Annotated in this window: 52 protein-coding genes, 5 tRNA genes and 1 pseudogene; 41 read left to right on the top strand and 17 right to left on the bottom strand. The window is 58.6% G+C overall.

The window, feature by feature from the left end; genetic code table 11:
* From purF to DBR18_RS20470, 10 genes are all read left to right on the top strand, one after another.
* A partial coding sequence (gene purF, locus DBR18_RS20515) for an amidophosphoribosyltransferase (RefSeq protein ID WP_256588820.1) occupies positions 1 to 1,398 on the top strand: 1,398 nt, incomplete at its 5' end.
* A gap of 73 nt (positions 1,399 to 1,471) precedes the next feature.
* Positions 1,472 to 2,683, top strand: coding sequence for an O-succinylhomoserine sulfhydrylase (locus DBR18_RS20510; protein WP_108591679.1), 1,212 nt, complete (start codon positions 1,472 to 1,474; stop codon positions 2,681 to 2,683).
* Positions 2,680 to 3,456 carry an SDR family oxidoreductase gene (locus DBR18_RS20505; RefSeq protein ID WP_108591678.1) on the top strand — a complete coding sequence of 259 codons (777 nt, stop codon included), beginning with the start codon at positions 2,680 to 2,682 and terminating at the stop codon, positions 3,454 to 3,456. The genes DBR18_RS20510 and DBR18_RS20505 overlap by 4 nt, the downstream gene beginning before the upstream one ends.
* Positions 3,457 to 3,672: 216 nt before the next feature.
* Positions 3,673 to 3,748, top strand: a tRNA-Val gene (locus DBR18_RS20500).
* A gap of 56 nt (positions 3,749 to 3,804) precedes the next feature.
* Positions 3,805 to 3,881 (top strand) — tRNA-Asp (locus DBR18_RS20495).
* Positions 3,882 to 3,975: 94 nt separating this feature from the next.
* Positions 3,976 to 4,052 (top strand) — tRNA-Asp (locus DBR18_RS20490).
* 505 nt (positions 4,053 to 4,557) lie between these two features.
* On the top strand, positions 4,558 to 7,389 hold the full coding sequence (locus DBR18_RS20485; RefSeq protein ID WP_108591677.1) for a xanthine dehydrogenase family protein molybdopterin-binding subunit: 2,832 nt from the start codon (positions 4,558 to 4,560) through the stop codon (positions 7,387 to 7,389).
* Positions 7,382 to 7,921 carry a (2Fe-2S)-binding protein gene (locus DBR18_RS20480; protein WP_108591676.1) on the top strand — a complete coding sequence of 180 codons (540 nt, stop codon included), beginning with the start codon at positions 7,382 to 7,384 and terminating at the stop codon, positions 7,919 to 7,921. Before DBR18_RS20485 ends, DBR18_RS20480 begins: the two co-directional genes overlap by 8 nt.
* Before the next feature lie 2 nt (positions 7,922 to 7,923).
* The gene (locus tag DBR18_RS20475; protein WP_108591675.1) at positions 7,924 to 9,159 is read left to right on the top strand and encodes a cytochrome c; all 1,236 of its coding nucleotides are present in this window, start codon (positions 7,924 to 7,926) and stop codon (positions 9,157 to 9,159) included.
* Position 9,160: 1 nt separating this feature from the next.
* Entirely contained in the window at positions 9,161 to 10,132 is a 972-nt protein-coding gene (locus DBR18_RS20470; RefSeq protein ID WP_108591674.1) for an XdhC family protein, read from the top strand.
* 148 nt (positions 10,133 to 10,280) lie between these two features.
* On the opposite strand, the gene DBR18_RS20465 is transcribed toward DBR18_RS20470, so the two are convergent.
* Positions 10,281 to 11,564 (bottom strand): FAD-binding oxidoreductase, encoded by a 1,284-nt coding sequence (locus tag DBR18_RS20465; RefSeq protein WP_108591673.1) that lies wholly within the window; start codon positions 11,562 to 11,564, stop codon positions 10,281 to 10,283.
* Between the two features lie 184 nt (positions 11,565 to 11,748).
* Here DBR18_RS20465 and DBR18_RS20460 point away from each other — a divergent pair.
* A tRNA-Val gene (locus DBR18_RS20460) sits at positions 11,749 to 11,825 on the top strand.
* Between the two features lie 298 nt (positions 11,826 to 12,123).
* Here DBR18_RS20460 and DBR18_RS20455 read toward each other — a convergent pair.
* Positions 12,124 to 12,321 (bottom strand): hypothetical protein, encoded by a 198-nt coding sequence (locus DBR18_RS20455; RefSeq protein ID WP_108591672.1) that lies wholly within the window; start codon positions 12,319 to 12,321, stop codon positions 12,124 to 12,126.
* On the opposite strand from DBR18_RS20455, the gene DBR18_RS20450 reads away from it, so the two are divergent.
* Positions 12,320 to 12,775, top strand: coding sequence for a DUF2214 family protein (locus DBR18_RS20450; protein ID WP_108591671.1), 456 nt, complete (start codon positions 12,320 to 12,322; stop codon positions 12,773 to 12,775). The two genes, DBR18_RS20455 and DBR18_RS20450, sit on opposite strands and share 2 nt — an antisense overlap.
* 214 nt (positions 12,776 to 12,989) lie before the next feature.
* Here DBR18_RS20450 and csrA read toward each other — a convergent pair whose 3' ends face one another.
* Positions 12,990 to 13,184 (bottom strand): carbon storage regulator CsrA, encoded by a 195-nt coding sequence (gene csrA, locus DBR18_RS20445; RefSeq protein ID WP_003179932.1) that lies wholly within the window; start codon positions 13,182 to 13,184, stop codon positions 12,990 to 12,992.
* Positions 13,185 to 13,434: 250 nt separating this feature from the next.
* Here csrA and DBR18_RS20440 point away from each other — a divergent pair, with 250 nt between their 5' ends.
* Together DBR18_RS20440 and DBR18_RS20435 are read left to right on the top strand one after the other, a co-directional pair.
* Positions 13,435 to 13,800, top strand: coding sequence for a penicillin-binding protein activator LpoB (locus tag DBR18_RS20440; protein ID WP_108591670.1), 366 nt, complete (start codon positions 13,435 to 13,437; stop codon positions 13,798 to 13,800).
* Between the two features lie 85 nt (positions 13,801 to 13,885).
* Positions 13,886 to 14,797, top strand: a pseudogene (locus DBR18_RS20435) (siderophore-interacting protein).
* 55 nt (positions 14,798 to 14,852) lie between these two features.
* On the opposite strand, the gene DBR18_RS20430 reads toward DBR18_RS20435, so the two are convergent.
* The 3 genes from DBR18_RS20430 to DBR18_RS20420 all read right to left on the bottom strand — a co-directional run bounded on the left by DBR18_RS20430 (position 14,853) and on the right by DBR18_RS20420 (position 17,103).
* Complete coding sequence (locus tag DBR18_RS20430; protein WP_108591669.1) at positions 14,853 to 15,542, bottom strand: endonuclease; 690 nt, start codon at positions 15,540 to 15,542, stop codon at positions 14,853 to 14,855.
* 4 nt (positions 15,543 to 15,546) lie between these two features.
* Positions 15,547 to 15,816: a DUF1654 domain-containing protein gene (locus tag DBR18_RS20425; RefSeq protein ID WP_371921129.1), complete on the bottom strand. Its 270-nt coding sequence runs from the start codon at positions 15,814 to 15,816 to the stop codon at positions 15,547 to 15,549.
* Positions 15,817 to 16,014: 198 nt separating this feature from the next.
* Positions 16,015 to 17,103, bottom strand: a complete 1,089-nt coding sequence (locus tag DBR18_RS20420; RefSeq protein WP_108591667.1) for an asparaginase — start codon at positions 17,101 to 17,103, stop codon at positions 16,015 to 16,017.
* Between the two features lie 346 nt (positions 17,104 to 17,449).
* Here DBR18_RS20420 and DBR18_RS20415 point away from each other — a divergent pair, with 346 nt between their 5' ends.
* The 8 genes from DBR18_RS20415 to DBR18_RS20380 all read left to right on the top strand — a co-directional run bounded on the left by DBR18_RS20415 (position 17,450) and on the right by DBR18_RS20380 (position 25,086).
* The gene (locus tag DBR18_RS20415; RefSeq protein WP_108591666.1) at positions 17,450 to 17,905 is read left to right on the top strand and encodes a hypothetical protein; all 456 of its coding nucleotides are present in this window, start codon (positions 17,450 to 17,452) and stop codon (positions 17,903 to 17,905) included.
* A gap of 199 nt (positions 17,906 to 18,104) precedes the next feature.
* Positions 18,105 to 19,061 (top strand): sugar ABC transporter substrate-binding protein, encoded by a 957-nt coding sequence (locus DBR18_RS20410; RefSeq protein WP_108591665.1) that lies wholly within the window; start codon positions 18,105 to 18,107, stop codon positions 19,059 to 19,061.
* A 57-nt stretch (positions 19,062 to 19,118) separates the two neighbouring features.
* Complete coding sequence (locus DBR18_RS20405; protein ID WP_108591664.1) at positions 19,119 to 20,672, top strand: sugar ABC transporter ATP-binding protein; 1,554 nt, start codon at positions 19,119 to 19,121, stop codon at positions 20,670 to 20,672.
* Positions 20,669 to 21,646: an ABC transporter permease gene (locus tag DBR18_RS20400; protein ID WP_025111208.1), complete on the top strand. Its 978-nt coding sequence runs from the start codon at positions 20,669 to 20,671 to the stop codon at positions 21,644 to 21,646. Before DBR18_RS20405 ends, DBR18_RS20400 begins: the two co-directional genes overlap by 4 nt.
* A gap of 3 nt (positions 21,647 to 21,649) precedes the next feature.
* Positions 21,650 to 22,669, top strand: a complete 1,020-nt coding sequence (locus DBR18_RS20395) for a LacI family DNA-binding transcriptional regulator (RefSeq protein WP_108591663.1) — start codon at positions 21,650 to 21,652, stop codon at positions 22,667 to 22,669.
* A gap of 24 nt (positions 22,670 to 22,693) precedes the next feature.
* On the top strand, positions 22,694 to 23,611 hold the full coding sequence (rbsK, locus tag DBR18_RS20390; RefSeq protein ID WP_108591662.1) for a ribokinase: 918 nt from the start codon (positions 22,694 to 22,696) through the stop codon (positions 23,609 to 23,611).
* Positions 23,608 to 24,012, top strand: a complete 405-nt coding sequence (gene rbsD / locus DBR18_RS20385) for a D-ribose pyranase (RefSeq protein ID WP_108591661.1) — start codon at positions 23,608 to 23,610, stop codon at positions 24,010 to 24,012. The genes rbsK and rbsD overlap by 4 nt, the downstream gene beginning before the upstream one ends.
* Positions 24,013 to 24,057: 45 nt before the next feature.
* The gene (locus DBR18_RS20380) at positions 24,058 to 25,086 is read left to right on the top strand and encodes a nucleoside hydrolase (RefSeq protein WP_108591660.1); all 1,029 of its coding nucleotides are present in this window, start codon (positions 24,058 to 24,060) and stop codon (positions 25,084 to 25,086) included.
* Between the two features lie 33 nt (positions 25,087 to 25,119).
* Here DBR18_RS20380 and DBR18_RS20375 read toward each other — a convergent pair whose 3' ends face one another.
* The gene (locus DBR18_RS20375) at positions 25,120 to 25,332 is read right to left on the bottom strand and encodes a hypothetical protein (RefSeq protein ID WP_108591659.1); all 213 of its coding nucleotides are present in this window, start codon (positions 25,330 to 25,332) and stop codon (positions 25,120 to 25,122) included.
* Positions 25,333 to 25,464: 132 nt separating this feature from the next.
* Here DBR18_RS20375 and DBR18_RS20370 point away from each other — a divergent pair, with 132 nt between their 5' ends.
* Positions 25,465 to 25,770: a hypothetical protein gene (locus tag DBR18_RS20370; protein ID WP_108591658.1), complete on the top strand. Its 306-nt coding sequence runs from the start codon at positions 25,465 to 25,467 to the stop codon at positions 25,768 to 25,770.
* Between the two features lie 166 nt (positions 25,771 to 25,936).
* Positions 25,937 to 26,254, top strand: a complete 318-nt coding sequence (locus DBR18_RS20365; protein WP_108591657.1) for an I78 family peptidase inhibitor — start codon at positions 25,937 to 25,939, stop codon at positions 26,252 to 26,254.
* 72 nt (positions 26,255 to 26,326) lie between these two features.
* On the opposite strand, the gene DBR18_RS20360 is transcribed toward DBR18_RS20365, so the two are convergent.
* Together DBR18_RS20360 and DBR18_RS20355 are read right to left on the bottom strand one after the other, a co-directional pair.
* Positions 26,327 to 26,539, bottom strand: coding sequence for a cold-shock protein (locus DBR18_RS20360; protein ID WP_003179963.1), 213 nt, complete (start codon positions 26,537 to 26,539; stop codon positions 26,327 to 26,329).
* 292 nt (positions 26,540 to 26,831) lie between these two features.
* Positions 26,832 to 27,131 carry a hypothetical protein gene (locus tag DBR18_RS20355; RefSeq protein WP_003226370.1) on the bottom strand — a complete coding sequence of 100 codons (300 nt, stop codon included), beginning with the start codon at positions 27,129 to 27,131 and terminating at the stop codon, positions 26,832 to 26,834.
* 381 nt (positions 27,132 to 27,512) lie between these two features.
* On the opposite strand from DBR18_RS20355, the gene thrS reads away from it, so the two are divergent.
* From thrS to DBR18_RS30385, 10 genes are all read left to right on the top strand, one after another.
* Positions 27,513 to 29,435, top strand: a complete 1,923-nt coding sequence (gene thrS, locus DBR18_RS20350) for a threonine--tRNA ligase (RefSeq protein ID WP_108591656.1) — start codon at positions 27,513 to 27,515, stop codon at positions 29,433 to 29,435.
* A complete protein-coding gene (infC, locus tag DBR18_RS20345) occupies positions 29,435 to 29,986 on the top strand; it encodes a translation initiation factor IF-3 (protein ID WP_170929410.1) in 552 nt (183 codons plus the stop codon). Before thrS ends, infC begins: the two co-directional genes overlap by 1 nt.
* Positions 29,987 to 30,046: 60 nt before the next feature.
* Positions 30,047 to 30,241, top strand: a complete 195-nt coding sequence (rpmI, locus tag DBR18_RS20340; RefSeq protein WP_002553160.1) for a 50S ribosomal protein L35 — start codon at positions 30,047 to 30,049, stop codon at positions 30,239 to 30,241.
* Positions 30,242 to 30,269: 28 nt separating this feature from the next.
* Positions 30,270 to 30,626 (top strand): 50S ribosomal protein L20, encoded by a 357-nt coding sequence (gene rplT / locus DBR18_RS20335; RefSeq protein ID WP_002553161.1) that lies wholly within the window; start codon positions 30,270 to 30,272, stop codon positions 30,624 to 30,626.
* Between the two features lie 109 nt (positions 30,627 to 30,735).
* Complete coding sequence (gene pheS, locus DBR18_RS20330) at positions 30,736 to 31,752, top strand: phenylalanine--tRNA ligase subunit alpha (protein WP_108591655.1); 1,017 nt, start codon at positions 30,736 to 30,738, stop codon at positions 31,750 to 31,752.
* 26 nt (positions 31,753 to 31,778) lie between these two features.
* A complete protein-coding gene (gene pheT, locus DBR18_RS20325) occupies positions 31,779 to 34,157 on the top strand; it encodes a phenylalanine--tRNA ligase subunit beta (protein WP_108591654.1) in 2,379 nt (792 codons plus the stop codon).
* Positions 34,158 to 34,160: 3 nt separating this feature from the next.
* Positions 34,161 to 34,463 carry an integration host factor subunit alpha gene (gene ihfA / locus DBR18_RS20320; protein WP_002553164.1) on the top strand — a complete coding sequence of 101 codons (303 nt, stop codon included), beginning with the start codon at positions 34,161 to 34,163 and terminating at the stop codon, positions 34,461 to 34,463.
* Positions 34,444 to 34,800: a MerR family transcriptional regulator gene (locus DBR18_RS20315; protein ID WP_003179985.1), complete on the top strand. Its 357-nt coding sequence runs from the start codon at positions 34,444 to 34,446 to the stop codon at positions 34,798 to 34,800. The genes ihfA and DBR18_RS20315 overlap by 20 nt, the downstream gene beginning before the upstream one ends.
* An 88-nt stretch (positions 34,801 to 34,888) precedes the next feature.
* Positions 34,889 to 34,965, top strand: a tRNA-Pro gene (locus tag DBR18_RS20310).
* A 137-nt stretch (positions 34,966 to 35,102) separates the two neighbouring features.
* Positions 35,103 to 35,387 carry a hypothetical protein gene (locus tag DBR18_RS30385; RefSeq protein WP_158275058.1) on the top strand — a complete coding sequence of 95 codons (285 nt, stop codon included), beginning with the start codon at positions 35,103 to 35,105 and terminating at the stop codon, positions 35,385 to 35,387.
* A gap of 212 nt (positions 35,388 to 35,599) precedes the next feature.
* On the opposite strand, the gene DBR18_RS20300 is transcribed toward DBR18_RS30385, so the two are convergent.
* Both DBR18_RS20300 and DBR18_RS20295 read right to left on the bottom strand, forming a co-directional pair.
* Positions 35,600 to 36,028, bottom strand: coding sequence for a hypothetical protein (locus DBR18_RS20300; RefSeq protein WP_256588818.1), 429 nt, complete (start codon positions 36,026 to 36,028; stop codon positions 35,600 to 35,602).
* Between the two features lie 736 nt (positions 36,029 to 36,764).
* The gene (locus DBR18_RS20295; RefSeq protein WP_108591652.1) at positions 36,765 to 37,031 is read right to left on the bottom strand and encodes a hypothetical protein; all 267 of its coding nucleotides are present in this window, start codon (positions 37,029 to 37,031) and stop codon (positions 36,765 to 36,767) included.
* Between the two features lie 264 nt (positions 37,032 to 37,295).
* On the opposite strand from DBR18_RS20295, the gene DBR18_RS20290 reads away from it, so the two are divergent.
* Positions 37,296 to 37,625, top strand: coding sequence for a hypothetical protein (locus DBR18_RS20290; protein WP_108591651.1), 330 nt, complete (start codon positions 37,296 to 37,298; stop codon positions 37,623 to 37,625).
* A gap of 56 nt (positions 37,626 to 37,681) precedes the next feature.
* Here the strand turns inward: DBR18_RS20290 and DBR18_RS20285 are convergent, their stop codons facing one another.
* Positions 37,682 to 38,095 carry a VOC family protein gene (locus tag DBR18_RS20285; RefSeq protein ID WP_108591650.1) on the bottom strand — a complete coding sequence of 138 codons (414 nt, stop codon included), beginning with the start codon at positions 38,093 to 38,095 and terminating at the stop codon, positions 37,682 to 37,684.
* 281 nt (positions 38,096 to 38,376) lie between these two features.
* Here DBR18_RS20285 and DBR18_RS20280 point away from each other — a divergent pair, with 281 nt between their 5' ends.
* Both DBR18_RS20280 and DBR18_RS20275 read left to right on the top strand, forming a co-directional pair.
* On the top strand, positions 38,377 to 39,489 hold the full coding sequence (locus DBR18_RS20280; RefSeq protein WP_108591649.1) for a hypothetical protein: 1,113 nt from the start codon (positions 38,377 to 38,379) through the stop codon (positions 39,487 to 39,489).
* A 55-nt stretch (positions 39,490 to 39,544) separates the two neighbouring features.
* Entirely contained in the window at positions 39,545 to 41,356 is a 1,812-nt protein-coding gene (locus tag DBR18_RS20275) for an ABC transporter ATP-binding protein (RefSeq protein ID WP_108591648.1), read from the top strand.
* Here DBR18_RS20275 and DBR18_RS20270 read toward each other — a convergent pair.
* Both DBR18_RS20270 and DBR18_RS20265 read right to left on the bottom strand, forming a co-directional pair.
* The gene (locus DBR18_RS20270) at positions 41,353 to 42,297 is read right to left on the bottom strand and encodes an alpha/beta hydrolase (protein WP_108591647.1); all 945 of its coding nucleotides are present in this window, start codon (positions 42,295 to 42,297) and stop codon (positions 41,353 to 41,355) included. The two genes, DBR18_RS20275 and DBR18_RS20270, sit on opposite strands and share 4 nt — an antisense overlap.
* Before the next feature lie 109 nt (positions 42,298 to 42,406).
* The gene (locus DBR18_RS20265; RefSeq protein WP_108591646.1) at positions 42,407 to 43,405 is read right to left on the bottom strand and encodes an NAD(P)H-quinone oxidoreductase; all 999 of its coding nucleotides are present in this window, start codon (positions 43,403 to 43,405) and stop codon (positions 42,407 to 42,409) included.
* Positions 43,406 to 43,677: 272 nt separating this feature from the next.
* Between DBR18_RS20265 and DBR18_RS20260 the strand changes: the two genes are divergently transcribed.
* A complete protein-coding gene (locus DBR18_RS20260) occupies positions 43,678 to 44,553 on the top strand; it encodes a LysR family transcriptional regulator (RefSeq protein WP_108591645.1) in 876 nt (291 codons plus the stop codon).
* Positions 44,554 to 44,804: 251 nt separating this feature from the next.
* Entirely contained in the window at positions 44,805 to 45,284 is a 480-nt protein-coding gene (locus DBR18_RS20255; protein WP_108591720.1) for a hypothetical protein, read from the top strand.
* Positions 45,285 to 45,331: 47 nt separating this feature from the next.
* Here DBR18_RS20255 and DBR18_RS20250 read toward each other — a convergent pair whose 3' ends face one another.
* On the bottom strand, positions 45,332 to 46,054 hold the full coding sequence (locus tag DBR18_RS20250; protein WP_108591644.1) for a pirin family protein: 723 nt from the start codon (positions 46,052 to 46,054) through the stop codon (positions 45,332 to 45,334).
* 217 nt (positions 46,055 to 46,271) lie between these two features.
* Here DBR18_RS20250 and DBR18_RS20245 point away from each other — a divergent pair, with 217 nt between their 5' ends.
* Together DBR18_RS20245 and DBR18_RS20240 are read left to right on the top strand one after the other, a co-directional pair.
* Positions 46,272 to 47,222, top strand: coding sequence for a GlxA family transcriptional regulator (locus DBR18_RS20245; protein ID WP_108591643.1), 951 nt, complete (start codon positions 46,272 to 46,274; stop codon positions 47,220 to 47,222).
* 158 nt (positions 47,223 to 47,380) lie between these two features.
* On the top strand, positions 47,381 to 48,853 hold the full coding sequence (locus DBR18_RS20240; RefSeq protein WP_108591719.1) for a winged helix-turn-helix domain-containing protein: 1,473 nt from the start codon (positions 47,381 to 47,383) through the stop codon (positions 48,851 to 48,853).
* Here the strand turns inward: DBR18_RS20240 and DBR18_RS20235 are convergent.
* Both DBR18_RS20235 and DBR18_RS29575 read right to left on the bottom strand, forming a co-directional pair.
* Entirely contained in the window at positions 48,815 to 51,649 is a 2,835-nt protein-coding gene (locus tag DBR18_RS20235; protein WP_108591642.1) for a winged helix-turn-helix domain-containing protein, read from the bottom strand. The genes DBR18_RS20240 and DBR18_RS20235 overlap by 39 nt on opposite strands.
* A gap of 134 nt (positions 51,650 to 51,783) precedes the next feature.
* A partial coding sequence (locus DBR18_RS29575; RefSeq protein ID WP_256588817.1) for a helix-turn-helix domain-containing protein occupies positions 51,784 to 51,982 on the bottom strand: 199 nt, incomplete at its 5' end.

Below are 51,982 nucleotides of genomic sequence, written 5' to 3'. Positions count from 1 at the left end.
AGCCATGATGGCCGGTTGTTCCTGCGCAAGGACAATGGTCTGGTGCGTGACGTGTTTCAGCAGCGTCACATGCAACGCCTGGTCGGCCACATGGGTATCGGCCACGTCCGTTATCCGACCGCCGGCAGCTCGACCTCGGCCGAAGCGCAGCCGTTTTACGTCAACTCGCCTTACGGCATCACCCTGGCGCACAACGGCAACCTGACCAACGTTGAACAGTTGGCCAAGGAGATCTACGAATCCGATCTGCGCCACGTCAACACCAGTTCCGACTCGGAAGTGCTGCTCAACGTGTTCGCCCATGAGCTGGCCCAGCGCGGCAAGCTGCAGCCGACCGAAGAAGACGTGTTTGCCGCCGTGACCGACGTGCACAACCGTTGTGTCGGCGGTTACGCGGTGGTGGCGATGGTCACCGGTTACGGCATCGTTGGTTTCCGTGACCCGCACGGCATTCGTCCGATCGTGTTCGGCCAGCGTCACACCGACGAAGGCGTCGAGTACATGATCGCTTCCGAAAGCGTCTCGCTGGACGTGCTCGGGTTCACCCTGATTCGCGACCTGGCCCCGGGTGAAGCGGTCTACATCACCGAAGACGGCAAGCTGCACACCCGTCAGTGCGCAACCAACCCGTCGCTGACCCCGTGCATTTTCGAACACGTCTACCTGGCGCGTCCGGATTCGATCATCGACGGCGTGTCGGTTTACAAGGCGCGTCTGCGCATGGGCGAGAAGCTCGCCGAGAAGATCCTGCGCGAGCGTCCGGAGCACGACATCGACGTGGTCATCCCGATTCCGGACACCAGCCGCACCGCTGCGCTGGAACTGGCGAACCACCTGGGCGTGAAATTCCGCGAAGGCTTCGTCAAGAACCGTTACATCGGCCGGACCTTCATCATGCCGGGCCAGGCGGCGCGCAAGAAGTCGGTTCGCCAGAAGCTCAACGCCATCGAACTGGAATTCCGCGGCAAAAACGTGATGCTGGTCGACGACTCGATCGTGCGCGGCACCACCTGCAAGCAGATCATCCAGATGGCTCGCGAAGCCGGCGCGAAAAACGTCTACTTCTGCTCAGCGGCTCCGGCCGTGCGCTTCCCGAACGTTTACGGTATCGACATGCCGAGCGCTCACGAACTGATTGCACACAATCGTTCGACTCAGGATGTGGCGGATCTGATCGGCGCGGACTGGCTGATCTATCAGGACCTGCCTGACTTGATCGAAGCGGTCGGTGGCGGCAAGATCAAGATCGAACACTTCGATTGCGCGGTGTTCGACGGCAAGTACGTCACTGGCGACGTCGACGAGGCTTACCTGAACAAGATCGAGCAGGCACGCAACGATGCCTCCAAGGTCAAGACCCAGGCGGTCAGTGCGATCATCGATCTGTACAACAACTGAGTTTCTACCGGCCCTGAGGGGCCGGTTTTGTATCTGACTTTTAATTTTCGTGAACAGGGCAAGGAGTGACAGCATGAGTCAGGAATGGGATGCCGGTCGGCTGGACAGCGACCTCGAAGGCGTAGCGTTCGATACCCTGGCCGTACGTGCCGGTCAGCACCGTACGCCGGAAGGTGAGCACGGTGATCCGATGTTCTTCACTTCCAGCTACGTGTTCCGCACCGCCGCCGACGCGGCTGCGCGGTTTGCCGGGGAAGTGCCGGGCAACGTTTACTCGCGCTACACCAATCCGACCGTGCGCGCGTTCGAAGAGCGTATTGCCGCGCTGGAAAGCGCCGAGCAGGCCGTTGCCACCGCAACAGGTATGGCCGCGATCATGGCGGTGGTGATGAGCCTGTGCAGCGCCGGCGATCACGTGCTGGTGTCGCGCAGCGTGTTCGGTTCGACCATCAGCCTGTTCGAGAAGTACTTCAAGCGTTTCGGCGTGCAAGTCGATTACGTGCCATTGGCTGATCTTTCGGCGTGGGACGCGGCGATCAAGCCGAACACCAGGCTGCTGTTCGTCGAGTCGCCGTCCAACCCACTGGCCGAGCTGGTCGACATCACCGCGCTGGCAGAAATTGCTCACGCCAAAGGCGCGATGCTGGTGGTCGACAACTGCTTCTGCACGCCTGCGCTGCAGCAGCCGCTGAAAATGGGTGCGGACATCGTCGTGCACTCGGCAACCAAGTTCATCGACGGCCAGGGCCGTTGCATGGGCGGTGTAGTGGCCGGTCGCAGTGAGCAGATGAAAGAAGTCGTCGGCTTCCTGCGCACCGCCGGGCCAACCCTGAGCCCGTTCAACGCGTGGATCTTCCTCAAAGGTCTGGAAACCCTCAACCTGCGGATGAAGGCGCACTGCGCCAACGCTCAGCAACTGGCTGAGTGGCTGGAGCAGCAGGACGGCATCGAGAAAGTCCATTACGCCGGTCTCAAGAGTCATCCACAGCACGAACTGGCCCAGCGTCAGCAGAAAGGCTTCGGTGCGGTGGTGAGTTTTGAGGTCAAGGGCGGCAAAGAGGGCGCGTGGCGCTTTATCGACGCCACCCGCTTGATTTCGATCACTGCCAACCTCGGTGACAGCAAAACCACCATCACACACCCGAGCACCACCTCCCATGGCCGTCTGGCGCCGCAGGAGCGGGAAGCAGCAGGGATTCGTGACAGCCTGATCCGCATCGCGGTCGGCCTGGAAGACGTGGCGGACCTGCAGGCCGATCTGCTGCGCGGTCTGGCGGCGTTGTGATCGAGTTGTCTACTCCGACCGCTGGCACCCATGGCCGCGTGGCGCTGGTCACCGGTGCTGCGCGCGGCATCGGTCTGGGCATCGCGGCCTGGTTGATCAGCGAAGGCTGGCAAGTGGTGCTGACCGATCTTGATCGTGTGCGCGGTTCGAAAGTGGCGAAGGTGCTGGGCGAAAATGCCTGGTTCATTGCCATGGACGTTGCGGATGAGGGGCAGGTCGCGCTGGGTGTCGCCGAGGTGTTGGGGCAGTTCGGTCGCCTCGATGCGCTGGTGTGCAACGCGGCGGTGGCCGATCCGCACAACATCACGCTGGAAAGTCTCGATCTGGCGTACTGGAATCGGGTCCTGGCGGTGAACCTCAGCGGGCCGATGCTGCTGGCCAAGCACTGTGCGCCGTATCTGCGCGCGCACAACGGTTCGATCGTCAATCTGGCCTCGACCCGTGCTCGGCAATCGGAGGCCGATTCCGAGGCGTATGCGGCGAGCAAGGGTGGTTTGTTGGCGCTCACGCATGCGCTGGCGATCAGCCTTGGGCCGGAGATTCGGGTCAATGCGGTCAGCCCGGGCTGGATCGATGCACGGGATCCTTCTGCGCGACGTGCCGAGCCATTGGCCGATGCCGATCATGCGCAGCATCCGGCGGGCAGGGTAGGGACGGTCGAGGACGTCGCGGCGATGGTGGCGTGGCTGCTGTCGCGCAATGCCGGGTTTGTGACCGGGCAGGAATTCGTCGTGGATGGTGGCATGACGAAAAAGATGATCTATAGCGAGTAGATCACCTTTTTCTTCTGAATTTGCGTTGAATGAACTGACGTCTTCGCGGGCAAGCCCGCTCCCACATTTGGAATGCATTTCCCTGTGGGAGCGGGCTTGCTCGCGAAAGCGGTGTCGCGGGGATGACTCAATTTTGTCTTTTTCAGAAAAACTTCAATCCTGCTATTGACTTAGGTTCGCTACCTGCGTAAATTTCGCGGCCTCGGAGATGCAAACGGGTGATTAGCTCAGCTGGGAGAGCGTCTGCCTTACAAGCAGAATGTCGGCGGTTCGATCCCGTCATCACCCACCACTCCCCGAGAGACTTGCGAAAGCAAGAGCGTAGGCTGAAAGTGCCTGCACCGACGCGCAGCGGTAGTTCAGTCGGTTAGAATACCGGCCTGTCACGCCGGGGGTCGCGGGTTCGAGTCCCGTCCGCTGCGCCATATTTTACGAGTCAGGCAATGTCTGGTTCGCGATTGCAAAGCACCGAAGCTTTCAATCAAAACGAGTTACTTGAGCGCAAGCTCAAAGCGATACGCAGCGGTAGTTCAGTCGGTTAGAATACCGGCCTGTCACGCCGGGGGTCGCGGGTTCGAGTCCCGTCCGCTGCGCCATATCTGTTTCAAGGACCACTGAACGCCTTGAAACACCGAAAGCAACCGCTGGTTGGTTCGGAATCGATAGCAAAGACCCTGGTCGAAAGACCGGGGTTTTTTGTGTCTGAAATTTGACCCTCTCTCCCTTCATTACCCAGCCCTGCACAAATCCCCGTAGGAGCTGCAGCACGCTGCGATCTTTTGATTTTGATCGTAGAAGCAGGATCAAAAGATCGCAGCCTCGTTTCACTCGACAGCTCCTACATGGAAGGGGGAGTTGCATGTAGATGGCGGGTGGTCGATTGACGCCATGCGGTGCCACGTCGCATTGATTTTTTGATTCTTTAGTCAAATTTTTGTAACTGGTTGTTTGCTGCGAGCCCAGAAACCTTTAAAGTTAACCTTTCGGTCAGCTTTGCACTGTCAACACGCCCTTTGTTTAGCCAAAAAGGGCTTCTGCAAGACTCGAGATTCCCAGTAGATAACCAGAAGGGCGGACACATAACCGCCCAGAGGATGATCCATGTCCAACCGTGATATATCCCGGCGCTCGTTCCTTCAGGGCGGGCTGGTGGCGGGTGTGAGCGTCACGCTCACGCCGCTCAGCAGTCAGGCGCTGGCTGCCTTGATGGAAAACAGCGTAACCGTGCCGTCCGAGAAGTGGCTCGGCAACAACGGCAAGGCACGCCAACGTAACGATGCCCTGTCCAAGGTCTGCGGCAGCAAAGTCTTTGCCCGCGACATTCGCTCCAAGGACATGCCGGGCTGGCCTGAACAGCAAGGCCACGCCATGCTGCTGAAAACCATCAAGGCCGACCGTATCTACGCCGGCTACGATCTGTCGTGGCTCGGTGCCGACTTGCAGCCTGACCGCATCGTCACCGCAGCTGACCTGGACAAGGACGGTATCGTCTTCCCCGAAGAGCACGCGCCGAACCCCTTGCTGCCGGAAGGCAAAGTGCCGATGTTCATCGGCCACCCGGTAGCGATCCTGATCTGGAACGACTTCGAGCGTTTCCGCCAGGCCAAGAACAAACTCAAATTCAACGACAAGGCGATTCGTTACGGTGCACAAGTGCCGTACTACGAAGGCGACCCCTATGGCAGCTTCCGCTACGTGCGCGTGGGTGGCGCGACCTCGGCCGACGAAGACGAATTCGCCAGCCTGAAGGACTCGATCCTGTTCCCGATGCTGAAAAACCGGCGTCCGGTGTGGAATTCCCAGCCGAACCTGCACGGCAACCTGACCGAGCGCGGTCTGTTCTATGCCGATCGCATGAAGCAGCAGATCGACACGCCGCCGGAGAACTGGCTGGTGTTCGATGAGCGCTACAAGACCCCGTCGATCGAACCGGCCGCCATGGAGCCGGACAACGGCAACGGCTGGTACGACCCGAAAACCAAGACCCTGCACTTCGTGGTCGCCACCCAGTGCCCGCTGGAAGCGGCGACCGAGACCGCGAAAATGATCGCGCCGTCGCGCTTCGGCCTGGACAACCTGAACATGCACCCGGGTTACACCGTGGGCTACGGTTCCAAAGACCACAACATCTTCGTCTACTACGCGGCCCTCGCTGCACTGTATGGCGCCGGTGTGCCGATCCGTCTGGCTAACGACCGCTACGAGCAGTTCCAGAGCGGCATCAAGCGCCACCCGTTCGATATCCGCTACCAACTGGCGGTGGACAAGAACGACTACAGCTTCAAGATTTTCCGCGCAGAAATGAGCGTCGATGGCGGCGGTCGCATCAACTACAGCCCGTCGGTGGCTGCGGTGGGTGCCACGGCGGCGCAGTCGATCTACTACATGCCGCAGAACGATCTGCAGGTCACCGCTTACCACTCCCGTGGCGTTGAAGCGGGTTCGATGCGCGGTTACGGCACTCTGCAAAGCATGGCCTCGACCGAAATGATGGTCGACGAAATCGCCAATCGCCTTGGTGTTGACGCGATTGATCTGCGCCGCAAGAACGCCTTGCGTTCCGGCATGAAAAACACTCAGGGTGCGATCCCGGCGGGTGCTTTGCGTCTGCACGAAATTCTCGACAAGGCCTCGGTGCACGAAGTCTGGAAAAACCGCGACGCGATCAAGAAACAGCGCGAAGCCGCCGATCCGGACAACTGGTATGGCGTCGGTTTTGCCATTTGCCAGAAAGACTTCGGCACCGGTTCCGAAGCGCCGATGGCCAGCATCGAATTCACCGCTGAAGGGCGCATCACCCTGCGCCACATCGGTATCGAAATAGGCACCGGCATGTCCACTTCGCAAGCACTGGTCGTCGCCGATTTCCTCGGTAGCCCGGCGCATGACGTGAAGACCGGCGAAACCGAATGGAAGGAAATGCAACTGATCACCAGCGGCAACCCTTACATCATGAGCCAGGCCGAGCAGGACAATCTGCTGCGCAACCCGCGTTGGGTCGGCAAGCTGGCCTCCGCTTCGTCCGCCACCAACTCGGCCTACTACTTCAGTCACGCCACCCGTGAAGCGGCGCGCGTGCTGTTCAACAACGGCTTGTGGCCGGCGGCCATGGAAATCTGGCGTCAGGGCCCTTACGGCGGTCAAGCCAACCCTTACGTGGTGCGTCGTGAAGATGCGCATTGGGTCGACGGCAAGCTCACTGCCAACGGTATGCAGCCACTGACTTTTGAAGAGCTGGCCAAGCGCGCTCACGAACGTGGTCTGGTCACCGGCGCCACCGTTCACGCGTTCAACCGCTGGAGCTGGGCTGAAGCCGAATACAGCATCGACGGCGTGCGCGAGCGTCTGCCGCTCGACGGTCTGGCGGTGAAGTACGGCGATGGTGCGCCGAAGGCGAAGAAAGCGCTGATGAGCACTGCAGGTTTCCACCTGCTGGATCGCCAGAACATCAACTACCCGGTTGTCCAGTTGAACAACGCCGCGGTGACTTACTACAGCCCGGTCGCGACGCTGGTGGAACTGAAGGTCAACAAAGGCTCGGCGGAAGTCGAAGTGCTCAACCACCATTCGTGGGTCGAGTGCGGTCGGGTGCTGGTCGAAGAACTGGTCAAGGGTCAGCTCGAAGGCGGGATCGCCATGGGCATCGGTCACGCGCTGATGGAAGAGATGCCGCTGTACGAAGGAGGGCCGGGGGAGGGTGACTGGAACTTCAACCGTTATCGCCTGCCGATGGCCCGGCACGTGGCGGTGTGGAAGCAGACCGCGGAAATTCTGCCACCGCTGTCACCAAGCGATCCGTCCAAAGGCATCGCCGAAGTGGTGATGATCCCGGTGGTCGGTGCCATCGGTAACGCCGTGGCGCACGCCATCGGTAAACGTGTTCGCGATCTGCCAATCACTGCTGCGCGCATCAAGGAGGCCCTCAATGGCTAACCGTCCGCTTCAACTGACCCTCAATGGTCAATCCGTCGGCCCGGTGGACATCCCTGATGACCTGCCGATGATCGACTATCTGCACGAATACAAGAACCTCACCGGCTCGCGCCTGGGCTGCGGCCAGGGCATCTGCCGCGCCTGCGTGGTGATCGTCGACAACCCGGACGGCACCAGCGAAGAAGTGCGCACCTGCATCACCGGCGCGCATTACTTCGAGGGCAAGAAAGTGCGCACCATCGAAGCCCACGCCAAGCGCGATGAGAGCGGTCAGGTTACTGAGCTGAACCCGATCCAGCAGCGCTTCGTCGACGAATTCGCCTTCCAGTGCAGCTACTGCGCACCGGGCTTCGTCAACGCCGCGACGGTGCTGGTGGAGAAGCTGCAGCGCCAGCCGATCGCCAAAAGCAAACTGGAACAGGTCATCGAGGACAGCCTTGGCCATCACGTCTGCCGTTGCACCGGGTACGTGCGTTACTACAACGCCACCCGCAACGTGCTGACCGATCTCGGCCTGGTCAAGGAGGGTTGAGCATGAAGCATCTACTGACCCGCCTGACCCTGGCGGTCGGGCTGGCTGCGCCGCTGTTGTCGGCCCACGCCGACGATCAGGTCAAGCGCGGCGAATACCTCGCCCGCGCGGCCGACTGCATGGCGTGCCACACCGCACCGGGCGGCGCGCCGTTTGCCGGCGGGCTGCCGATCGTGTCGCCGTTCGGCACGATCTACGGCACCAACATCACCCCGAGCAAAGAGCACGGCATCGGCCAGTACAGCGATGACGAGTTCTTCGCTGCGCTGACCGAGGGCAAGCGTCGTGACGGCGCCAATCTGTACCCGGCGATGCCGTACACCTCGTATCACCTGATGCCTCGGGAAGATTCGGATGCGATTCATGCGTACCTGAAAACCATCGAGCCGATCGAGCGCGCCGCGCCGGTCACCAGTTTGAGCTTTCCGTTCAACGTGCGTCCGGGCCTGATCGCCTGGAACATGATGTACGGCAAAGCTCTGAAGCTGGAGCCGGCCGAAGGCAAAAGCGAGGCCTGGAAGCGCGGCCAGTACATGGTCGAAGTGCTCGGTCACTGCGGCGAATGCCACACACCTCGCGGTCTGCCGGGCGCGATGCAACTGGACAAGCGCCTGACCGGCGGCATCCTCAACGGGTATCTGGCACCGAGTCTGCTCGCCACCGATCTGGCGGCGCGCGGCTGGAATCAGCAGGACCTCGGCACGTTCCTCAAGCACGGCATGAGCGCGCAGGGCACGATGTTCAACGAGATGTTTCCGGTGTTCCACAACAGCACTCAGGGCCTGAACGATCAGGATCTGGCGGCGATGGCGACCTTCCTGCTTGGCGACAAGCCACCAGCGGCAAAAGAGCTGAGCGAAGTGCCAGTGGAAAAGCTCAGTGCCAGTGCGCAACGCGGCCGTCAGGAATATCTGAACGTCTGCGCCGGTTGCCACGCTGCCGGTGGCGAAGGCAAACCGCACATCGCCGTAGCCATGCGCGGCAACACCACGCTGCGTCTGGAGGATCCGCGCAACCTGGTGCGGGTGATCGAGGACGGTATCGGTGAACAGAAATTCGCCGGGTTCGAACACATGCAGCCGATGCCGGGTTTCGCCGACAAACTCAGTGCTGAGCAACTGACCGATCTGCTGAACTACCTGCGTCAAGGCTGGGGCGGTCAATCGGCGGAGCTGGCGGTGAGCGACGTGCAGAAACTGCAGGCTGACGCTCCGGCCGTCGAGCACAAGGCGCACTGACATGCAGCATCTCGATCTACAGGTTATACGGCGGGCGCTGGAGTGGTCGGTGTCGGGGCAGCGCATCTGGCTGTGCACCGTGTTGACTACCTACGGCTCGGCGCCCCGCGCGCCGGGTTCGTTGCTGGCAGTGAACGATGCAGGCCTGTGGATCGGGTCGCTGTCCGGTGGTTGTGTCGAGGAAGATTTTCTCGAGCGCGTGGCTGAAGGTGCGTTTCTCGATGCGGTCAACGTGGTGCGCTACGGCGAAGGTGATGATCCGCGTTCGCGCGTCAGCCTGCCCTGTGGCGGCATTCTCGATGTACTGGTTGAGAAATTTGACGCCGGTTGCGAGGTGCAGGCGCATCTGCGTGAACTCGAATCGGCGTTGCTCGGCCAACGTCGCTTGATTCGCGAAGTCGATCTGGCCAGTGGTGCGCGCAGTCTGTTCGCTGATCGCGAGCAGGGCGCGCGCATCGAGCGCGAGATTGATCGGGTGCGGATTCGCGTGGGTGCCGCCCAGCGCTTGCTGTTGGCGGGTTACTCCAGTGTGGCGCAGGCCTGTGCCGAGTTCGCGGTAGGTCTGGGTTTCGAGGTGATTCTCTGTGATCCGCGTGATGAAGTGCTCGAAGGCGCGGTGCTGGATGGTGTGGAGATTCGTCGGCAATTGCCATCGGTGTTCATCGCCGATGGCGGTTGTCATCGCGATACCGCCGTGGTGGCGTTGACTCACGATCCGCGCATCGACGATCTGGCAATGATGGAAGCGGTGCGCACCGAGGCGTTTTACATCGGCGTCATGGGCTCGCAGCAGACCTCACAGAAACGCTTCGAGCGCCTGCGCAGGATTGGTGGGCTGGGGGAGGTTGAACTGGCGCGGATTCATGCGCCGATCGGCTTGAACCTGGGCAGCAAGACGCCGGCCGAAATCGCCTTGGCGGTACTGGCGGATATCTTGCGGATTCGTAGCGGGATCGCCCGAGACCAGCTCTGATCTGAATTTTGCAAATATTTGTGGCGAGGGAACTTGCTCCCGCTGGACTGCGCAGCAGGCCTTCTTTCCTGGATGAAAGAGGGGTCGCTGCGTGACCCGGCGGGAGCAAGCTCCCTCGCCACAGTTGTTTGTCAGTCAAGAAAACTGATCAGAAACCCAGTTTGTCACGCAGTCCGTAATACCACGCACCCAGCGCCGCAAACGGCGTGCGCAACATCTGCCCGCCCGGGAACGGGTAGTGCGGCAAATCGGCAAACGCATCAAAACGCTCAGCCTGACCACGCAATGCCTCGGCCAGCACCTTGCCGGCCAGGTGCGTGTAGGTCACGCCGTGGCCGCTGCAACCTTGCGAGTAATAGATGTTGTCGCCCAATCGCCCAACCTGCGGCAGACGCGACAGGGTCAACAGGAAATTGCCCGTCCAGGCGTAGTCGATCTTCACGTCCTTCAGTTGCGGGAAGGCCTTGAGCATTTTCGGGCGGATGATCGCTTCGATGTTCGCCGGATCCCGCGCGCCGTAAACCACACCACCACCGAAGATCAGGCGCTTGTCGCCGGTCAGTCGGTAGTAGTCGAGCAGGTAATTGCAGTCTTCGACGCAGTAGTCTTGCGGCAACAGAGTTTTCGCCAGCTCATCGCCCAGCGGTTCGGTGGTGATCACCTGGGTGCCGCACGGCATCGATTTCGCCGCCAGCTCCGGCACCAGGTTGCCGAGGTAAGCGTTGCCAGCGACGATGATGAATTTGGCCCTGACCTTGCCTTGGGGCGTGTGCACCACCGGGTTGGCGCCACGCTCGATGCGCACGGCTGGCGATTGCTCATAGATCGTGCCGCCGAGGGACTCGACCGCCGCGGCTTCGCCGAGCGCCAGGTTCAGCGGATGAATGTGGCCGCCGCTCATGTCGAGCATGCCGCCAACATATTGATCACACGCCACCACTTCGCGAATACGGCGCTGGTCGAGCAGTTCCAGTTGGGTATGGCCGAAGCGCTCCCACAGGCGCCTCTGCGACTCAAGGTGACCCATCTGCTTGGCGGAGAGGGCGGCGAATACGCCGCCGTCCTTCAGGTCGCACTGGATATCGTATTTGGCGACGCGCTCGCGAATGATCCGGCCGCCCTCGAAGGCCATCTGCCCGAGCAGTTGCGCCTGCTTGGGGCCGACGGTGCGTTCGATGACGTCGATGTCACGGCTATAGCTGTTGACGATCTGCCCGCCATTACGTCCCGAGGCGCCAAATCCAACCTTGGCCGCCTCCAGAACCGTAACCCGAAAACCGTTCTCCAGCAGGAACAGCGCCGACGACAGCCCGGTGTACCCGGCGCCGATCACACAGACATCCGTCTCCACATCATCTTGCAAGGCCGGACGTGGCGGTACGGCGTTGGCCGACGCAGCGTAATAAGACTCTGGGTAAGGGGTGTTCGCCATCCTGCAGCCTCTGTTTAATATATTTTACGAGTGCGCCGATGCTACCCGAGTTGAAAAACCTCCGCCAGCCACCGGAAAAATCTTCTTCACTGGCCCGAAATTAAATATTTTGCATATTCATAGGGTTAGGTGAAAAAAAGGTGTTGACACCCCTCCGGAATTCCGTAGAATGCCGCCTCACAGCAGGCACGTAGCTCAGTTGGTTAGAGCACCACCTTGACATGGTGGGGGTCGTTGGTTCGAGTCCAATCGCGCCTACCAAACAAAATCCGCTCTGCTGGGCGGTCTGGAAGGGCTCACCGAAAGGTGAGCCCTTTTTTGTTGTCTGCGATTTATCAAAACCTAGTTCCAGACGCTCCTCTCAATACCTTTGCCTCTTTCGTTACCGTAAACGCTTAGCGTGTTTCGAAATAACACATCCCGCTTATATGATTTTCCGTCTGTTTTTGGATCCGTCGAAAAAGTGTGGATATTGAAGGGGTTACCGGCATTTTTAACCGACCGGTTATCAAAAAAATGTTGTTGCTGTTGGTGAACTTCAGTAACATTCGCCCCGCGTTCACCACCACGGTTTATGCATTTTTAAATCCCAAGCTTCCATCAGCTGCTTGGGATTTTTTTTGCCTGCGATTTGGGTTTGCCTGTTTTCCCGCTTTGCGAAGGCGTCTCTCGCGTTTAATCCGAAAAGCGGATTCCACTCTTTTCGACTACTACTGTCTGGCTGGTTCTCAACTCGGCCTGACAGGAGTGCGTCCATGCTTTTTCATTGGTTTCTTGCGGCGATTCATCTATTGGCGTTTGCGTTGGGCTTCTGGGCTGTGCTGACCCGAGGTGCGGCGTTGCGTACCCTGGCGGCCGGGGCAGGTGATGTCCGGCGGGTTTTGCTTGCGGACAACCTTTGGGGGATTTCAGCGCTGATTCTGTTGGTCACGGGCGCAATGCGTGCTTTTGGCGGGTATGAAAAAGGCACCGACTATTACCTGCACCAGCCGTTGTTTCATCTGAAGATGACTTTGTTCGTACTGATTCTGCTTATCGAGCTTGCGCCAATGGTCACGTTGATCAAATGGCGAATTGCGTCAGCGCGCGGGACGGCTATCGATAGGGGGCGTGCGAAGCTGTACGCACGGTTCAGTCATGTCGAGGCGTTATTGCTGGTGTTGATGATCGTGGCGGCTACGGGGATGGCGCGTGGGGTGACATTTGGCTAGCGTGACGTAATTTCCTGCTCTCTATCAGAAACGTCCGACAGCCAGGCATTCGAATGGCAGGTAATATCGACGGAAACAGCCAGAGCGGGTGTAAGCAGGGGGAGGGTGTGTCAGGCGCCGTGACCAACGAGAAGGAGAGTGGAAAAACGGCGCATACATCTCTAGCCAGTCGTCATGCGGGAGCAAACAAACTGGCTACTGACTGCGATGAGGCTCAGGGCGTCTGTGGCTTGTCCGGAGCGGTCAGGCCAGCCTGGATACGCTGATAAATCTCTTCGCGATGCACCGCAACGTTTTTCGGAGCGTTGATGCCGATGCGAACCTGTTGGCCGCTTACGCCCAGAATGGTGATGGTGATGTCATCACCAATGTTTATGCTTTCACCGACTTTGCGGGTGAGTATCAGCATGGTCTTCTCCTTGATTGCTTTGTAGGGCACCTGATTCAGACAGTGCAGAGGTCGGTGTTATGTATAGATTAGTGCGAAGTCTCACGGTTTGGGTGCCTCTTTCTGACGCGCAGATGCTGCATTAATTCCCAGGGCGTAACTATACAGAGGCTGTAATCATCAATCTCGTTGTTTCGTGCCCATTTTGCGGGCCTCGCGAAGTATTTATGAATGTTAAGATCGCCGCTTTGAGATTTTCGAGGAAAGCGTTGTGCGCAAATTGGTCTGGATGGTCGCGGCACTGGCATTGGCAGGATGTGGTGAAGGCAAAAGTGTAGACGTGCAAAAGCCGAAAACAACCGTCGCCGCGCCTTCGTCGGTATCCGCTCCCCAGTGGGATCTCGAAGTGCGTGGCGAAACGCCCCAGGCTGTCAGTGACCTGAGCGGCTGGTTGATTGAGCATGCGTTTGTGCCGACCGTCATCAAGGACAGCAGCGGCAAGACGCGGATCCTGATTGGCCCGTTCAACTCCCAGGCCGACGCGCAAGCTCGCAAGGTCGAGGTGGATGCAGCATTGGTGAAGGCCAAGAAGCAGAACGTCGAATCAGTGATCGTCGAGCATCCGCTCGCGCCTTAATCAGCACTTTCAGCGGAGCGACCTAAAGGACATCGCAGTCGACTCGTCTTATATGAGTCAATCACGATTCTCGAAGGAGCTCCGCATGGCCTCCGCCGCTCCCTATACGCTTTTCAATGCGGTTCTGCGCCGTAAGACGCTGGTGAGTCCGCACATGATGCGGATCACGCTCGCCGACCCTTCACTAGGTGTCATGGCCACCTGGGCGCCGGACCAGCGCGTCAAATTGTTCTTCCCCGCCGAAGATGGATCGCCCGCAAATCTCGTACAGGAGGAGGGCTGGTACGCGCGTTTTCGTTCGATGCTGGCGAACCGTCGACCAGCAATGCGCACTTACACCATTCGTCATTTGCGCGCTGATCAAGGCGAGGTCGACATCGACTTTGTCCTGCATGGCGAGACCGGTCCCGCGTCGCGCTGGGCGCTGCATGCTCAGCCGGGAGCATCGATGCAGATTCTCGCTCCCGACAGCGGTTTTTCCGCGCAGGACGCCTGAGGGTTCGAGTGGAAACCGCCGCAACTGCTCAAGGAGGTTCTGCTGGTGGCGGATGCCACGGCATTACCGGCCGCCATGGGCATTCTTGACGAGTTGGCTGCCATGGCCGAGCCGCCCGGAACTCAGGCGTTCTTTGAAGTGGATAGCGTCCAAGACATGCTCCCGGTGCCGGACTGGCCTGGGCTTTCGGTGCAGTGGCTGGTTCGCGATCAGGCGCCAGAAGTAGCAGCAGGGGTGTTGATGGTAGAGGCAGTGCAGCAGGCGTTCCTGCCGGCAGAGGACTCCTCGGTCGGGCAAGCTGCTGAGCTTGCCGAAGTCGATATCGACGAAGACATACTCTGGGAGATCGCCAACACGGCCCCTGAAGGATTCTATGGCTGGATTGCCGGAGAAAGCGCTGCCGTCATGCGCCTGCGCAAATACCTGATCAAGGAATGCGGTATCCCCCGCGAGTCACTCAATCTAATGGGCTACTGGCGCTACAACAAGGCCGGCAGCTAAAAACAAAAAAGGCCTCGAACATCACGTTCGAGGCCTTTTCTTTTGCGCTGAAGAATCAGCCGCAGGCTTTCAGGTTCACCGGGCCGACAAACTCATTGCCGCGTCCCATCACGCACGCCACGCTCTGATTGCGCTGGCGCTCCCAGTCTTGCACCGGGTAAGTCTTGTCCCACGCCTCGTAAAGCTGTCGATCCTGTTTCGACAAGCGCAAGCCGTACTGCTTGCTCATGTAGAAGTAGGTGCGCGCGATCATGCCGCGAATCGACGGACGCGGCATGACCTTCTTGGCCTTGAAGTCGACTTGAGTCAGACACGAGCCGTACTGCCCGGATTGCACCGGAAGCCAGCCATAACTGAAGTTGCTGCGATCACCGTTGACCTCGCCGATGCTTGGCACCAGGTTGTGCAGGTCGGCTTCGGCCTTCTGATAGCTCGGGTCGTAGCGGGTGCAGTTCTTGCGTCCGCCCGATTGCCAGCATTGACGCTGATGGCCGAACTCCCATGCCGGTACGATGTGCTCCCACTCGATGCGTGAAGCGCGCTTGGCATTCTTGCGTGGCACGTAGCCGCAAGCTTTCAAATCGACTTTGTTGCCGGTGTATTTGCACCCGCAATAAAACTCCGTGGACTGCGGAGCGTAGAGTTTCCAGGCGGCCTTTTTGGCCTCGGTAAAGGTGCGGGGCGCGCCGGCTTGAGCGCCACACGCGATAAACAGCAACAGCAAAGCAAAACAGCGGACACTCATTGAATCAATCTTCCTTCGGCACAACCCAAAAAATCTGCACGCCGCCATCATCGCGATAGGCGAGTGTGACGTTGTCGTTCTCGTCGATTTCCTCGAGTAGCCGTTCCCAGGCATCCATCGGCTCGTCCGGCAGACGGAAGATCAAAGCGGCTTTGGCTTTTTGTGCAGTAGGAGAATTGATGATTTTCTGAACGCGCATGCCCATGCGTTCGTAAGCGTCAGGAGCATCAGGAGAGGTGGCCACGAGGTTATCCTTATTAAGCTGTACGTGCATACAGTATTTAACTGTAAGCATTTTCGCAACTGCTTAAAATTCAAGAAAATCCTCTGACAGCGCTTTTCCGATTTTGGTGTAAGTCTGGTCGATTATTTTGTGCGAAAAAGGCGTGCTGAGCGTAGGTCGCTGCACCACCCGCCGCGCGGCGAGTGGTGAGCAGGTTGCCCGGCCCGGAAAGGGTCAGGCGAGGGGCAATCAGTATTCCCAGAACATCCGTTGCAGCTCTTTGCTGTCGTTGGTTTTGGTCAGGGCGACCATGGCCAGGATGCGAGCCTTTTGTGGATTCAGGTCGTGAGCGACCACCCAGTCGTACTTGTCGTCAGGCTGTTCGGCGTTGCGCAGGACGAAGCCGCCGGCGTTGACGTGGGACGAACGGATGATCTGCACGCCGTCTTTACGCAAGGCTTGCAGGCTCGGTACTACGCGCGAAGACACCGAACCATTGCCGGTGCCAGCGTGGATGATGGCCTTGGCGCCGGCCTGGGCCAGAGCCTTGTAGGCCGTGTCGTCGACGTTGCCGTAGGAATAGGCGATTTCTACGTCAGGCAGGCTCTTGATGTTCTTGATGTCGAATTCCGAATCCATCGTGTGACGCTTGGCCGGCAAGCGGAACCAGTAGGATTTGCCTTCAACCACCATGCCCAGCGGACCCCAAGGGCTTTTGAACGCCTCGGTCTTGATGTTGATCATCTTGCTGACGTCGCGGCCGGACTGGATCTCATCGTTCATGGTCACCAGCACGCCTTTGCCGCGCGCGTCTTTGCTGCTGGCCACGGCGACGGCGTTGTACAGGTTGAGCATGCCGTCCGCCGACATGGCGGTGCCCGGACGCATCGAGCCAACCACGATGATCGGCTTGTCGGTTTTTTCCACCAGGTTCAGGAAGTACGCGGTTTCTTCCAGGGTATCGGTGCCGTGGGTGATGACGATGCCATCGACGTCTTTGCTGTCGGCCAGTTCGGACACGCGGCGACCCAGTTGCAGCAGGTTGTCGTTGGTGATGCTTTCCGAAGCGATCTGCATGACTTGTTCGCCGCGCACGTTCGCCAGTTTGTTCAGCTCGGGGATGCCGGCGATCAGTTGTTCAATACCGACCTTGGCCGCCTGGTAGGTGGCGCTGTTGGCTGCGCTGGCACCTGCGCCGGCAATGGTGCCGCCAGTGGCGAGTACCACGACGTTGGCGAGTTTGGTCTGGGTTTCGACTTCTTTTGCCTGAAGGGCGGAAGGCAGGAGCAGGAGGAGGGCCAAAGCGCCCGGAACCAAGGTGTTGAAAGCAGATTTCATTATTTTTCTCTCTAGTAGTGAGACGGTGCTGATGCAGGTTCATCTAGATGCGCCCCGGGTCGATCTGATGCCCGAGGTACAGGCTAGGGAGCAGGATCTGTACCAGCCGTACTTTGCTTTAGAGAAATGTTTAACTACATGATTTATATCAATAATTTATGAATTAGCAAAACTCGCGATCAGTCGGCTATCCGGGTTTCCGAACATTGGAAGCTTTAGCGTTCGGCTCACCGAAAGGGCGCGGGTCGTGGCGACCGAAACGGCTGGCCGGTTTCAGGTTTTCTGCTAAAGAAACCCGCCAGCAGGCCGATGGGTGTTCAAGGAAACGCTTATTTAGGGAGTTCACATGTCACTGACGATCGGCTTTTCAAATCCCGGTTCAGTCACCATCGGCGGTAAGACCGCAGCGACGATCAATGCGATGAACAAAGCGGAGGCGGATGCCTCTGATGAGGCGCTGGGCGTCGAAAAGGAACCGAGCAATCAGGTCAGAACCGGTGGTCCCGCGCAAGAAGCCAGCCAGGCCGACAGCGCCGACAGCGGCGATAACCTGAGCGTCACGGTGAAAATGCTGTTGAAGCGCATGCAGGAATTGCAGAAGCAACTGCAGGAGCAGCAACAGCAACTGGCGGCGGCCCAGGCGGCGAGCTATCCGACACCGGAGGCCAAGTCGCAGGCGGTCATGTCCGTTCAGGGGCAGATCGCGCAAACCAGCGGCGAGCTGATGCAAGTGGCGGCGGCACTGGTCAAGGAAATGACCAAGGACTCCACCAGCGGCAATCTGGTCAGCACTACGGCGTAAGCCGTGAAGGGCGACTCAGCAGATTCGCCCTACAATAAATGACGATTTCTGATTGTTGACAAATGTCGGCGGGATTCGCATAGTTCGGTCTACGCAAACGTTTGCGCGGCTTTTCCGGTGCGCTATTGGCCGGAACAAGCGATCAAGCTTACGCCAGCGCGAGCGTTGCTCACAATAATCATAAGATCGGAGTGAACCCATGAAGCTGCCATTCGCTGGACGTCTTCTTGCTGTCGCTATGCTGGCTGCCGCAGCCGCCGCACTACCTGTCTCTTCGGCGTTCGCCGAGTCCCCGGAAAAACCTAAAGTCGCGCTGGTCATGAAGTCTCTGGCCAACGAATTCTTCCTGACCATGGAAGACGGCGCCAAGGCCTACCAGAAAGAACACTCCGCCGATTTCGACCTGATCTCCAATGGCATCAAGGACGAGACCGATACCGCCGGCCAGACCCGCATCGTCGAGCAGATGATTCTGGCGAAGGTCAATGCGCTGGTTATCGCGCCTTCCGATTCCAAAGCCATGGTGCCGGTGATCAAGAAAGCCGTCGATGCCGGTATCACCGTGATCAACATCGACAACCAGCTCGATCCGCAAATTGTCAAAAGCAAGAACATCAGCGTGCCCTTCGTAGGCCCGGACAACCGCAAGGGTGCACGTCTGGTCGGCGAGTATCTGGCCAAGCAACTGAAGGCTGGTGACGAAGTCGGCATCATCGAAGGCGTGTCCACCACTACCAACGCCCAGCAGCGCACTGCCGGCTTCAAGGATGCGATGGACGCGGCGCAGATCAAGGTGGTCTCGTTGCAATCGGGTGACTGGGAAATCGACAAGGGCAACAAGGTCGCCGCGTCGATTCTCAGCGAATACCCGGACGTGAAAGCCTTGCTGGCGGGTAACGACAGCATGGCCGTCGGCGCTGTTTCTGCTGTGCGTGCTGCCGGCAAGGCGGGGCAGGTACAGGTTGTCGGTTATGACAATATCAACGCCATCAAACCGATGCTCAAGGATGGCCGCGTGCTGGCGACTGCCGATCAGTTCGCTGCCAGGCAAGCGGTGTTCGGCATCGAGACGGCGCTGAAAATCCTCAAGGGCGAAAAAGTCGACAGCGGTGCCAACGGCGTGATCGAAACGCCGGTCGAGCTGGTCACCAAGTAAGTCCTCTGGCGACACAACGGCGCTCGTCCGTCCGGGCGAGCGCATGGAGAGTTTTTTATGTCAGTTTCCGCCCCGAACGCTGTCCTCTCGGTCAGCGGTATCGGTAAGACCTATGCGCAACCGGTGCTCACAGGCATCGACTTGACGCTGATGCGCGGTGAAGTGCTGGCGCTGACCGGCGAGAATGGTGCCGGTAAAAGCACGCTGTCCAAGATCATTGGTGGTCTGGTCACGCCGACCACGGGCCAGATGCAGTTTCAGGGCAAGGACTACCGCCCGGGCAGCCGCACCCAGGCCGAAGAGCTCGGCGTACGCATGGTCATGCAAGAACTCAATCTGTTGCCGACCCTGTCGGTGGCGGAAAACCTGTTTCTCGACAACCTGCCAAGCAATGGCGGCTGGATCAGTCGCAAGCAATTGCGCAAAGCCGCGATCGAGGCCATGGCGCAGGTTGGCCTCGATGCCATTGACCCCGACACCCTGGTCGGCGAGTTGGGCATCGGCCATCAACAGATGGTCGAAATCGCACGCAACCTGATCGGCGATTGCCATGTGCTGATTCTCGATGAACCGACCGCGATGCTCACTGCCCGTGAAGTGGAAATGCTCTTCGAGCAGATCACTCGCCTGCAGGCGCGTGGTGTGGCGATCATTTATATCTCGCACCGCCTCGAAGAGCTGGCCCGGGTTGCGCAGCGCATTGCCGTGTTGCGTGACGGCAATCTGGTCTGCGTCGAGCCGATGGCCAATTACAACAGTGAGCAGCTGGTCACCTTGATGGTCGGTCGCGAGCTGGGCGAACACATCGACATGGGGCCACGCAAGATTGGTGCGCCAGCCCTGACGGTCAAGAGCCTCACCCGCTCGGACAAGGTGCGCGACGTTTCCTTCGAAGTGCGTGCCGGCGAGATCTTCGGGATTTCCGGACTGATCGGGGCCGGGCGTACAGAGTTGCTGCGACTGATTTTCGGCGCCGATACGGCCGACAGCGGCACCATTGCGCTGGGTTCGCCGGCACGGGTGGTCAGCGTGCGCTCCCCGGTTGATGCAGTGAACAACGGCATTGCCCTGATTACCGAAGACCGCAAGGGCGAGGGCCTGCTGCTCAGCCAGTCGATCAGCGCCAACATCGCCTTGGGCAACATGCCGGAAATTTCCAGTGGCGGTGTCGTCAATAACAGCGATGAAATCGCCTTGGCAAAGCGTCAGATCGACGCGATGCGCATCCGCAGTTCGAGCCCGACACAATTGGTCTCCGAGCTGTCCGGCGGCAATCAGCAGAAAGTCGTCATTGGTCGCTGGCTGGAGCGCGATTGCTCGGTGCTGCTTTTCGATGAGCCGACCCGGGGCATCGATGTTGGAGCCAAATTCGATATCTATGCATTGCTCGGCGAACTGACGCGTCAGGGCAAGGCGCTGGTGGTGGTTTCCAGTGACCTGCGTGAATTGATGCTGATCTGCGACCGGATCGGTGTGTTGTCGGCAGGGCGTTTGATCGACACCTTCGAACGCGACAGCTGGACCCAGGATGACTTGCTTGCCGCCGCATTCGCCGGCTACCAAAAACGTGATGCGTTGCTCAATGAAGCGGCGCCAAGGGAACTCCCATGAAAACTGCATCTTCTGCCGGCAAACGTAGTGGCAATTTTTACGGGCTGGGCACCTATCTGGGCCTGGCCGGTGCCTTGTTGGCGATGGTGGCGCTGTTCTCGGTGATGAGCAGCCACTTTCTGTCCTATAACACCTTCAGCACTCTGGCTAACCAGATCCCCGATCTGATGGTGCTGGCGGTGGGCATGACTTTCGTGCTGATCATCGGCGGCATCGACCTGTCGGTGGGGTCGGTGCTGGCGCTTGCCGCCTCGACGGTCAGTGTGGCGATTCTAGGCTGGGGCTGGAGCGTGTTGCCGGCCGCATTGCTCGGTATGGCGGTGGCGGCACTGGCCGGCACGGTCACGGGGTCGATCACCGTGGCGTGGCGCATTCCGTCGTTCATCGTTTCGCTGGGTGTGCTGGAAATGGCGCGTGGTCTGGCGTACCAGATGACCGGTTCGCGTACTGCCTACATCGGTGACTCGTTTGCCTGGTTGTCGAACCCGATCGCCTTCGGCATTTCGCCCTCGTTCATCATTGCCTTGCTGGTGATCTTCATCGCGCAAGCTGTGCTGACCCGCACCGTGTTCGGCCGCTACCTGATCGGTATCGGCACCAACGAGGAAGCGGTGCGTCTGGCCGGGATCAATCCAAAACCGTACAAGATTCTGGTGTTCAGCCTGATGGGGCTGCTGGCCGGTATCGCGGCGCTGTTCCAGATTTCCCGATTGGAAGCAGCGGATCCGAATGCCGGCTCCGGCCTGGAACTGCAAGTGATTGCTGCCGTGGTGATCGGTGGTACGAGCCTGATGGGTGGGCGCGGTTCGGTGATCAGTACGTTCTTCGGTGTGTTGATCATCTCGGTGCTGGCCGCCGGTCTGGCGCAGATCGGTGCGACCGAGCCGACCAAGCGCATCATTACCGGCGCGGTGATTGTCATCGCGGTGGTACTCGATACCTATCGCAGTCAACGCGCCAGTCGACGGGGCTAAGTCATGGCAACGATCAAGGATGTGGCGGCGCTCGCGGGGATTTCCTACACAACCGTCTCCCATGTGGTGAACAAGACGCGCCCGGTCAGCCAAGAAGTGCGGGTAAAGGTCGAGGCGGCCATCAAAAGCCTCGACTACGTGCCCAGTGCGGTGGCGCGCTCGCTGAAGGCCAAGACCACTGCGACTATTGGCTTATTGGTGCCGAACAGCCTCAACCCGTATTTTGCCGAGTTGGCGCGGGGCATCGAGGATTATTGCGAGCGTAACGGTTACTGCGTAATCCTCTGCAACTCTGACGACAACCCGGAAAAACAGCGCAGCTATTTGCGTGTGCTGCTGGAAAAGCGCATCGACGGCCTGATTGTCGCCTCGGCAGGTGGCGATAGCGGGTTGGCGCAAGGGCTGGCTGGCGTGAAAACGCCGATGGTCATTGTCGACCGGGGGCTGGATGGCGTGGATGCGGATCTGGTGCGCATCGACCATGAATATGGCGCTTATCTGGCAACTCGGCATCTGCTGGAGCTGGGGCATCGCGACATCGCCACCATCGGCGGCCCGTCGAGTACCAGCGTGGCGCAAATGCGTCAGGCCGGTTTTTGTCGGGCGTTGCAGGAGGCGGGTATCAAGGTGCGCCCCGAGCGCATGCTGGAAAGCGATTTCACCAGCACCGGTGGCTACAGCGCAGCAGCGATTCTGCTCGAAAGCAATCCGCCGAGCGCGATTTTCGCCGGTAACGACATGATCGGTATCGGCGTGCTGCGTGCGGCGGCCGAGCGCAATGTGCGGGTGCCGAGCGAGCTGTCGGTGATCGGCTTCGACGATATCCAGATGAGCCGTTATGTGTACCCGGCGCTAACCACCGTCGGTCAATCGATCCTGCAGTTGGGCGAGATGGCTGCCGAAGTGTTGCTGCGAAGGATTGCCACCCCGGGCCTGGTGACCGATCAACGGATCGTGACCCCGAGTATTGTCCTGCGCGAATCGACTGCGCCGCTGTCCGGCGTGTTTACCGAGTACCGCTGAAACCGAATTGACGAGTAGCGATGTATGCCAGCAAATGTAGTGGTAATAGGCAGCCTGAACATGGACCTGGTGACCCGGGCGCCACGGCTGCCCAAGGGCGGAGAAACGCTGATCGGTCATTCCTTTGCCACCGTGTCCGGCGGCAAGGGCGCCAATCAGGCTGTCGCTGCTGCGCGCCTGGGTGCACAGGTCGCCATGGTTGGCTGCGTTGGCAACGATGACTACGGTGTGCAATTGCGCGACGCATTGCTGGCCGAGCAGATCGATTGTCAGGCTGTGAGTACCGTGGAAGATTCCAGTGGAGTGGCGCTGATCGTCGTCGATGACAACAGTCAGAACGCCATCGTCATCGTCGCCGGTGCCAACGGTGCCATGACCCCGGCGGTAATTGATCGCTTTGATGCGGTGCTGCAGGCCGCCGATGTCGTGATCTGCCAGCTCGAGATTCCGGATGCCACCGTGGGGCATGCACTCAAGCGTGCCCGTGCGTTGGGCAAGACGGTGATCCTCAATCCGGCACCCGCCAGTCGTCCGTTGCCGGCAGACTGGTTTGCGGCCATCGACTATCTGATCCCCAACGAAAGTGAAGCGGCCGCGTTGAGCGGGATGTCGGTCGATTCGCTGGACACCGCAGAAAGTGCCGCCGGCCAGCTGATCGCCATGGGCGCAGGCAAGGTCATCATCACCCTCGGTGCGCAAGGTTCGCTGTTCGCCAATGGTCAGGGTTTCGAGCATTTCCCGGCGCCGAAAGTGAAAGCGGTCGATACCACGGCAGCGGGCGATACCTTCGTTGGTGGATTTGCCGCCGCGCTCGCCAGTGGCAAGTCCGAAGCCGAGGCCATCCGATACGGGCAGATTGCCGCGGCGCTGTCTGTGACTCGCGCCGGCGCACAACCTTCCATTCCAACCATGTCAGACGTACAGGCGTTCAAAATCGCATGAAAAAGACTCCTCTGCTCAACATCGCGTTGTCGCGGCTGATCGCTTCCCTGGGGCATGGCGACATGGTGGTCATTGGTGATGCCGGGCTACCGGTGCCGCCGGGTGTCGAATTGATCGATCTGGCGCTGACCCACGGCGTTCCGGATTTCGTCAGCACCCTGAAAGTAGTGCTCAGCGAGATGCAGGTGGAAAGCCATGTGCTGGCCGATGAAATCCTCGACAAGCAGCCGACAGCACTGGTCGCGCTGAATGAGTTGAAAGAAGAGGGCGCCCTCGGTCGGCGCGACATGCTGACTCATGAGCAATTCAAGGTTCTCAGCCGACAGGCGCGGGCGATTGTTCGTACAGGCGAATGTCAGCCGTACTGCAACATCGTGCTGGTGGCCGGCGTGACGTTCTAACCGGGTTTTCGACCCTTTCATTTATACAAGCACAAGGAATGCGCCATGCACCGCTATGCTCAAAAACTCCATCAATTGCTTCGGAGTCTGCTGCTTTTGTCTTTTATCTCCGCCACCGGCGCTCAGGCCGCTGAAAAGATCGACCTGATCATCGACACCGACCCCGGTGCTGACGACGTGGTTGCGTTGCTGTTTGCGCTGGCCTCGCCGGATGAGTTGAACATCCGTGCATTGACCACCGTCGCCGGCAACGTGCGCCTCGACAAGACTTCGCGCAACGCGCGTCTGGCTCGCGAGTGGGCAGGACGCGAGGACGTTCCGGTGTACGCCGGTGCGCCGAAGCCTTTGATGCGCACGCCGATCTATGCCGAGAACATCCATGGCAAGGAAGGCCTGTCGGGTGTCACCGTGCATGAGCCGAAAAAAGGTCTGGCCGAAGGCAATGCGGTCAACTACCTGATCGACACCCTGAAAAAAGCCAAGCCGCACAGCATCACCATCGCCATGCTCGGTCCGCAGACCAACCTTGCGCTGGCGCTGATTCAGGAGCCGGAGATCGTCAACGGCATCAAGGAAGTGGTGATCATGGGCGGTGCGCACTTCAATGGTGGCAACATCACACCGGTGGCCGAATTCAACCTGTTCGCTGATCCGCAGGCGGCGGAAGTGGTACTCAAGAGTGGCGTGAAACTGACTTACCTGCCGCTGGACGTGACCCACAAGATCCTCACCAGCGATGCACGCCTGAAGCAGATTGCTGCGCTCAACAACAACGCGAGCAAGATCGTTGGCGACATCCTCAACGAGTACATCAAGGGTGACATGGAGCACTACGGCATCCCGGGTGGCCCGGTGCATGACGCTACCGTCATCGCTTACCTGCTCAAGCCAGAACTGTTTACCGGTCGTTCGGTGAACGTGGCCATCGATAGCCGTGAAGGCATCACCTTCGGCCAGACTGTCGTTGACTGGTACGACGGCCTCAAGCAGCCGAAAAACGCATTCTGGGTCGAGAATGGCGACGCCCAGGGCTTCTTCGATCTGCTGACCGAGCGCCTGAAACGCTTGAAGTAAGGCCAGGACCCGCAGGTGCCAGCCTGCGGGTCGTTACTCCCTCTCGGCGTCCTGCGAACCCTTGTTCTCGTGCTGATAGCGTTCGAAAACCTGGGCAATAAACGTCTGCGCACCCTGGGTTCCCATCGTCTTGACCAGCAGGTCGATGCTGATCAATGCCAGCTCCTCCGAACTGCCCGGGCTGTACGAACTGTGCCCCTTCGGCCACAGGACCTTGATGTCGGCAGTGATGCTTACAGTGCTCATAAATGCGCTCGAAAAGTCGGGAATGTCTGAGGGCGAGTTAACCACTTTGTCGAGCGTTTGGCACTGCGACTTAGGCATGAACGCGATGCTATGCGACACTTGGTCTTTTCAGGCAGATCCAGGGGATGCGCTGTGCAGATTGATTTGAACACTCCTGATGGCCTGACACTCGAGGCTGTGCGTCAGTTGCTGGCCTCGGCCAGCGATGACGTGCACACGCAATTGCGCGTGACCAAGGGTGGGATCGCCTATATTTCTTCTGGCGTGACGGGTGGGCAGGACATAGATGGCCTTCTGTTTCGGCTGGAGACCTGGGCCAAGGGTTCCGGTTATGTCGGCAACGTCGCGGCCAGTGACGAAGTCTGGGTCATGCAGATATTCAATGCGCTCAAGGATAACTGGCCAAATCCGCCGCACGATTACATCGACATCTACTGAGCTTCGTTAATATTCGGTGACGATTGTCTGCGGATGCGTGGTCTGTTATCAGGCAGACTCGGCGTTTTTCCGGATCGTGGGGCAGGTGATGGCACTTGCAGTGAAACCAAACGCCGGATTGGCGGTCGCACGATCTCAGCTTAACCATTTGAAAGAAGGAGGCTTCATGCCTTTGAAGTTCGCGTCTCTGGGTGCACTTATGGCCGTTGCCATGTTGGCCGGTTGCAGCACAACCTCCAGCGAGTCGGCAAAGGATCCTGTGGCGACCGATGCCGGTCATAGCCGCTGTGAAGCAACGGCAGCGGAATTTGCCATCGGTAAAAAGGCTTCGCCTGAGCTGCTCGATCAGGCCCGTGCCAAGGCTGGCGCGCAAAATGCCCGTTTCCTCAAGCCAACCGACATGATCACTCTCGAGTATCGTTCCGATCGCTTGAATCTGAACACCGACAACAACCTGGTGGTTACTCGCGTCAGCTGCGGCTGATCGCAGGGCGCTATTGTTGCAGGCATAAAAAACCCCGTCACATGGACGGGGTTTTTTTAGTGCGCCGGGAAATTACTCTGGGCGAACTTGTGCAGCTTGCATACCCTTTTGGCCTTTCTCAGCCACGAAGGAAACGGTCTGGCCTTCTTTCAGGCTTTTGAAACCGTCGGATTCGATAGCTTTGAAGTGTACGAACAGGTCGTCACCGCCACCTTGAGGAGTGATGAAGCCGAAGCCTTTTTCATCGTTGAACCATTTAACGGTGCCGGTTTGGCGATTAGACATGGTGTATCTCCAAGAAACATATATTTTCAGTAGTACTGTGCTGCTCAGGCCAACTGGGCACACCGGAGTATCATAGTCGAAATGTTCGCTTTGGTAGCCCCCCGGACGTGCTGTTTGCTTTCATATTGCGTTCATTTCAACTTCTAAAATGTCTGCAGGCCCCGGTTTCAGTGGCTTTCGGCCGAAAATTCAGGGCGTAAAAAAAGCTATAAAACCTGCGTAAATTATCCAGATCGGGGTCTTTTCGGCAGTTTTCAGCCTGCTGGGCGCCCGAAAAAGCATTCGTCAGCGCTTATTTCTGCACTCGGCAAACCGAGATTTCTTTCAGCGCGCGCTGGCCCAGTTCACCGCTTGGCGGGGTGTTCTTGTCCATCAGTTGCGCGATCTCTTGCGTGGTGAATTTCTTCTCCAATACGTCGGCACCGCAAGCACAGTGCTTGTTGGCTTCGGCCGGGTTGACGCTTTTGCTGGCTGCAGCGGTGCAGTCGTTCATGTACTGGGCTTTGACGCCGGCAGGCCAGGCCGCATTGGCACTCAGCGGCAGGAGCAGGGCCAGTGGGGCCGCGAAAGCAAAAAGACGGATAAGGCGCATGTCTGAAACTCCTTGGTTTGATATCGGCGACGATTCTCAGCCTATTTGAGGCAAAGCGTATATCCCAAGTTCACTTTGCGCCGCAAAAATGCACAAATCTTCAGCACCGCAAATCCTTGGAGTCGATGACCGCTCATCTGTGCTAGCATGCCGGGCTCAAGCGTTCTCAGGCTCCGGATGGCCTTCAGCCCCGGCAGCGGTCAGCGTGCGAATATTCTGATTTGAATCCCAGTCACTCTGGTTCGGTTTTCCGGTTGGCCGCAAGGCTCCTGCCGCTGTAAGGCAGGCGTTCGTCATTGAATGGCCTGGATCGGATCTTGTACTGGCTCATCCCAACCCACGTGACCTTTGGTAGGGGTCACCACTAGGAGAGGAGGCGCCATGCCAACTATTACTCTTCCCGACGGCAGTCAACGTTCATTCGATCACCCGGTTTCCGTAGCCGAGGTCGCTGCATCCATTGGTGCAGGCCTGGCCAAGGCCACCGTGGCCGGCAAGGTCAACGGCAAGCTGGTCGACGCCTGCGACATCATCGACAGCGACGCGACGCTGCAAATCATCACGCCAAAGGATGAAGAGGGGCTGGAGATCATTCGCCACTCTTGCGCGCACCTGGTCGGCCATGCGGTCAAGCAGCTGTACCCGACTGCGAAAATGGTCATCGGTCCGGTCATCGACGAAGGCTTCTATTACGACATCGCCTTCGAGCGTCCTTTCACTCCGGACGACATGGCCGCCATCGAACAGCGCATGCATCAGCTGATCGACAAGGATTACGACGTCATCAAGAAGGTCACTCCGCGCGCCGAAGTGATCGAAGTGTTCAAGGCCCGGGGCGAAGACTACAAGCTGCGTCTGGTCGAGGACATGCCGAACGAGCAGGCCATGGGCCTGTATTACCACGAAGAATACGTCGACATGTGCCGTGGTCCGCACGTGCCGAACACCCGCTTCCTGAAATCCTTCAAGTTGACCAAGTTGTCCGGCGCCTACTGGCGCGGTGATGCCAAAAACGAGCAACTGCAGCGCGTTTACGGTACTGCCTGGGCAGACAAGAAGCAGCTGGCGGCTTACGTCCAGCGCATCGAAGAAGCGGAAAAGCGCGATCACCGCAAGATCGGCAAGCGCCTGGGCCTGTTCCACACCCAGGAAGAAGCGCCGGGCATGGTGTTCTGGCACCCGAATGGCTGGACCCTGTATCAGGTGCTCGAGCAGTACATGCGCAAGGTGCAGCGCGACAACGGCTACCTCGAGATCAAGACCCCGCAAGTGGTCGATCGCAGCCTGTGGGAGAAATCCGGGCACTGGGCCAACTACGCCGACAACATGTTCACCACCGAGTCGGAAAGCCGCGACTACGCCATCAAGCCGATGAACTGCCCGTGCCACGTGCAGGTGTTCAACCAGGGCCTGAAGAGCTACCGCGAACTGCCGATGCGTCTGGCCGAGTTTGGTGCCTGCCACCGTAACGAGCCATCGGGTGCGCTGCACGGCATCATGCGTGTACGTGCGTTCACTCAGGACGATGCCCACATTTTCTGCACCGAAGAGCAGATGCAGGCTGAATCCGCAGCGTTCATCAAGCTGACCATGGACGTCTATCGCGACTTCGGTTTTACCGATGTCGAGATGAAGCTGTCCACTCGTCCGGAAAAGCGCGTGGGTTCCGATGAGTTGTGGGATCGCGCCGAAGCGGCACTGGCTGCAGCCCTTGATTCTGCCGGCCTGCCGTACGATCTGCAGCCGGGTGAAGGTGCGTTCTACGGTCCGAAGATCGAGTTCTCGCTGAAAGATTGTCTCGGTCGCGTGTGGCAGTGTGGTACTTTGCAGCTCGATTTCAACCTGCCTGTCCGTCTCGGTGCCGAATACGTCTCCGAAGACAACAGCCGCAAGCATCCTGTGATGTTGCACCGTGCCATCCTCGGTTCCTTCGAGCGTTTCGTCGGGATTCTGATCGAGCACTACGAAGGTGCATTCCCTGCGTGGCTCGCGCCGACCCAGGCAGTGATCATGAATATCACTGATAAACAGGCAGATTTTGTCGCTCAGGTTGAAAAAACTCTCAACGAAAGCGGATTTCGTGCCAAGTCCGACTTGAGAAATGAAAAGATCGGCTTTAAAATCCGCGAGCATACTTTGCTCAAGGTTCCCTATCTTTTGGTTATCGGAGATAAGGAAGTCGAGATGCAGACTGTCGCTGTGCGTACTCGTGAAGGTGCTGACCTGGGCTCGATGCCCGTCGCCCAGTTCGCTGAGTTTCTCGCGCAAGCGGTTTCCCGGCGTGGTCGCCCAGATTCGGAGTAATTATTATTAAGCGTGAAATGAGACAAGATAAACGAGCTGCACCGAAAGCCCCGATCAACGAGAATATCTCGGCACGCGAGGTTCGGTTAATTGGCGCTGATGGCGAGCAGATTGGCATCGTCTCGATTGATGAAGCGCTTCGTATTGCTGAAGAAGCAAAGCTTGATCTGGTAGAAATCTCTGCTGACGCAGTCCCACCGGTTTGCCGGGTGATGGACTACGGCAAATCGATCTTCGAAAAGAAGAAGCAGATTGCAGCAGCGAAGAAAAACCAGAAGCAGATTCAGGTAAAAGAAATCAAGTTTCGTCCAGGGACGGAGGAAGGGGATTACCAGGTAAAACTGCGCAACCTGGTACGTTTCCTGAGTGACGGGGACAGGGCCAAGGTATCCTTGCGATTCCGCGGCCGTGAGATGGCCCACCAGGAGCTGGGGATGGAACTCCTCAAGCGGGTTGAAGCTGACCTGCTCGAGTACGGTTCGGTCGAACAGCATCCTAAGATGGAAGGACGCCAGCTGATCATGGTCATCGCCCCGAAAAAGAAGAAGTAATCAACAGGGCACGGCAGGCCTTCTGATTATGTTTATCAACTGAATGCGGAGTATCCGAACATGCCAAAAATGAAAACCAAAAGTGGTGCTGCTAAGCGGTTTCTGAAAACTGCTAACGGTATCAAGCACAAGCACGCTTTCAAGAGCCACATCCTGACCAAAATGTCGACCAAGCGTAAGCGTCAACTGCGCGGTAGCAGCTTGCTGCATCCGTCTGACGTGGCAAAAGTCGAGCGCATGCTGCGCCTTCGTTAATTTTAGTCAAGAATAGAGGAAGTAACTCATGGCTCGTGTAAAGCGTGGCGTCATTGCCCGTAAGCGTCACAAAAAAATTCTGAAACTTGCTAAAGGCTACTACGGCGCACGCTCCCGCGTATTCCGTGTTGCCAAGCAAGCGGTAATCAAGGCAGGCCAATACGCCTACCGTGACCGTCGTCAGAAAAAACGTCAGTTCCGCGCTCTGTGGATCGCTCGTATCAACGCTGGTGCTCGTGTTAACGGTCTGTCCTACAGCCGTTTCATCGCTGGCCTGAAAAAAGCGTCCATCGAGATCGACCGTAAGGTTCTGGCTGATCTGGCAGTGAACGAAAAAGCGGCGTTTGCTGCGATTGTCGAGAAAGCTAAAGCCACCTTGGCTTAAGTACCCCCGACAGTCACCCGGCCTCACCTCTGTGGGGCCAGGTGTTAAACGTCATAAATAGGGGAAGAGCCTTCAAGCTCTTCCCCTATTTTGTATCTGGAGTCTGTACATGGAAAACCTGGATGCGCTGGTCTCTCAAGCACTAGAGGCTGTGCAAAGCGCTGAAGATATCAATGCCCTGGAGCAAATCCGGGTTCAATACCTTGGCAAAAAGGGTGAATTGACTCAGGTGATGAAGACCCTGGGGAATTTGCCGGCAGAGGAGCGTCCGCAAGTCGGCGCCCTGATCAACGTTGCCAAGGAACGTGTCACAGGCGTTCTCAATGCGCGCATGGCTCTGTTTGAAGAAGCCGAACTGGCTGCCAAACTGTCTGCCGAATCCATTGATGTGACGTTGCCGGGCCGTGGCCAGACCTCCGGTGGTCTGCATCCGGTGACCCGGACTCTGGAGCGAGTCGAACAGTTCTTCACCCGCATCGGCTACGGCATCGCCGAAGGCCCTGAGGTCGAAGACGACTATCACAACTTTGAGGCGCTCAACATCCCAGGCCATCACCCGGCCCGGTCGATGCATGACACCTTCTATTTCAATGCGAACATGTTGCTGCGCACCCATACCTCGCCGGTACAGGTCCGCACCATGGAATCGAAGCAGCCGCCGATCCGCATCGTCTGCCCAGGTCGCGTCTATCGCAGCGACTCCGATATCACCCATTCGCCGATGTTCCACCAGGTCGAAGGCCTGCTAGTCGATCGCGACATCAATTTTGCCGATCTCAAAGGCACCATCGAAGAATTCCTGCGGGTGTTCTTCGAGAAAGAACTGGCCGTACGTTTCCGTCCTTCGTACTTCCCGTTCACCGAGCCATCCGCTGAAGTCGATATGGAATGCGTGATGTGCAGCGGTAATGGCTGCCGTGTCTGCAAACAGACCGGCTGGCTGGAAGTCATGGGCTGCGGCATGGTCCACCCGAACGTGCTGCGCATGTCCGGCATTGATCCGGAAGAGTTCTCCGGTTTTGCCTTCGGCATGGGCGTCGAGCGTCTGGCGATGCTCCGTTACGGCGTGAACGACTTGCGTCTGTTCTTCGACAACGACTTGCGGTTCCTCGCGCAATTTCGCTAGTCGTAACGAATTCTTAGGAGAGCAGGATGAAATTCAGTGAACAATGGCTGCGTGGCTGGGTTAGCCCGCAGGTAAGTCGCGACGAGCTGGTTGCTCGTCTGTCGATGGCAGGTCTGGAGGTCGATAGCGTGACCCCGGCCGCCGGTGTATTCAGCGGCGTGGTCGTGGGCGAGGTGCTGAGCACCGAGCAGCATCCTGACGCCGACAAATTGCGTGTGTGCCAGGTCAGCAATGGCGCGGAAACCTTCCAGGTCGTGTGCGGTGCGCCTAACGTGCGTCCGGGCCTGAAGATTCCGTTCGCCATGATCGGTGCCGAACTGCCAGGCGACTTCAAGATCAAGAAGGCCAAGCTGCGCGGTGTCGAGTCCAACGGCATGCTGTGCTCGCAAGCCGAGCTGCAGGTTGGTGAAGGCAACGACGGTCTGATGGAGCTGCCGGCCGATGCGCCGGTGGGCGAGGATTTCCGTGTGTATCTGGATCTGGAAGACGCCAGTATCGAGGTCGACCTGACCCCGAACCGTGGCGACTGCCTGTCGCTGGCCGGTCTGGCCCGTGAAGTGGGCGCGCTGTATGCCGCTCCGGTCACCCGTCCAGTAGTTATGGTTATTCCAGCGGTGCACGACGAAGTGCGTCCGGTAGAAGTATTGGCGCCTGCCGCCTGCCCGCGTTATCTGGGCCGAGTTATCCGCAACGTAGACCTGTCCAAGCCAACCCCGCTGTGGATGGTTGAGCGTCTGCGCCGCGCCGATGTGCGCAGCATCGACGCTGCCGTCGACATTACCAACTACGTGATGCTCGAGCTGGGTCAGCCGTTGCACGCCTTCGATCTCGCCGAAATCAATGGCGGTATCCGTGTGCGTATGGCGGAAGAGGGCGAGAAGCTGGTTTTGCTCGACGGTCAGGAAGTCAGTCTGCGCAGCGATACGCTGGTGATCGCCGACCACACTCGCGCACTGGCGATTGCCGGCGTGATGGGTGGTGAGCACAGCGGTGTGTCCGCGACCACTCGCGACGTGTTTCTGGAAAGTGCTTTCTTCGACCAGATCGCTGTGGCGGGCAAGGCCCGTTCCTATGGCCTGCACACCGACGCGTCGCACCGTTACGAGCGTGGCGTGGACTGGCAACTGGCCCGTGAAGCCATGGAGCGCGCCACTGGCCTGCTGCTGGAAATCACCGGCGGCGAAGCCGGCCCGATCATCGAGACCGTGAGCGAGCAACACCTGCCGTCGATCGCACCGATCACCCTGCGGGCGCAACGCATCACCCAGATGCTGGGGATGGAAATGGATTCGGCGCAGGTCGAGCGTCTGCTCAGCGCGCTGGGTCTGAACATTTCTGCCGATGGCACAGGGCAGTGGCGCGTAGAAGTACCGAGCCACCGCTTCGATATCAGCCTGGAAGTCGATCTGATCGAAGAGCTGGCACGTCTGTACGGCTACAACCGTCTGCCGGTTCGTTACCCGCAAGCGCGTCTGGCGCCGCAAGCCAAAGCTGAAGCGCGCAGCGAATTGCCTGAACTGCGTCGTCTGCTGGTAGCCCGTGGTTATCAGGAAGCGATCACTTACAGCTTCATCGATCCGAAACAGTTCGAACTGTTCAATCCGGGCGTTGAGCCGCTATTGCTGGCCAACCCGATTTCCAACGACATGGCCGCCATGCGTTCTTCGCTGTGGCCGGGCCTGGTCAAGGCGTTGCAGCACAACCTGAACCGTCAGCAAGATCGCGTGCGTCTGTTCGAAAGCGGTCTGCGCTTTGTCGGTCAGCTGGAAGGTCTGAAGCAGGAGCCGATGCTTGCGGGTGTTGTTTGCGGCAGCCGCTTGCCGGAAGGTTGGGCACAGGGTCGCGACACCGTCGATTTCTTCGACGTGAAAGCTGACGTTGAAGCGGTGCTGGGCTTTGCCGGTGCGCTGGATACCTTCACTTTCGCTCCGGGCAAACACCCGGCGCTGCACCCGGGTCAAACCGCGCGCATCGAGCGTGACGGGCGTGAAGTCGGCTTTATTGGCGCGATCCACCCTGAATTGTCCAAGGCCTTGGGTCTGGACCGTCCGGTCTTCGTCTTCGAGCTGGTTCTGGCGGAAGTGGCGTCCGGAAAAATGCCGCAATTCCATGAGTTGTCGCGTTTTCCTGAAGTGCGTCGTGACCTTGCACTGATTGCGCACAAAGACGTCGCAGCCTCGGCTGTATTGGACGTAATCCGTGAAAATGCAGGCGAATGGCTCACGGATCTCAGGCTGTTTGACGTGTATCAGGGTAAAGGTATTGATCCTGATAGAAAAAGCCTCGCAGTTGGCTTGACCTGGCAGCATCCATCGCGCACTCTTAATGACGATGAGGTGAATTCGACGACGCAAAATATCCTCACCTCGCTCGAACAAAGGTTGAACGCCACGTTAAGGAAGTGACGTATGGGGGCTTTGACGAAAGCTGAGATGGCGGAACGTCTGTATGAAGAGCTGGGCCTGAACAAGCGGGAAGCCAAGGAATTGGTCGAACTGTTTTTTGAGGAAATCAGGCACGCTCTTGAAGACAACGAGCAGGTCAAATTGTCCGGTTTCGGCAATTTCGACCTTCGGGACAAGCGCCAGCGGCCTGGCCGCAACCCGAAAACGGGGGAAGAAATCCCGATCACGGCTCGCCGTGTGGTCACCTTTCGTCCAGGGCAGAAGTTGAAGGCCCGAGTTGAGGCTTATGCTGGAACCAAGTCATAACGACGAACTACCCGTCATCCCGGGCAAACGCTACTTCACCATTGGTGAAGTCAGCGAGCTGTGTGCGGTAAAACCACACGTGCTGCGCTACTGGGAGCAGGAGTTTCCTCAGCTCAACCCCGTCAAACGCCGCGGAAACCGCCGGTATTATCAGCGCCAGGATGTGCTGATGATCCGGCAGATCCGCGCGCTCCTTTATGATCAAGGGTTCACCATCGGCGGCGCCCGCCTGCGGTTGTCCGGTGATGAAGCCAAAGATGACACCACCCAATACAAGCAGATGATCCGCCAGATGATTGCCGAGCTTGAAGATGTGCTGGTGGTACTCAAGAAATAAAAAGCTGCGTTTGAATACTTCCAGTTTTCAAACGCTTGCGATATATTCTTGAGCGCTCTTCGAGAAGAAGGGCAGGTTTCAAACCAGTCGGGGCGTAGCGCAGTCCGGTAGCGCACTAGCATGGGGTGCTAGGGGTCGAGTGTTCGAATCACTCCGTCCCGACCATATTTCCTGAGTAAATTCAGACAGTTAAGCCGATCAGATAGATCGGCTTTTTTGTGCCTGCGCAAATCCCGCGCAAAACTACGCGGTGATTTCTCTGATATTGATGTCAGGGATCGCCCTGACCAGACGATCTCGGCATGATCCTTCTGGTAGTTCTTCGTCATGTTTTTACTGGCGTGGCCGGCGATCTTCTGACCTTCCTTTCCGGCTTTCCGGTGCAGGTGCAGGTGCAAGTGCAAGTGCAGGTGCAGCGACAATGCCCGCACTTCATGGAAGCCAGACATTTCTTCTTTCCATCCCTTGTAACAGCCCGCCGCTTCCAGGGCCTTTTTGAAGGCTCGCGTCAAATATCGCTATTTGATCTGCGTCCAGTTGCCCTTCATCTGCGCCTGCTACTGCTTTTGCGGTTTGGCTGGCGATGAATAAGGTAAGGCGAGACGATGTCATCCAGGCACCGACTAAAAACAGCTTGGAGTGCTTCTGTCATTTTGAACGGGATCCATTACGCATTACCGTTGAGCGCGGAGGAGTTCAATCGCAATTAGGCGGAAGATTGACAACTGGCTGCGCGGACTCAACGGGGCAGACCACGCAGAAAAAGCCCGCAAGAGAAACAGGCTTCAGGGGGCGGATTTCAGAGGCAGTCAGACTTGTCTATCTCAAACTCGACTATCGCAGAGCTGGTGGAGTCTTTGTAAAGGAGGTTAATGGAAAGACCCGATTGCACGAATTGGCCTAAACCTTTTTCATTACAGAATGCAGAAGCTGCAAGCGCTCTTGCGTCCTTGGTGAACTCATTGGCGTCGATTTCGTTTTTCGCAACTTTTGTGAGTGTGTAAGAGATACGCATGACCTCATCGCTATAGGTCACCGAATCGATGCGAGTTGAATCATCAGATATTTGTCCGGACTGAACACTCATGATGAGTGCGAGACCTTTGAGCTGGCGTTCTCGCTCCTGCTTTTTCTCCTCGGGAGCAGATTGTGTATGCCATGCCTGTACCAGGATAAAGAGCAAAATCATTGCCGAAAAGAAAATGATTATTCCACGATTCTGTTTCAATTGAGATTACCGTAGCAAAAGGCCATTATTTATTTGACCATGCCGGTAGCATCATCTCAAGCCGAGGGGGGCTTCTTGATAACCCCAAAGCTCGATACACCTCTGCGCTCCGATGACTGTCGTCGGGCTTTCAGAGACGTGCATTCGGGTGGGCAGGAGAGAAAACGGAGTAGCTGGGCAAAGGAGGCCGGCGGTGAAGTGAAAGTTCAGCCGCCGGCAATGAGCACGTCATTCCACGATGCAGATCCAGCGGTGGTTTTGCCGGTATGGCGCACGAGTGAAGTGAACATCTGACACCATATTCATGCCTCGCTCTTGGAGCGCCTCGGTAAGTTGCGCAAGTGTCTCTGCTTGGATAGTCATTGCTGTCACCTCGTCAGATTTTCCGTATTCATAATTCTCGACCGGGCGGATAACTGGCTAATTCAATTTTTCTACTTGGCCGATTTGCTGGCTTCACACCGCAGAGCGTCCCCTGACCTCACATCCATTCAAAATTTGGGCAAGAGGAGCCACTAAGAGCGGCGGGTCTATTCATCTCCTTCGCAGTGGACGATCCTGGCAGTGGTAGCTGCCGTGTCGTACTACTTGTTTTCAGATGCATGCCCGACGGCCAAAGTCTCGACTGGATATCCATTTTCTTTGGCTCACGCAAACGGCAGGGCGCCATGCTCGCTTCATCGATTGTCATCCGTATCTACGTTCGCGGGATGAAGCTTGTGCGGATCGGTTCTCACTATTGGTTTGGCTTTTTCTCTATATCCTTTGAATCGCTGGAAGTGGCTGCATCTTTTGCCGTTTCGTGCGGCTCTGCGCCAGAATTGGAGCCTGATGCCTCCTCGCCTTTCTTGTTGGCTTTTTCATCATTTGATTCTGTGTTACTGGACTGATTGACCCCAGGGATCGCGGTGGGCGGCGCGGCAGACTTTTCAGCGGCAACGGTCAGCAGAGGGGCCATTGTGAGCAGGCTGACAAGCGACAGGGCAGTAATCTTCATGGTCATGATTCAGGCCTTCCAAGCGGGGTATATAGTTTGGAAGGAAGTCTCGCCGGAATGTGCCCGGTGTCTGACGAGCGGCAAGCCGAGGTTACCGCCTTTGCGATCCACCAGGCTGCGCGCCGCCGGTCGCCATCGAGTGTTCGCAGGAAGCCACCGACTGCATGCGGGTAGAAATCCGGACAATCGAGTGAAAGCGGCAATTTGCTGGCCCCCGAACCTTTATTTCATCGGCAAAATCGCCTTTTTTCAAAAGGTTAGGTTGCCCTTATGCGGACGATTGTCATCACCGTTGCAACGCTTTCACTGGCGGTCTTTGCCTGGGGAGTCCAGGCGAAAGAGTTGAGCAAGAGTCACCGGTTTGCCTGCACCTGGGGCTCGGACATCGCCGCCGGTGCGCAACAGTCCAAGCTGACGGGGATCTCGTTGTACAGCGCGCGCAGGCAGCTGCAGGTGCGCAGGTTCCAGCAACCGTGGATGCGCATGACGGCCATGGGTATTACTGAGCAGACCTACAACAGCAGCTCCCGACTCAAGCCCGCGGCGGTGAAACAGACCTATTACGAACAATGCGTCAGGCACGAACTGGCGCAGCGCTGAAAGAGAAGCCCAACCTGAACAGGCTGGGCTTTTTCATGCCTGCTTGAAACGCAGGCCTACTTGTCGGTTTGGCAATTGACCATCCATGACACGCCGAAGCGATCCACCAGCATGCCGAAACGTGCAGCCCAGAAAGTCGCCTCCAGGGGCATGTCGACACGACCGTCGGCGGACAAGGCATTAAAAAACCGTTCGGCCTCGGCAATGCTGTCAACGTTCAGCGAAATCGAGCAGCCGCTCATGCCGTTGACGGGACGGTCGGGCGTGGTATCGGAAGCCATGATCATTTCATCGCCGACCCTGAGGCAGGTATGAATGATCAGGCTATGGTGCTCTTTGGGTACGTGTTCGGCGGCAGGCGTTTCGCCAAATGTCATCATGGCTTCCAGCTTGCCCTGCAAGGCCTGTTCATAAAAGGTGAAGGCGGCACGACAGTCGCCGTTGAAGATCAGGTACGGGTTGATTTTCATGACTCTGCTCCCGGCAGTAAGGCGGTGAAGGCGGTTGTCCGCCCGGCTCCGCAGTGGGCGTTTAAAACATAGCAGAGCTTTGTGCGCAGGGCCGGCCAGATTCTTTCCAGATGTTTTCCCGTACAGGCAATCACCCGCCAGATTGGCTCTGTTGTCGGAAAAATCTGATTGAAGCGTAGTTTGATGATTTACCGGCCAGCTCACGTTAGAGTCGATCCGGCCATCGATGTCGGCACCGCTGGCAATATCAAAAGACTGCTCAACGGAAGGGGCAAAACAACGTGAGTGAAATCGAGAAGTTCGATTCTGAGGCTGCACAACCGGTCGTCAATCGCTACCGGCAGTTGAGCGAGTTGCTTTACTGGTCGAATGAGCGTGCCTGGCCACTCGGTGTCGGACTTCTGCTGACCGCCGGGCTCTATCTTTACCAATACATTCAGTCCGAAAAAATTCCTCTGAGTATCACGTCCTCGGCTGTCATCACTGCGCTGCCGGCAATGTCGGCGATATTGATCGTTATCGTGTTGGCAATGTTGCTGTTTCTGCTGCTGCCCACGTTTATCCTGTTTCACAAGCTCGACGCGTCAGGGCCTCGGCTGAGTGATGACCTGCGTTTCGGCAAAAACGATCCGCGATCAACGGCGCGCCATCGTCAGGTCATCATGCGCTGGGCAGGCGGCTTGCTGGTCATGGGGGGGTATTGTCTGCTCGTCGGTGTGGCGGGGGCGAGCCTGCACGACAGCCGATGGTGGGGACCCACAATGCTGATCGGTGCGTTACTGACGATTGCCGCCTATGTGTACTTCATCGTCCGCGGACTGGGCGTCAAGGTTTCAACGGATTTCAAATTCGCCTGCGTGATGTCCGCCGTCAGCCAGGTCATTGTGATACAGGCGGTGACTTCTGCGTTGTTGCGCATCGCCGGTGCCTATGTAGAAAACATCTGGTGGATCGTGCCGCTGGTGCTGTGCGAGCTGTCGGTACTTTGGACCATCCAGTTGTTATCGGCGATGTTCGTGATCAAATTGCTGCGCCACGAAAATCCCGTCGGCCTTGCGACAGTGGTTACGGTCATCATCATAGTGCTCGTAGGTTTGTTCCCGCCAACCGGTGCCAGGCTCGGTGGGGTGGCCTTTCAGTATTCCGCGTCCGGCGCGCGAAATTGTACGGTGTTGCACTTCAACTCCGACAGCAAGGGTTTCGATGCCATGATGGATCCTTCCCGCCCCGGATTCAGCCGGCCGGTACGGGTGATTGCCGAAGTCGATGGCGTCTATTTTGTACGTCCCTGGAAATCGCTCTCCAAAGCGGTGGAGTTCGTGCCCCGTACAACTCTGGCCGGTGTTGACGGTTGTGATCCTGAACTCCATACATCGACGTCCAGTCCACCCTGAGCGCCGGTGAAAACTTCCGATATCTGATGTCATGTACCTTTTAGGCTGATATTCAATGCCCACGTTTATCCGTTTCAATTCGCTGCTCGACCAGGCACAGAAGGCCTTACTGCTGGTATGGGGCACATCGCGCGGATTAATGCTGGGCCTTGTGTTGGCGACCCTGATGGCCGGTGTGCTTCCGGCACTGGCCGCGTGGCTGGGTCAGCGAATTGTCGACGCGGTAGTAGCCGCCATGCAGTTGCACGCGCAGCAGGGAAGTGCACCGTTGTGGCCGGTGTTGCGTTACGTCTTGCTGGAGGCGGGGGTGCTGGCACTGTTATCCGGCGCGCAGCGAGCCTTGTCGGTCCAGCAATCACTGTTGCGGGTGCAACTGGGGCAAAAGGTCAACACGCTCATTCTGGAAAAGGCCCAGACCCTGTCGCTGATGCAGTTCGAGAACTCCGAGTTCTACGACAAACTGGTGCGCGTGCGGCGCGAAGCTTCGACCCGGCCGTTGGGGCTGGTGATGAAGTCATTGGGGCTGATCCAGAACCTGATCATGCTGATCAGTTTCGGGGTATTGCTGCTGCATTTTTCGCCTTGGGCACTGGTGCTGCTGGTGGTCGGGGCATTGCCGGTGTTTTTCGCGGAAGCGCATTTTTCCGGCGACGCTTTTCGCCTGTTTACCCGGCGGGCACCGGAGAGCCGGCAACAGAACTACATCGAGACCCTGTTATCCCACGAGGCCTACATCAAAGAGGTCAAGCTGTTCGGTATCGCCCCTCTGTTATTAAAGCGTTACCGCGATACCTTTGCGCGGTTGTACGCACAGGATCGAGACTTGACCCTGCGCCGCGATGGTTGGGGATTTGTTCTTGGTTTATTGGGTACGGCGGCGTTCTATCTGGCTTACGCCTGGGTAGTGCTTGACGCCATACACGGTCAGATCAGCCTTGGCCAGATGACCATGTATCTGGTGCTGTTCAAGCAAGGGCAAAGCGCAGTGAGCAGCAGTCTCGGCGCGATCAGTGGCTTGTATGAGGACGGGTTGTACCTGTCGAGCCTTTACGAGTATCTCGCCGAACCAGTGCACACGGACACCGGTCACCTGACTGCAGGTGAACAGCCAGGCGATGGTTTGCGCTTTCAGAATGTCGGCTTCCGTTATCCCGGTGCCAGCCATGCTGCACTCGAAGGCATTGACCTGCATCTGATGCCCGGGCGCAGTCTGGCACTGGTCGGACAAAACGGCTCGGGCAAGACCACGCTGATCAAATTGCTGACCCGGCTTTATCGGCCCGATCATGGGCGCATTCTTCTCGATGGCAGCGATTTGCAGGAGTGGCAGGAAGCCGCTTTGCGTCAGCGCATCGGGGTGATTTTTCAGGATTACATCCGCTATCAATTTACTGTCGGGGAAAACATCGGCGTCGGCGATACCCGGGCGTTCAATGATGAGCGGCGCTGGAAAGAGGCGGCCGATGAGGGGATGGCCGCGCCTTTCATTGAGGGGCTTGATCGCGGTTACGCTACGCAACTCGGCCGCTGGTTTGCGGGCGGCCAGGAGTTATCTGGCGGGCAGTGGCAGAAAATCGCCTTGTCACGCGCCTACATGCGCCGTGACGCGGACATTCTGATTCTCGATGAGCCAACTTCCGCGCTTGACCCGGCAGCGGAGGCTGCGGTGTTCGAGCATTTCAGCCAGCACGCCGAAGGGCGCATGACCCTGCTGATCTCCCATCGTTTCTCCAGCGTGCGCAATGCCGATCACATCATCGTGCTGGAGCGCGGGCGCATTCTGGAGCAGGGTGGCCACAGCGATCTGATCGCCTCAAACGGACACTATGCAAAGTTGTTCGATTTGCAGGCTCGCGGTTATCGCTAGGAGTCTCCTGCACTGCTGACAACCGCCGGCCCGGCCACGTGCGCAGGGGATCTGGTCTGCATCAAGGCTTTGATCGCCTTCAGATAATTTTGCCCACCGAGGGCCATGCTGTTGTTGTGGGTCGCGCCCGGCACCAGCAGCAGATGTTTCGGTTGCCGGGCAGCGTTGAACAATTGCTCGCTGAAACGCGGCGGAACAAAAGCATCGGCCAGGCCGTGCACGATCAGCAGCGGCATATGGATGTCGGCAATCTTGTCGATTGAGTCGAATTTCTGCGACAGCACCCAGCGTACGGGCAGCGAAGTGTTCGCCACCGCTGCGGCAACATCCGCAAGGGATGTGAACGTTGATTCGATGACCAGCCCGCGCACCGGCAGAGGGGTGTGATCACGTGCGGCTTTCTGACCAAGTTCCGCCGCGAGATCGATCGCTACAGCGCCACCGAGCGAGTGACCGTAAATCAGGCGTTTGGCGGGGTCGGGCTGCAACAGCTGGAAGCGATCCCACGCCACGCGCGCATCTTCGTAAACGCTGCTTTCCGACGGCAGGTCGCCGTGACTCTGGCCGAAACCGCGGTAATCGATGGCCAGTACCGAATATCCCGCCGCACGCAGTTGTTCGATGCGAAACAACTGCCCGGTCAGATTCCAGCGCACGCCGTGCAAGTACAGGATGGCCGGTGCGTTCGGCCGTTCCGCCGGCCACCACCAGGCATGAATGTTCTGCCCGGCCTTGAAGCTCTTGGGCTGCAGATCAAGTTCCTGCACACTGCCCGGCAAACCGTGATACCAGCCGGCGGTCCCCGGTTCGATACGGAACAGCAGTTTACGCTCGGTGTGTTCCAGCACGGCGCAACTCGCTGGCACGCCAATGATCAGCGCGGCCATGCAGGCGAACGCCAGACGGCGTCGACGTAGTCGGGTCATGAAGGACAGGAACATTAAACGTTTCACCACTGCCGGGACAAAGAACGCTTTTTACCAGATGCCCGGCTCCGCGCGTGACATTTTCGACCACCGCCTGCGTGCAAAGATTACAAAATGCTGCGGGTCAAGCGACCCGCAGTACGATCTTGCCAATGTGATCGCCACTTTCCATATACGCATGGGCCTGAGCAGCCTCGTTGAGCGCGTACACCTTGTCGATGATCGGCAGGCAACGACCCGCAGCCAACACCGGCCAGACGTGCTCAAGCAGTTGCTCGGCAATTTCCGCTTTCTCTGCGCTGGTGCGCGCGCGTAGCAGTGAGCCGGTGACAACTGCGCGCTTGCCGAGAATTGCCAGCAAGTCGACGTCGTTGGCCCGACTACCTCCCAGAAAGCCAAGCATGACCAGGCGCCCGTCCATCGCCAGCGCGCTGACGTTACCGTTGAGATACGAGGCGCCCATGATGTCGAGAACCGCATTGACGCCCTGACCGGCAGTTTTTTCAGCGATGACTTTGGCGAAATCTTCTTCACGATAGTTGATTGGCTGACCGCCCAGTTCAGCGATGACTGCGCACTTGTCTGCGCTGCCGGCGGTGGCGAAAGTCTCGATGCCGAATTCGCGACAGAGCATCAAAGCGGTGGTGCCGATGCCGCTGGTGCCACCATGGATCAACACGCGATGACCTCGACGGGCACCGCCAAGGCCGAACAGATTGGCCCACACGGTGAAGAAGGTTTCGGGTATGGCGGCAGCCTGCACCCAGTCCAGCCCTTGGGGAATCGGCAAAGTCTGCCCGGCCGGGACGGCGCAGTATTCGGCATAGCCGCCGCCGTTGGTCAACGCACAGACCTTTTCACCCACGACAAACTGATCAACACCAGCGCCGAGCGCCACCACCTCACCGGCAATTTCCAGACCCGGGATCGGATTCATGCCCGGTCTCATCGGGTATTTTCCTGCACGCTGCAAGGCATCCGGCCGGTTAATACCGGCGGCATGTACGCGTATCAGCACTTCGCCCTCGGCAGCGACCGGAAGCGCTACTCGCTTGGGTTGCAGAACTTCAGGGGCGCCGGGTTCGGTGATTTCGATTCGGGTCATTTCTTCTGGCAGGTTCATGAGGTTTCCTCCTGACTAGGGACTGAATAATTGGGAGCGTTACAAGGGTGGAATGATTCCCGTCAATTAGCCCGGCAACGTTGAGCGACAGGACAGGTCAGCAGCCTCCCGGTCCTGGTTCGCACAGTGGCGGGCGAAGTTCGGTCAGGGGGTACGCATGGCGCCAAATCCTGCACGGGGGTTTATGGCGCTCAGCATATCGATTACCGTCGCTGCATCAGTGCAGCGATTTGGCGACGCCATGATGCGAAATTGCATCAGGAGAGGACGAGATGAATTGGGATGATGCGCGCGTGTTTTTGGCTGTTTGCCGCGAATCGACATTGCGCGGCGCGGCTCGGGTACTGGGTGTCGATCAGGCAACCGTCGGACGGCGGGTCACGGCGCTGGAGAAGTCCTTGAACGCAACCCTGTTTCTGCGTACTTCCGACGGGTACGCAGTTACCGCGCTTGGTGAGGCGGCGCTCCAGGCGGTGGAAAAAATGGAACATTCAGCGCTCGAGCTGGAGCGCCGTATTCAGGGCCTGGACGATCGACTGACAGGCACTGTGCGCGTCAGCACTACCGATTCGCTGGCGATTGATTTCCTGATTCCGGCCATCGCCCGCCTGCATGAACAACACCCGGACGTGCGCGTGCAACTGGATGCCTCGACACAAATGCTCAGCCTGGCCAAACGCGAAGCGGACATCGCTGTACGCAATGCCCGGCCGGACAATCCAGACCTGATTGCCCGGCGACTGGCGCGCTGGCCGGTAGGCCTGTTCGCTTCGCAGGCTTACATCGACGCCAGAGGTGTACCCGAACAGGGAAGTGCATTCGAAGGTCATGACCTGGTGGTCTACCAGCCGTATTTGCAAGGTAACAAGGAAGTGACCCTGGTTGGCGAGCCGATCAGTCGTGGGCGGATCGTCGCCAGTCTTGGCTCCAGCCTGTTGCTGCGTCGCTCCATCGCCGCTGGATTGGGTGTAGGAGAAATGACCGTGCCTATGGGGGAGCGCGATGGTCTGGTGCGACTCTGGCCAGAGCGCAGCCGCCCGCAAACTTACGAGGTCTGGCTGGTCACCCACGCAGATCTGCGCCACACCGCCCGGGTTCGGGCGGTGATCGAGCAGATCGTCGAGGCCTTCGAAACGGAGCAAAAATGACTGAGCGAACCTGATTGACTGGCGCACATTGTCTGACGAATTTGCCTACGGACTTAGCAGAATGCGCTGGCTTGTGGGCAGTAGGGCAAGGGCCTATCGTTGGAACAGCTCAAGGCGAGGCACAGCGCCTGCAATCACGTGACATGCCACGGAAGGTATCGGTAACCCAGGAAGGTGTTGAATTGGAAGCCAGGGATTTCAGTCATTATCAGAGCAGTGATACAACGCACAAAGGTCGAGATGCTCAAGCCATGAACGCCATCAGTCGTGAAGAATTCAACGCCAGGATCGAGACCATCGAAGTAAGGATGGATGCGCGTATTGACGCCGTGTCGGCAAAAATCGACGGGTTTCTTTCCGCACAGGCAGAACGAGACAAAATCCAGATCGAACGCGACAACACCCGGGCCGAACGAGACAACACCCAAGCCGAACGAGACAAAACCCAGGCCGAACGAGACAAACGCTACGACCTGATTACGCAAGAGATGCGCAAGATTGCCGAGGGCGCGCAGGAAGCGGCGAGACAGGGGGCAACCGTGAAGGCCAATGTCTGGGCTGCGACGGCTGTCCAGCTCATTGGAGTCGTCGCCATCGTGGTAGGGGCTTATTACGCCAATCAGGCCAACATGTACGTAGCCATTCAAACCACCCTAGCCGCAGTTCAGGCAGGCAAGGACATCCATGTACCAAAACCTGCCGCATTGCCATCGCCAATACCGATCGAATAAAAACGGCCTTCAATGAAGGCCGTTTTTGTGGGCATTGAAACACCGCTTTACGGCATTTGCGGCAACTCCTGCGGCCGCAGATCGAACACCAGCACTTCGGCATCCACACCGTTGCTCAAGGTCAGGGCCTGTTCTTCGCGAACCCGCACGCCATCCCCTTCCTGCAATTGCACTCCGTTGAGTACGACGCTTCCGCGGGCGACATGCACATAAGCATAACGATTGGCCGGTAACTCCAGCGTCGTACTTTCATTGCCGTCGAACAGTCCGGCAAACACTCGCGCGTCCTGCAGAACTTTCAGCGAGCCATCACGGCCGTCTGGTGAAATGATCAGTTGCAAGCGACCGCGTTTTTTCTCGGGGCTGAAATGCTCTTGCTGATAACGTGGTTTGGCGCCGCTGACTTGAGGCACGATCCAGATCTGCAGGAAGTGCACCGGTTGGCTCGCCGAGTGGTTGAACTCGCTATGAGCCACGCCATTACCGGCACTCATCAATTGCACGTCGCCTGGACGGATCACCGAACCGGTGCCCAAAGTGTCTTTGTGTTCCAGTGCGCCTTCGAGCACATAGGAAAAAATTTCCATGTCGCGGTGCGGGTGCTGGCCGAAACCCTTGCCGGCGGCGACGCGGTCATCATTGATTACCAGCAGGTCGGAGAACCCTTGTTCACGCGGGTCGCGGTAGCTGGCGAAGGAAAAGGTGTGGAAAGATTTCAGCCAGCCATGATTGGCGAGTCCACGGTCGGAAGCTTTGCGCAGAGTCAGCATGATCGAATCTCCTTTCAGGACGTTGATTCGTCCGAGTGAGGAGAAGGTTACTGTTAACTCCTCGGTGCAATAAGTAGGTGAATATTGAAACACTGTCCGGTTCAGGTTGACAGTTTTGCGCAGCCGATCACGGTTTCTTTTCCGCCGTGTAAAACGTACTTGGCCATAATGCAGCGTCAGTCTGTTCTCTTCTTATTTTCAGTGAAGTTGTTTACCCATGAAAACCGTGGCAATGGTGCTGTTTCCCGACTTTCTTCTGCTCGACATGGCCGGACCTATGGAGGTGTTTTCGGTTGCCAATCGCTACCTGAAACCGGACGACCATTATCAGTTGATCACCGTCGGTACCGAGCACGGCCCATTACTGGCCTCCAATGGCGTGCGGGTGCTGCCGGATCGTCACATTGATGAATCTTCCCCGGATTACGATCTGTTGCTGGTGCCGGGCGGGCCGGGCGCCTACAACGAAAAGCACCCACCATTGCTGACCTGGTTGCAGGATGCTGTTCGCCGCGCCGAACGCTACGGTTCGATCTGCACCGGCGCATTCGTTCTCGGCCATGCCGGCTTGCTCGATGGCTACCGGGTCACCACGCACTGGAACTACCTTGAGCGCTTGATCAGGGCTTTCCCTTTGGCGCAGGTGGAATCTGACCGGATTTACACCGAAGACCGCAACCTGATCACTTCCGGCGGGGTGACTGCCGGCATCGATCTGGCGTTGGCGGTGGTGGCTCAGGATCACGGTAAAAAAGTTGCCCAGGACGTGGCGAAAGTGTTGTTGGTGGTGATGAAACGCCAGGGTGGGCAGGCGCAGTTCAGTCCTCTGATGGCGGCAGTGGCGCCCCATGAAACCCCGATCACCCGGGTGCAGAATTTCGTGCTGGAGCATCTGGACCAAGCGTTTACCGTCCAGGACATGGCCGCTCTGGCGAACATGAGCGCGCGGCATTTTGCCCGTGTGTTCCTGCGTGAGGTGAACATGACGCCCATGGAGTTCCTGCAGCGTGCGCGGGTTGATCAGGCACGTAATCTGCTGGAAACCACTGAACTGCCGCTCAAGACCGTGGCTTACAAAAGCGGGTTTGGCAGCGTGCGTCATATGCGGATTTTGTTCGCGCAAAAACTCGGCCTGACCCCGGCACAGTACCGTGAACAGTTCAGCTAGAGCGGTTGTGTCCGTTTTGCGCACACGGATGTCCGTGCTGGGTCCTGTGCAAGTGTTGTATCGCCATTCATGCCTGCCAAGATGAATACAACGCTTGGAAGGGAGAGGCACGCAATGCTGTGGGCATGAAGTTCACGGTGTGGCGGTGTGTGAAAGGCATGTATAGCCAAAATGATCTGAATGGCGCGTCGGTGCTGTATTTCGGTCCGTTCGCGTTTCATTTGCGCCAACGCCTGATTCTCGACGGGGATCGGCAGCTGCGCATGGGCGGCCGGGCGCTGGATATCCTGCAGGTGCTGGTCGAGCATGCCGGCCGGGTGGTGAGCAAGGAAAAGTTGATCGCCAGGGTCTGGCCGACGTCGGTGGTCGAGGAGATCAACCTGCGGGTGCATATCGCGGCGCTGCGTCGGACACTGGGCGATGGCGAAAATGGCCAGCGCTATATCGTCAACGTGCCGCAATGCGGTTATTGCTTCATCGCCCCGGTACATACCGACAGCGTTGCCCAAGTGGTCTTCGAAACCCTGCAAGCGCCTCAACACAACTTGCCCGGGCGCTTGACTCCGGTCACCGGCCGCGACTCACTGGTGGGCAGCCTCGTGCGGAAAATGCCCTTGTGCCGGCTGATGACCGTGACCGGGCCGGCCGGCGTCGGCAAGTCAACAGTGGCCCTGCGTGTGGCGGAATTGCTGCTGCAGCATTATCGCGACGGCATTTGGCAGTTCGACCTGTCGGCCATCGACGATGCAACGCCGTTGCTCGATCACCTGCTGCAGCATCTTGGCACTCCATTCGAAACGCTGACGACCTGGCATGCCTTGCTGGTGCTGGACAACTGCGAACATCGACGCGATACCTGCCGCGCGCTGGCCGAACGATTGCTCGAGGCGGCTCCCCGCCTGACATTGCTGGTCACCAGTCGCGAGCCGTTACAGGTCAGCCTCGAGTCCGTGCAGCAGCTCGCGCCCCTGACGATCCCCAAGGCTTCGGCGCTGCACAGTGTCGAGGAGGTCATGGGTTATTCGGCGGTGCAGTTGCTGGTTAGCCGGGCCCGTGCGCGCCAGCACGATTTCCGTTTGCGTATGCAGGATCTGCCGTTTGTGCGTGAGATTTGCCGGCGGCTTGACGGCTTGCCCCTGGCGATAGAACTGGCGGCAGCGCAGATCGATGCGCTGGCCCTGGTCGGTTTGCAGGCGCAACTCGATAACGGCCTGCACTGGCTCGGTCACGGGCGGCGCAGGGCCGTGGCGCGTCATCGCTCCATGGGCGCGGCGCTGGACTGGAGTTATCAACGCTTGAGCGCGAGCGAGCAGCGGATTCTGCAACGGCTGTCGGTGTTCAGGACGAGCTTCACCCTCGAGGTTGCACTGACCGTCATCCACTGCCAGTACATGTCGCCGCCAACCGTGGTGGCGATCATCGAGGGGCTCGCAGCCAAGTCCTTGCTGACGGTAGAGCGGGGCGCTGATCCGTTGCGTTACCGGATGCTCAATACCACCCGCTATTACGCCCGTGAGCAGTGGGAACACAGTGGCGATCTCGATGACATCGTGCATCGTCATGCCCTTTACAACGCCTGCAAACGATCAGTGTCAGATCTGCACATGACGGCGCAATTGTTCGAGCATTAGCCGCACTTTGTGCAGGTCCGGCGTGGCGTAGCCCTCGGTGAATCGCTGGTGAATCGGCGCGAGCAACGCCAACGCCTCGTGATAGCGCGATTGCTGCTGCCATAGCCGGGCCAGCGTGGTCGCGCTGCGCAACTCCCAGGCAAGGGCGCCTTGATCTCGGGCAATACCAATAGCTTGCTGCAGGATGTTCTCGGCTTGCTGTTCAGTGTCGCAGCGAGCCTGATCGCGAGTGTGTCCTTCAGGGCAACCGTGCGCTTCGCTCAGCAACCGCTCGGCCTGCGCCCGCAGAATTTCTGCAGTGCTCCAGCCCGCTGCGCCGCTCTGCGCGCGCTCAAGCAAGGCGTCATCGATAAAGCGGCTGTCGAGCGTGACCATCAGTTCCCTGACCAGCCCACTGTCCGCTGCCACCACCGGCCGCTTTTCGCCGACCTCGATGACCTGTGCATAGTGCCGCGCCCACGTATGGAACAGCAGCACCGAATGCTTCTGTGCCTGCTCCAACAACAGTTGCAACAGCGCGCGAGCGTTCTTTCGGTCGCCGTTGTAATGGGCGATCAAGCAACTGGCCAGCGCCAGGGTGTAGCAGATCGAGGTGCCGTGGTTGATCTGCAGCGCAATGTCCAGCGCCTGTCGCGCGGTGTGCCACGCCTGATCGGCGAAACCTTGCAGCCACAGCACGCGCGCCAGGATGGTCAACGAGGCGACGCTCTGGTCATATTGCACGCCGAAGCCATGGGTGAAGCGGTTGCGATGGCCGCTGTGAGCCATGCGCTGGATCACTTGCTCGGCGCTGATGCGAGCCTGTGGCTGATTGCCGGCAAAGTGCAGCGCCAGCACACGCAAACGGTGGGTGCTCAGCGCCAGTAAGGGATCGCCATGCGCGCCGAGCCGGTCGAACTGTTTGCTCTGCGCCAGCGCAGCCTGGTAATGACCGCAACTGAGATTGACTGCCAGGTGCCCCGACACCGCGCGCAGCTGTCCGGCGACATCGCCATGTTGCTGCGCCAGTACCTGCGCACGGGTGAACGCGGCAATGGTTTCGGGCGTGCCACCCCAGGTGTGATAGCAGGCGCTGCCGAGTGCCAGGCGCAGGGTTATTTCCAGTTGGGGACAGGGTTGCGCTCCCGCTTCGAGTACGGCCAGCGCCTGGCGCACATACCCGCCGTATTCCTTGAGCAGCGACAGTTCCTGCCATAACGCCGCCGAAGTCGCCGTCAGACGCACTCCCAACGCCCTGGACCCCGCACCGTTCAAACTCCAGTCAACCGCTGCGCGCAGATCCTCGATACCCCGGGCGTAGCGCTCGATCCATTGCGTGGTCGGCGTTGTTTCCCACTGGCTGTGCGCCTGTTGCATCAGCACCAGACACCGTTGCGCGTGGCGTTGGCGAGTGGCCTCAAGTTCGCCGCCATGCTCGAGCTTTTCCAGGGCGTAGTGCCGAGTGGTGTCGAGCAGACGATAAAACACCTCTTCATCGCCGACCTCGACATTGAGCAGCGATTTGGCCACCAGTTGTGTGACTGAGGCGAGCACCTCGCCAGGTTCTATATGTTCGCCGACGATGACCGCAGCGGCGGAATCCAGATTAAAGCTGCCGCGAAATACGCCGAGGCGGCGCAGGCAGGTTTGCTCGCAGGGGGTGAGCAGATTGAAGCTCCAGTCCAGCGTGGCTCGCAGTGTCTGGTGCCGGGCATGACCTTCGCAATTGCCGGACGCAAGCGGATGCAGGGCGCCTTGCCATTGCTGCAATAACGCACTCAGACCCAGGCTGGAAACCTGCGCCGCTGCCAGTTCCAGCGCCAGTGGAATACCGTCCAGCCGACGGCAGATTTCGCTGGCCAGCGGCAGCTCGGCATCGCTCAATTCAAAGTGTTCACAGGCGCTCATCACGCGCTCGACGAACAGTTGCAAGGCCGGGAAACCCAAGGCCTGGACCCGGTCGCAGACCAGCGTTGCAGGCGGGCAGTCCAGCGACTCCAGGCGCTGCACAAACTCGCCCTCGGCGCGCAGGCTTTCACGGCTGGTGGCCAGAATGTGAACCTGCGGCGCGCCGCGCAGGATACTTTCGCTGAGCAGCGCCACCGCATCGATCAAGTGCTCGCAGTTGTCGAGCACCAGCAACATCTGCCTTTCGTGCAGACCATTGACCACACAAGACAAAGGATCACCGTCAGGCGATGCCAGATCGAGCAGGGTGGCCAGGTGTGAAAAAATCGATCCGGGATCGTTCAGCGGCGCCAGATCCAGCAGGCGAATGCCGTCGCGGTAGCGCCCGATCAGTTGTTCGGCGACGCGCAGCGCCACAGTCGTTTTGCCGATGCCGCCGGGGCCGACCAGAGTGATGCAACGCTGGCGCGGCAACTGCTGCATCAAGTTGTCGACCAGCGCCTGGCGGCCGATCATCCGCGTGCGCCGCACAGGCAGGTTGTGCCGCGCGGGCGCCTGTGCGGCAGGCCGTTTCTCGTTGCTCTGCACCTGAAGCGGTGCCACAAAACTGTAACCACGCTGGGCCACGGTGACGATGTAGCGCTGCCCGGCCTGACCGTCGCCCAGCGCCTTGCGCAGCGCCGCCATGTGTACCCGCAAATTGATGTCTTCGACGACGCTGTCCGGCCACACCGCTGCCATCAATTGCTGTTTGCTCACCACTTCGCCGGCGTGAGCCAGCAGAATCAGCAGAATGTCCATGGCACGCCGCCCCAGACGCAACGGCTGCTCGCCCTCCATGACCAACCGCTGCCCGGTATAGATCCGATAAGGGCCGAAGCCAATGGCCTGATTCGGTGAAAGACTCAACAGCTCACTCCTGCGCTGATGCGGCGATCCTGACACATGAAGCGGGCGCGGTAATGCAACCCTTCCATGGCAGGGGATCGAGGCATGTTCCTCAGGTTTGAGCGTCAGTGCAATGGGTGGCTTCGCTGCGCAGCTCACAAGGTTGTGGGCCGCATCGTACGTTCCTTCGGCTCGCGCATGACCTGACAGCGCCAGGCGAACGGGTTGATCCCTTCGCTGCGGGTGAACATGTGACAGAAATGCGCCTGGTCGCAGAAGCCGCACTCCAGGCTGATCTGCGTCAGACTCAGGTCGGTGTGGCGGATCAGCAGCTTGGCGCGAGCGATGCGCTGC

The sequence above is a fragment of the Pseudomonas sp. HMWF021 genome (assembly GCF_003061005.1).
Classification (GTDB): domain Bacteria; phylum Pseudomonadota; class Gammaproteobacteria; order Pseudomonadales; family Pseudomonadaceae; genus Aquipseudomonas.
This window is presented reverse-complemented; position numbering and strand designations above follow the sequence as displayed.

Coding starts and splice junctions, on each gene's coding strand:
- DBR18_RS20510 (WP_108591679.1), top strand. CDS start 1,472: ATGAGTCAGGAATGGGATGCCGGTCGGCTGGACAGCGACCTCGAAGGC.
- DBR18_RS20485 (WP_108591677.1), top strand. CDS start 4,558: ATGTCCAACCGTGATATATCCCGGCGCTCGTTCCTTCAGGGCGGGCTG.
- DBR18_RS20480 (WP_108591676.1), top strand. CDS start 7,382: ATGGCTAACCGTCCGCTTCAACTGACCCTCAATGGTCAATCCGTCGGC.
- DBR18_RS20475 (WP_108591675.1), top strand. CDS start 7,924: ATGAAGCATCTACTGACCCGCCTGACCCTGGCGGTCGGGCTGGCTGCG.
- DBR18_RS20470 (WP_108591674.1), top strand. CDS start 9,161: ATGCAGCATCTCGATCTACAGGTTATACGGCGGGCGCTGGAGTGGTCG.
- DBR18_RS20465 (WP_108591673.1), bottom strand. CDS start 11,564: ATGGCGAACACCCCTTACCCAGAGTCTTATTACGCTGCGTCGGCCAAC.
- DBR18_RS20450 (WP_108591671.1), top strand. CDS start 12,320: ATGCTTTTTCATTGGTTTCTTGCGGCGATTCATCTATTGGCGTTTGCG.
- DBR18_RS20455 (WP_108591672.1), bottom strand. CDS start 12,321: ATGGACGCACTCCTGTCAGGCCGAGTTGAGAACCAGCCAGACAGTAGT.
- csrA (WP_003179932.1), bottom strand. CDS start 13,184: ATGCTGATACTCACCCGCAAAGTCGGTGAAAGCATAAACATTGGTGAT.
- DBR18_RS20430 (WP_108591669.1), bottom strand. CDS start 15,542: ATGAGTGTCCGCTGTTTTGCTTTGCTGTTGCTGTTTATCGCGTGTGGC.
- DBR18_RS20425 (WP_371921129.1), bottom strand. CDS start 15,816: ATGCACGTACAGCTTAATAAGGATAACCTCGTGGCCACCTCTCCTGAT.
- DBR18_RS20420 (WP_108591667.1), bottom strand. CDS start 17,103: ATGAAATCTGCTTTCAACACCTTGGTTCCGGGCGCTTTGGCCCTCCTC.
- DBR18_RS20415 (WP_108591666.1), top strand. CDS start 17,450: ATGTCACTGACGATCGGCTTTTCAAATCCCGGTTCAGTCACCATCGGC.
- DBR18_RS20410 (WP_108591665.1), top strand. CDS start 18,105: ATGAAGCTGCCATTCGCTGGACGTCTTCTTGCTGTCGCTATGCTGGCT.
- DBR18_RS20405 (WP_108591664.1), top strand. CDS start 19,119: ATGTCAGTTTCCGCCCCGAACGCTGTCCTCTCGGTCAGCGGTATCGGT.
- DBR18_RS20400 (WP_025111208.1), top strand. CDS start 20,669: ATGAAAACTGCATCTTCTGCCGGCAAACGTAGTGGCAATTTTTACGGG.
- DBR18_RS20395 (WP_108591663.1), top strand. CDS start 21,650: ATGGCAACGATCAAGGATGTGGCGGCGCTCGCGGGGATTTCCTACACA.
- rbsK (WP_108591662.1), top strand. CDS start 22,694: ATGCCAGCAAATGTAGTGGTAATAGGCAGCCTGAACATGGACCTGGTG.
- rbsD (WP_108591661.1), top strand. CDS start 23,608: ATGAAAAAGACTCCTCTGCTCAACATCGCGTTGTCGCGGCTGATCGCT.
- DBR18_RS20380 (WP_108591660.1), top strand. CDS start 24,058: ATGCACCGCTATGCTCAAAAACTCCATCAATTGCTTCGGAGTCTGCTG.
- DBR18_RS20375 (WP_108591659.1), bottom strand. CDS start 25,332: ATGAGCACTGTAAGCATCACTGCCGACATCAAGGTCCTGTGGCCGAAG.
- DBR18_RS20365 (WP_108591657.1), top strand. CDS start 25,937: ATGCCTTTGAAGTTCGCGTCTCTGGGTGCACTTATGGCCGTTGCCATG.
- DBR18_RS20360 (WP_003179963.1), bottom strand. CDS start 26,539: ATGTCTAATCGCCAAACCGGCACCGTTAAATGGTTCAACGATGAAAAA.
- DBR18_RS20355 (WP_003226370.1), bottom strand. CDS start 27,131: ATGCGCCTTATCCGTCTTTTTGCTTTCGCGGCCCCACTGGCCCTGCTC.
- thrS (WP_108591656.1), top strand. CDS start 27,513: ATGCCAACTATTACTCTTCCCGACGGCAGTCAACGTTCATTCGATCAC.
- rpmI (WP_002553160.1), top strand. CDS start 30,047: ATGCCAAAAATGAAAACCAAAAGTGGTGCTGCTAAGCGGTTTCTGAAA.
- rplT (WP_002553161.1), top strand. CDS start 30,270: ATGGCTCGTGTAAAGCGTGGCGTCATTGCCCGTAAGCGTCACAAAAAA.
- pheS (WP_108591655.1), top strand. CDS start 30,736: ATGGAAAACCTGGATGCGCTGGTCTCTCAAGCACTAGAGGCTGTGCAA.
- pheT (WP_108591654.1), top strand. CDS start 31,779: ATGAAATTCAGTGAACAATGGCTGCGTGGCTGGGTTAGCCCGCAGGTA.
- ihfA (WP_002553164.1), top strand. CDS start 34,161: ATGGGGGCTTTGACGAAAGCTGAGATGGCGGAACGTCTGTATGAAGAG.
- DBR18_RS20315 (WP_003179985.1), top strand. CDS start 34,444: ATGCTGGAACCAAGTCATAACGACGAACTACCCGTCATCCCGGGCAAA.
- DBR18_RS30385 (WP_158275058.1), top strand. CDS start 35,103: ATGATCCTTCTGGTAGTTCTTCGTCATGTTTTTACTGGCGTGGCCGGC.
- DBR18_RS20295 (WP_108591652.1), bottom strand. CDS start 37,031: ATGACCATGAAGATTACTGCCCTGTCGCTTGTCAGCCTGCTCACAATG.
- DBR18_RS20290 (WP_108591651.1), top strand. CDS start 37,296: ATGCGGACGATTGTCATCACCGTTGCAACGCTTTCACTGGCGGTCTTT.
- DBR18_RS20285 (WP_108591650.1), bottom strand. CDS start 38,095: ATGAAAATCAACCCGTACCTGATCTTCAACGGCGACTGTCGTGCCGCC.
- DBR18_RS20275 (WP_108591648.1), top strand. CDS start 39,545: ATGCCCACGTTTATCCGTTTCAATTCGCTGCTCGACCAGGCACAGAAG.
- DBR18_RS20270 (WP_108591647.1), bottom strand. CDS start 42,297: ATGTTCCTGTCCTTCATGACCCGACTACGTCGACGCCGTCTGGCGTTC.
- DBR18_RS20265 (WP_108591646.1), bottom strand. CDS start 43,405: ATGAACCTGCCAGAAGAAATGACCCGAATCGAAATCACCGAACCCGGC.
- DBR18_RS20260 (WP_108591645.1), top strand. CDS start 43,678: ATGAATTGGGATGATGCGCGCGTGTTTTTGGCTGTTTGCCGCGAATCG.
- DBR18_RS20255 (WP_108591720.1), top strand. CDS start 44,805: ATGAACGCCATCAGTCGTGAAGAATTCAACGCCAGGATCGAGACCATC.
- DBR18_RS20250 (WP_108591644.1), bottom strand. CDS start 46,054: ATGCTGACTCTGCGCAAAGCTTCCGACCGTGGACTCGCCAATCATGGC.
- DBR18_RS20245 (WP_108591643.1), top strand. CDS start 46,272: ATGAAAACCGTGGCAATGGTGCTGTTTCCCGACTTTCTTCTGCTCGAC.
- DBR18_RS20240 (WP_108591719.1), top strand. CDS start 47,381: ATGTATAGCCAAAATGATCTGAATGGCGCGTCGGTGCTGTATTTCGGT.